This window comes from Chitinophaga sp. CC14 (assembly GCF_048957795.1).
GTDB lineage: Bacteria > Bacteroidota > Bacteroidia > Chitinophagales > Chitinophagaceae > Chitinophaga > Chitinophaga ginsengisegetis.
Genome location: NZ_JARBFY010000003.1, coordinates 1,384,113 through 1,441,783, shown reverse-complemented (window position 1 = coordinate 1,441,783; position 57,671 = coordinate 1,384,113). Strand labels below are relative to the sequence as shown.

Sequence of the window (57,671 nt, the reverse complement as noted above, 5' to 3'; positions counted from 1 at the left end):
GCGATGCGGGCCTGCAATCCGGCACACAGGCGCCTCCCGGCTTTGCGCTGGTAGTACCTGTATATTTTTATTCCGCCTCTAAATTAAAGAACAGCAAGGGCGATGTGATTACAGACAACCTGGGTCTTAATATGTTTGTTACCGGTGTTGGCGGCAGCTGGGTTACCAATTTAAAGATATTGGGCGCTCACTACGGCGGATCAGTATTGTTCCCCTTTGCCAGCAACCGGCTGGAATCTACGGTGACTACTACCAAATCGCCATTTGCTTTCAGCGACATTTATTTTCAGCCTATTCAGCTTGGGTGGCATACAAAGCATGCCGATTTCCTTTTCGGTTACGCCCTGTACTTCCCCAGCGGAAAGTATGAAATGGGCGGCGATGACAACAGTGGACTCGGACAGCTGGCAAATGAACTCTCTGCCGGCAGTACCGTTTTCTTTGATAAAGCAAAGCTCATTCACTTCTCCGCATTACTATCATATGCATTTAACTCCGAAAAGAAAGATGCCGATATTAAAACCGGCGATAACCTCAGCATTGAAGGCGGATTGGGGAAAACATGGTATAAAAAAGCAGCGGCGGGTCCGGTTCCCCGTATCATCAATGCAGGCGTAGTGTACTATATGCAGTTTAAAACCACCACGGATAAAATTCCGCTGGCGGGTGGCTATGCATTGGATCCGGCCAAGGACCAGATCTTTGGCGCCGGCCTGGAAGGCAGTTACTATGCGCCTCATATCAGAACGTTATTCAACTTCCGCTGGATAGCTGAAATGGGCGCACAGAACAGGATACAGGGCAACACTTTTATGCTCACGCTTGCGTATAATCTGAAGTCGTTTGAAAAAAAATAACCAGTACGCCATCCACTTTTTTCACATAAATCTAATATCATGAAAGCACTTCACTTATCATTTATTCTGCTGTTCTTATTTTGCATGACGGGCACCCTCCGCGCACAGGACGAGGAGGTTATTATTGATGCCAAAAAAATCAACAACAATGCTGTTCCCAGATCAGTACAGGACTCCTTGAAAAAGAACTTCCCCAACATGACCCTGAAACAGGTATTGAAAATGCCGCTGAAAACATATAAGTCGAACTGGGAAGTAACAGAAAACAACATCAGCGAAGTAAGCAGCGGCGATTTCAATGTGTATGTCCTCAATATTACCGGTAAAAGGGGCGGCAACCTGGAGGCCTCTTATGATGAAAGCGGACATCTGATAGAAGCCAAAGAGCTGATCATCAATTCCCGGCTACCGCAAAATGTATCTGCTTACATTGTGAAGAACTACAAAGGATACCTGATAGACTCCGACAAAATTAAAAGAACCATCCGGCCTGATAAAACAGAGCAACAGATAGAAGTGGGCGTTCACAAGGGCAGTGATAAAAAGAGATTATTTTTTGATAACGCCGGTAATTTTGTCAAAGAGAAGCAATAACACCTGCAACCAAAAGAAAAGCCCTGGTACGCATCAGCGTACCGGGGCTTTTCTTTACCATGTAACTACTCTGATACGTTATCCGTGTCTTTTGTATGCTTTTCTTCTTCCTTTGACTTTTCTTCCTTTTTTTTGTCTTTACCGGGTATTACATTTTTCAGTGTGTCGTCCGATGTTACTTCGCGGGTAATATCGCGGCTGTAGTCATTTCCCAGATCCGGACCGGTTTCTCCATGTCCGCCGATGGTTTTATCTTTTAGTGGCATAACATTCCGTTTTAAAGGTTTAGAAAATTAATTACTTAGCGGCTATATTTTGATCATGCTGTTCCACAACACATCTTTTTAAAACAATAAAAAAGAAATGCTTCCCCTGAAAATTTCGGCAAAATCATGCCAGTATGAACAGCAACATGAACCGTAAACAAGCCGTCTTCTCTTCCGTGGCATAGTATTTACATGTGTATGCAATATTAAACCAATAGCTATGATAGCACGAGATACTTATTCCATCAGCCTCTGGCAGGACCACATAACGCCCTTTGCAGGAACTAACACCGCTGAACCCGGAACCTTATATGATGTAATCATTATCGGCGGAGGCATTACCGGCGTCAGCACGGCCTTTCTCTTACAGGATGAAGGAAAAAACTGCCTGTTGCTGGAGGCAGAGAATATCGGCTATGGCACCTCCGGCGGTACTACCGCTCATCTGAACACGTTACTGGATGTGCCCTATTATGTGATCCGGAAAAACTTTGGCAGGGAAGCCGCCCAACAGGTGTATGCCAGCGTTACAGAAGCCATTGCGCTGATAAAACATAATATCAGCAGATGGGAAATTGAGTGTGGATTCAATGACGCAAATGCTATCCTGTTTGCACAAAATGAGGAACAGGAAAAAGAACTGCAGCAGATTGCAGACGCCTCTGCCGAAGCCGGGCTGGAAATGACGCCCATTGATACCATCCCGGTATCCATTCCTTTTACTAAAGCCATGAAAGCCGGCGAACAGGCAAAGTTCAATCCCCTGCAATATATACAGGGCCTGGCCCGTGCCTTTGAAACAGCAGGCGGTACCATCCGGCAGCAATGCCGCGTAACGGGTGTGGATAATAACGATATCGTTACGGTTACCACGAATGCCGGCACCTTTAAGGCCAGGTCGGTGATCTATGCCACGCATATTCCGCCCGGCATCAACCTGTTGCACCTGCGATGCACTCCTTACCGCAGCTATGCAATCGCCGTTGTCCTGGAAGATGATAAGTATCCCGAAGAACTGATCTATGATATGTATGATCCCTATCACTATTACCGGACACAGGAAGTAGACGGACAAAAATACCTGATTGCAGGCGGGGAAGATCATAAAACCGGGCAGGAAGAAAATACCGCACAATGTTTTCTCCGGCTGGAAAGCTATATCAGACAGCACTTTAAAGTGAAAGCAATAAAATACCAGTGGTCGTCGCAGTATTATGAACCGGTAGACGGACTGCCATATATCGGGCATCTTCCCGGTGTGGAAGAAAATATTTTTGTGGCAGCAGGTTATGGTGGAAACGGCATGGTATACAGCAGTGTGGCGGCTTTATTACTAAAACGGATCCTGTTGGGTCAGAAGCCCAGAAACGAAGCGCTGTTTGATCCCAACCGGATTAAACCTGTGGCAGGATTCAGCCAGTTTGTTTCCCATAATGCGGATGTAGTGAAACAATTTATGGGGAAGTTCTTTTCCGGCGAACAGCTGGAAGTGCTGGCAGGTATAGCTCCCGGCGAAGGTAAAGTAGTGGAATATGAAGATCAGAAAATAGCTTTGTATAAAGATGAAGCGGGTAAGTTATATGCGTTGAAACCCACCTGCACCCATCTGAAGTGTGATGTGAGCTGGAATAATGCGGAGCGGTCGTGGGACTGCCCCTGTCACGGCGCCCGTTATGATATCGAAGGCCGGGTGCTGAATACCCCGGCAGATCAGGGACTGGAACAACTGGATATCTCCTGAAAGCGTATATACAGTATCTAAAATATGCTGGCTATGAGCCTGGAAAAATACCGGCAGAAAAGAACCTTTAGTAAAACACCCGAACCCACCGGCGGGAAAGGTGAGGATCAGCTGCTACACTTTGTTGTACAAAAGCACGATGCTTCCCACCTGCACTACGATTTCCGCCTGGAAATGCGGGGCGTACTGAAAAGCTGGGCAGTGCCCAAAGGGCCTTCTATGGACCCCGAAGTAAAACGGCTGGCCATGATGGTAGAAGATCATCCGTATAACTACAAGGATTTTGAAGGAATTATTCCGGAAGGCAACTATGGCGCCGGCACTGTAATCGTATGGGATGAAGGCGCCTATGAAATGGCAGATGCCGATGGCGCCGATAAAAAACAGCAAACAAAAAACCTGCTGCACCAGCTGCACAGCGGCAAGTTGAAACTGATACTCAAAGGAAAAAAACTCAGGGGCGCTTTTGCATTGGTAAAGGCTGCCGGCAGAGGCGACAATGCCTGGCTGCTGATAAAAGTAAAAGACCGTTACGCATTGAAAACAGATATCACCACTAAAAACAAATCGGTCATTTCAGGAAAAACAATTGAACAGATAGCAAAAAATCCGGAGAAGGTTTGGAAAAGCAACCGGAAACAAACCGTTACTAAAAAAGCAGCTGCACCAGCAGATAATTATACCGCGCTGTTGAAAAAGGGCAAAACCGCTTCGATGCCTAAAGGCATAAAACCTATGCTGGCAACGGTTACTTCCAGGCCATTTGATAAAGAAGACTGGCTCTATGAAATAAAGTGGGATGGTTACCGCGCCATCGGGTATCTTAACAATGGCAAGGCAGACCTGCTTTCCCGCAACCAGCTTTCCTTCAATGAAAAATTCAGTGTGATCACAGCAGCGTTGCAGCAATGGAAAGTAAAGGCCGTAACAGACGGTGAAATTGTGGCAGTAGATGAAAAAGGCAACCCCGACTTCCAGGCTTTGCAAAACTATTTCAAACACGGCAAAAGTGCGCATCTTGTTTACTACCTTTTTGATTTGCCCTGGTACAATGGTAAAGACCTTACGCATTTGCCACTGGAAGAACGAAAGGCTATCCTGGCGGAGATCATACCGGCGGATCATGATATCATCCGGTACAGCAACCATATCAGCGGACAAGGCACCGCGTTTTATAACGCCGCCATTAATAAAGGACTGGAAGGTATAATGGCCAAAGCAGCCGGCAGCCACTATATTATGGGCCGCAGAACAGAGAGCTGGCTGAAAATAAAAAACAGCCACCGGATGGAAGCCATCATCTGCGGATATACCGCCGGCAGGAACAGCCGCAAGCATTTCGGGGCAATTATACTGGGAAAATATGAAGGGAAAGAACTGAAATATATTGGTCATACCGGTGGCGGGTTTAATGATAAACTGCTAAAAGAACTTTTTGCAAAGTTCCAGTCGCTCCTCGCGCCAGAGCATCCGTTTAAAACAAAGCCGCAGACAAACATGCCGGCTACCTGGCTAAAGCCGGTGCTGGTGTGCGAAGTGAAGTTTGCGGAGGTAACGCGGGAAGGAATTCTTCGTCAGCCGGTATTTATGGGATTACGGGAAGATAAAAAAGCAGCAGATGAAAAGGGTGTAAAAGTTGTTCCCCCTCCCGCCGGTAAAAAAGCGTCTTCCCGGAAAAAAGAGCCGGGCATATTTTTACCGGAAGAAGAGAAACAGGTAGAAATAAAGGTAGACGGGAAGCTGCTGAAATTTACCAATCTTGATAAATTATACTGGCCGGATGAAGGCATCACCAAGCGGGATATGATCAACTACTATGCGGCCATTGCCGATTATATACTGCCTTATCTGAAAGACCGGCCACAGTCGCTCAACAGGTTCCCGGAAGGCATCAGGGGTTTTAATTTTTATCAGAAGAATGTGGAAGACAAGGTGGCTCCGTGGATCCCGACCTTTCCTTATACCAGCGAATCGGATGGGGAAACAAAATCATTTCTTGTTTGTAAAGACAGGGCTACCCTGTTGTACATGGCCAACCTGGGATGTATTGAATTAAATCCCTGGCACAGCAGGATACAGCATCCTGATGAACCGGATTATTGCCTGATAGACCTTGATCCTGACACCAACTCTTTTAACGAAGTGATTGAAACAGCATTGGTGATCAAAGATATTTTAGATGAGATTGGCGCGTCCTCTTTTGTAAAAACCTCCGGGGCTACGGGCATGCATATACTAATTCCGCTGGGAGCCAAATACAGCTTTGCGCAATCGAGAATGCTGGCAGAGCTGATTGTAAACATTGCCAATAAACAATTACCGGACAGCACCAGCGTGCTGAGAACACCGGCCAAAAGGAAAGGCCGGATCTATCTCGATTTTATGCAGAACCGGCAAATACAAACGATGGCGGTGGCTTACTCCCTGCGGCCAAAGCCGGGAGCAACCGTGTCCGCGCCCTTGCGATGGGAAGAAGTGAAGAAGGGATTAAAGGTAACCGACTTCAATATTTACAACATGCCGCAGCGGATCGCTGAAGAAGGCGACCTGCTGAAAGGTTTGCTGGGGAAAGGTATTAACATGAAAACGGTGCTGAACAAACTGCAGCATTTGTTATAAGATAAGGTGGCCTTGCACAGGCGCATCTATACAGGCTGCATCAGTTTGTCCACGGCTTTCAGTACGTTTTCCACGGTGGCTTTCTTCAGTTGATTTTTAGGGATCTGGTGATAGGAATATTGCAACAATACATTTTTGCTCTGGAGTGCAGGGGGAATATCGAAATATAATACTTCGCTCCTTACCCGCCATGGGGTGTGCTGCATATTTGTTAGCGCGTATAACACCACTACCGGTGTAGCTGTAGCGGCGGCAATATGAATGGTGCCGGTATTCACTGAAATCACCAGCGGGCTTTTGCGGATCAGCAGGGCGAACTCCGCAACAGATAAAGCTCCCGCAAGATTGATAGCGCCGGGGCCGATCGCTTCTTTCAGGGTATCCGCAGCGGCTTCTTCGCCGGTGTTGCCGGTAATCAGCAACTGGCAGCGGTGATGTGCAATCACCTGCTGACCGATTTCCACCCATTTATGAAAGTTGTACTGCCGTTTAACGTCCTGCACCATCGGATGCATAACGATCCAGGGACGCTGGTGATCGGCGCCGTATAGTCTCATTTTTTTAATGATACCCGGCCAGTGCGTTTCATGCGTTTGCAGCGAAAGCTTTGTACTCCCTGCTTTGGCGCCGGTGTACGCCACCAGGTTGATATCCCTTTCCACCTGGTGATGCGTGGCATGCAGCGGCTCTTCATCCGGAATCCAGTGGGTAAGCAGCTGGTAAGGATTTTCCCGGCAATAAGCAAGCCGCAGGGGAATGCCCGCCTCGAAAGCCAGCATGGCGGTGGGCAAAGGGTTCTGGCTGTATACGGTGAATATAATAGCCGCATCGAAGTGTTCCTTACGCAGGGTTTCCACCAGTTGCTGGTAGGTTTCCGGCATCACTACGTGATCATGCTTTACCCAGGGCGCATTAAATATAATCACCTCATCTATTTCCGGAATATCCGCTGCTACCGGTGCGGCAGCGGCAGAGGTCAGGAGGGTAAGGTGACATTGAAAGGATTCTTTCAATGCCCGGAAAGCCGGTGTACTCATCAGCAGATCGCCCATATTATCCAGGCGGACACAAAGTATTTTCCTGCAATCGTTCCAAAGTATATTCATAGAATAAAATTCACACAACAAGTATTAATCTCTACAATACTTTACACTCATAAAAAATGGATACATGTTGATGCATCCATTTTCTTTACCGTTGAACTACGGTTTCTTACTGTGTTGAATGGCCTCCCAGATCTGTTGCACAATGTAGCCGCCTTCCATTTCCGTAAGCCGCGGGGAGCAGGTAAATCCATCACCGTTCTCCATCAGCATAAGGTTATCAGGTACTGCATGATGGAACAGTTCTCCTATGTTATTGTTCAGTAAGTAATACACAGAACGGCCGTTATAGGTATCCGGCTGGATATCCAGGGAGTACGACTGACCATTCACATTGGCATTCAGGTGCTGTATCATAACAGAAGGTTTTTAGGAAAGGCATCAAGAATAACACCAAAACAGCGGTTATTTCCGCTGGCCTTTCTCTTTTGGCGTTTTACGGGTCAGCAAGTCTTCCTCATGCTTGCTCATCGCATCTCCTATCGCTTCTTCCACGGAGTGGGATTCTGTCATGCTCATTCTTTTCTTTGTTTCTTCCACCATCACCGCATAGTATTTATGCAGCACATCCAGTTCTTCTTCCGATAAATTTTCCACGTCTATCAGCCGGTTGCTGGCCGCTTTGTTGGCGGCAATGAGTTCATTGAGTTTCAGTTGAACTGATTTGGCGTCCTTGTTCTGCGACTTCTGGATAATGAACACCATGAGGAAAGTGATGATAGTGGTGCCGGTATTGATAACGAGCTGCCAGGTATCGGAGTAGCCGAAAACCGGGCCGGTGACAGCCCATATAATGATCACCGCCAGGGCTACGAAAAAAGCCCAGGGACTGCCGGTGGCGGTGATGACTTTTGTGGCCATTAATTCAAAGAAGTTGCTTTTGGGTTTACTGTCGGTTAGCGCTTTCATAACATCGGGCTGTTTGGTTTTTTACTTTCTCTCATACAACTTTTACACCAGCGCTTTCCCGGGGGATAAAACGGTGTTTCCTCCCCAATCTGACCCGGGTGCGCCACAGGATATACCCCGCTTTCCCGTATGTTATCAGGAATTCGTATATTGGTTTTAATTTATCAAGAAAGACACACCAGAATGTATACGTTTTCTACGCCTACAGCCCTCAAAAATGACGCATGCATATTTTGAATATTATTAAAAACGCTGGCACCCAATATTCCACGGAGTCAGAGAAACGTACCATCATTATTATCAATTCCCTGGCATTTCTGACCAGTATGCTCGTTTTCATCCTTGGAGGAGTTTTTTACCTGCTGGTACACAGTTTACTGATCCTGTTACCGTTATTACTGGAGGGTATCGGAATGCTTGGCGTGATTGTTTTAAATGGTTTGGGTAAGAAGGACAGCGCCAATTTCAGCATGTTTGCCATACACTATGTAGCCGCGGGTTACTGGACAATTTTATTGGGCAATGCCATCCCTATTGAAGTGGTTATTGTTTTTTTACTGATCTTCCTCATTTGCGGCTCTTTCCTGGTATATAAACGGCACAAGGCAAGAATAGGATTATTGCTGGCCATTGCCGTACTGCTGGTGGCAACACAGCTGAACACCTTTTTTGGTTTTATCAAACCGATAGACATCCACCCTACTTCTGCTTATATTATGCGGCTTTGCACCACCGGAGGTATGCTTACTTTTATATTGTTTGTTGTCTTCGAGTTTATAAAGGAGATCACCCGGCTGATGGATGATCTTAGCAAATCGAACAAGGTATTATCTACCAATGCTGCTTTCCTGCGGGAAACATTTCACGAGTTGAAAACGCCTTTGAACAGTATTTATGGCATCGCACAGCTGCTGGATATGGTGCGAAAGGAAAATAAGCAGGCGCCCCTCATGCAGGAAATAAGCGCAGACCTGAAGAACTTATCGGGCGCCACCCAGCTATCGCGGGAAATTGTAAACAACGTACTGGATCTGAAACGGATTGAGGCCGGCAAGTTCTTCGAAATCAGGATGGGTACTGTTCACCTGCGGAACTGTATTGAGCAGTGTATGGCGATGAACCAGTATACCGGCGCTTTGCAGAACGTCAGCATCGTATTGAACTACCAGTTGCCCCAGCAATTTATAGAAAGTGATGAAATCGTTCTCATTAAAATCATCAGTAACCTCACATCCAATGCCGTTAAGTTTTCCCCTCCGGGCGGCCAGGTGGCGATCAGTGTTTACCGGGAGGGCAGCTACATTTATTTCCGTGTTAAAAATGAAGGTGAAATAGCGCCCGAGCGGCAGGAGAAACTATTTCTTCCCTATGAATCGGAACGGAACCATATTACATCCGGCACGGGCATCGGCCTGCATCTGACGCAGCAGCTGGTTACATTGCTGGAAGGCAGGATCCGGGTAATCAATGAAGATCATCATACCATTTTTGAGTTTTTTATTCCCTACCGTTCCGCGCATCCGGAAACCGCTGCCGAAAAGAAATTTGAGATACGGAAAGATGAGTTTGGGGGGATGAAGGTATTGATTGTGGATGATAACCAGATGAACCGGTATGTGATCGAAAAATTTGTGACCAAAGGCGGCGCAACGGCCCTGTTGTGCAGTAACGGTCAGGAGGCGATGGAAGCCGTGCTGGCGGAGAAGCCGGATATCATTATTACTGATTCGCAGATGCCGGTGATGAATGGCCGGGAATTTCTGCTGCAGTTGCGGGCTATTCCTGCGTTTTCCGATACCCCGTTTATCGTTATATCGGGAGATGCTTTCAACAAATACAGTAATGAATCCGAGGAGCTTTTAAAGGCAGGTGCGAACGCTTTCTTTAATAAGCCTTTTTCTTTTGAGGATTTGTATACTGAAATGATAAAGCATCTCCCGTCTAAATCTATAAAAGCCTAAACTTTACTTTTGTATCGCTCGGTATCGATGAGCGCCCAGTCGAAATAAGCCTTGATAGCGATGTACAGTCCGTCGATATACACATCCAGCTGTGCATTGATGTCCGGGCTCCAGAAGGGAAGGCTGGCGCGGTGTTCTTCCAGCGTGAGCAAATTGCGGTGGTATTCGTCTGAGATCTGCTGGATGGCTTCTTCCAGGGAAATGCTCAGTTCCTGTTCATAGATCAGTACCAGGTTCAGTCCTTTCGTTTTCAGTTCCCTTTCCCGCTCCAGGGAATGGAGGTCGTTGGCCAGGTTCGCCGTCAGGTTCAGCAACAGTTCTATTTTCTTCACCAGGTAGTGTTCGTATACTTCTTCCGGCAGGTCAATTTTCCCGAAGATGCTTACCAGCGGGAACATAATATAGAAGCCGGTTTTGGGCCTCCATTGGAGATATTCCCGGATGCTGGGACTATACTCTCCTTCCTGCATTTCTGTTTCCCATAGGCATTCTTCAAAATAGGACACCATTTCTTTACAGAACAGGGAATACAGGAACGGGGGGCTGAGGCGTTGAAAGCGGGAGCGGATGTTGATCAGCGCATCATTCAGGGGTGTTTCCACGGCGCTTTCCCGGTGTTCCATGATAGCGATAAAGCCGTTCAGCATGTTGCGCAGCCAGGCGCCTTCCAGGGTGCCGGAGGAAAAGCGGTCGCATTTGTCGTCGATGGTAAACAGCCAGGTGATCAGGTCGCCCACCAGGCATAGTTCTTCATAGTTTGCGGCGGGATATTCCCGGGCGGCGTACCAGCCAAATTTGCCTTTGTTAAACCGTTTGAGTTTTTCGGGCGACTCCAGACGGAACTCGTGGGCCCATTTAAAAGTGTGTACCTGTACCTCTTCCGCAAGCGGGCTTATGGCAGAAGGGGTCGGAAATTCCAGGGCTGGAATGTGAAGGGTTTGTGTTTCCATGTTTTTTAGTGTTTATTAAATGAAAAGAATCTGCATAAGGGATCAGCCGGGTTTTACCGGGATAAAGGGCATCAAAATGGATAAATGGTTGACATTCAGACATTGAGCATAATACGCGGGTCAGCCGGCAAGGATGAGCGAAATACACTTCAACAAAAGTCTATAAAAATGTTTTAGCCGGGAAGAGTTTATGGGACTTTACATTTTATATACCTTCATACCGGGTATTCAAATAAGGCTATGAAAGTGCAGGCAATAAAAACGACGTTAAGGAAGATCCGGGCTTTCCGTTCCCTGTTTCTCCAGGAAAGCAACTTTCAGTTTGTTTACAACAAGTGTCATGCCTATGGCTGGGCAGATACCTACCTCTTCACGCTGGATGGGACAGCTGTGGGCTATGGGGCAATATGGGGGCAAAATAACCGCAGCGACCGGGATGCTATTTTTGAGTTTTATGTAGTGAAGCCTTACCGGAAATTTGCCGGTGAATGTTTTTTAAAACTATGGGAGGCGTCGGGGGCTGTTTGCGTGGAGTGCCAGAGCAACGATGTGTTATTGACCGCCATGCTGTACCAGTATTCCAAAAACATTAATGCGGAGAACCTGCTTTTCGACGATCACTTTCAAACCCAAATCATTTTACCGGGTATCTCTTTCCATCAACAGGAAGCAAAAGAAAATGACCGCCGCGATGAGTTTAAATATTACCTGAAACAGGAGGATGAAGATGAGGAGGTAGTGGTAGCAACTGGCGGGTTAATGCTAAACTACAATGAGCCCTTTGCTGATTTGTATATGGAAGTAAAAGATGGTTTCCGGAAACAGGGGTTGGGAAGTTTTATGATCCAGGAATTAAAAAAAGCATGTTACCTGATGGGGCGGGTGCCGGGTGCGAGGTGTAATATCGACAATGCCGCATCGAAGGCAACATTGCTAAAAGCGGGGATGAAGGTGTGCGGGTATATCTTAATTGGGAAGCTGTAAAAGTTAGGGTGCATGCCTAACATATTTTCATTTTAAATCATGTAATATTCTTTTTTTGAAAAAAAAATATGCTTATATTAACATTCAATTAACTCATGCCGATGCATATCTGGTTAGATTTACCCGAGCCCAAAGAAAATCTACATGCCTGATATGATTCGAAGAACCTGCAGACCATGCCCGAATACGTATCCGGATTCCATAACGGTATTTCTGCGGGTGGCGGATCGGATGACGGTGAAGCAAATTAACTATGATCTTTTTACAGCCCGAACTTGCCTAACCCTCTAAATAATTATTACATGAGAACTGGTAACTATCCTACAACTGCGGCCATTACAACCACACTCATCAAACCTATTTTTGCCGGAACCCAGCACTTTGAAAAAGCGGAAGAAAAACGTCCTGTTATTATTATCAATGCGATGGCCATTGTATTAAGCGCCCTGGTGATTGGGGTTGGCAGCTATTTTTATTTTCTTAAGAATTCGGTATTTTTTTTAATCGGTATTCCACTGGAAACGCTTAGTTTTTTTGCTGTTATCCGGCTAAACCAGGTGAGGCAATATTTTAATGCAAACTTACTTATGCTGAGTACGAATGCTATTTTTATTGCTTACTGGTCCACCGTATTGGGATCAAGTATTTCCCTGGAGTTACTGCTGGCATTCAATACCATCATCATATTCCATTTAAGTTCTGCTTTTTTCCTGTACAAAAGAAGCGGGGCCCTGCTGGCCTGTATAGGGGCAACGGTGGTATTTGCCGCGTGGATGGTAGCCAACGCCCATTATAATTTTATCCAGCCGATAGAGCTTTCGCCTGATATATCGTTAACCATGAAGTGGTCTACCACTATTGCGCTGCTGGTATTTATATTATGTGTGATGATGTCCTATGTGGCGCAGATCAGAAGTTTGCTTGCCTCCGCCCAGAAACTCCGGGAGGCATCTGAAAAGAAAAGTATTTTTTTGCGGGAGGTATTTCACGAGATCCGGACGCCGATGAATGCTATTTTTTCTATTGGCCAGTTGTTTGAATTACGGAAGTCCAAATACTCGGTTGCAGAAAGAAAGGAAATTAACCAGTTGTTTGCCTCCTGTTACCTGGCCCGCAACATCATTAATCATGTGCTGGAAATGTCGAGGATTGAGTCGGGGAATTTTTATCCTGTGATGAAGGAGTCCATCAGTTTAAAGGATTGCGTATCCCATTGCATAGCGGTTAACAGTTACCTGGCGGCATCCAGGGGTATAAAAATTGACCTGCAGTTTGACAGGCAGCTGGGTGAACCCATCAATAGTGACAGTTTACTGTTAACCAAAATCCTGAATAATATCCTGTCCAATGCGGTGAAGTTTGCCAGTGGTAATTCCATGATCTCTCTCAGCTGCATAAAAGAAGCGGACCAGATCATTTTTAAGGTAAAGAACCAGGGAGTGGTAGATCCGGATATTGCTGCCAAGATGTTCGACCGGTTTGTATCAAAGCGTGAGCAGTTTGAAGGAACGGGGTTGGGATTATCTATTACCAAACACCTGATCGGCCTTTTCGGCGGGCAAATTGCACTGGACCCGGTGGATCCCTCCTCTCCTTTTACCACTACCATTACCTTTAATATTCCTTATGAAGCGGGCGTAGGAAAAACCAGGCAGCAGTTGCCGCCTAAATTTATGAAGGGTTGCTTTATGGGAGGAAAAGTAGTAATCATAGAAGATGACCTGCTGAGTGCTGAGTTACTGATAAAGTTCCTGAAAGAAATGGGGATAGACCCGGTATTATGTAAGGACCATGCATCGATAATTGATGTGATCCATACAGAAAAACCCAACCTGATCATTTCAGATCTGAATATGCCCGGCTTTAACGGCAGGGATTTATTGCGGCACGTAAAAAATGATCCTGAATTAAAAGGCACCCCCGTACTGATCATTTCAGGAGATGCCTTTCTGAAGGATGAGCTATTGGCGACAGGCGCCTGCGGTTTCATAACGAAACCGGTTTTCATCAGCGACTTACACCTTGAATTAGCAAAGTATTTACCTCATCATATATTTTCGTAACGACCGGTATCAATTACCGCCCAGTCATCATACCCTCTCACGATGGTATATAAGCCCTGTATGTAGCGGTCTACCTGCATATTAACAGCCTTGCCCCAATAAGGAAGTTCCTTACGGAGTTGTTTAAACCGGCGCAGGTGTGTCCTGTGTTCATTGATCACATATTGCACCGCCTCATCCCTGGCCAGATCCAGTTCTTTTTGCGCAATAAAGATCAGGTTAAAACCTGGCTTCTCCAGTTTTGCTTCGCGGACAATCGAATGCAAATCATTGGAAAGGCAGCCGAGCAGGTTTAAGATAAGCTCTATTTCCTGGGTGCTGCTATGGTCATACACTTCATCCGGCAGGTTCAGTTTTTCAAAAATGGCCACCAGCGGGAACATGATATAAAACCCGGTGTAGGGCCTTTCCTTGTAATACCGGTCGATAGAGGGCATGAGGCCATCGATCTGCATGTCGATCTCAAAGAAACACTCATTGAGATAGTCGGTCATATGCATGCAGTATTTGCGGTATAAAAAGGGACTGCTGATGGCGCTGAAACGACGCAGGATATCTTTCAGGGCGATACTGAGGCTATGATCGTCCTCGATATATTTATCATCGAGAATGGAAATAAATATTTCCAGCTGACGTCTCATTTCCAATGCGGTTACTGCGTCGGAGGAACCGCGGTCGCAGCTGTCATCTACTGTGAATAGCCAGGATAGCAAATCTCCGGCGAGGCTTACCTGTGCATAGGTGGCATCAGGGTATTCCCTGGCTGCCTGGAACCCGAAACGGGCTTTGGAGTACCAACTGAGGGGTTTGAATTTTGGGGCAATATCAAATTTTTGTACCCACTTCAAGGTATCATTCTGAGTATCCTGATAACAGGAATTAATCTTAGACTTTCCCGGGATAGTGACGCAGGAAGTTAAAGCATTTGACATAAATGTTAATTTTTAAAGTGAATAAAAGATTGATAACTAATGTATAGATGTAGTAATGGTTATTCAGTGCGGATGCAACGATCTATTTGCTGATATTCCTGTGCACCTGATCCTACAGACAAAGCTCAGAACTGTATTATATAGAATAATAATGTTATCTGATATTGAAGATTATCCAAAAAAGCTAAATTGGACAAACTAATATTACGAAAAAAGCACCCATTTGGCAGATTGGATTTTGGGACGGGAGGAATAGCACAAATGGGGGTAGTCCGGCGCAGCGGGACATGTGCCGGGAAGAAGTGGAAAAACGGGCGGGGTGCTATGTGAAGTTTACATTAATTTCCTGCCGTTCCTTCGTAATTCAAAAGGAGCTTCTCTAGTTTTGCGGCTTTATATGGAACCGGTATCTGTAATAAATGGCGCGGCATGGGATCAGCAAACCTTTAAGGTGCTGTATGATGAGTATTTTGTATTGGTGAGCCGCTATTGCTATTCATTTACTGGAGATTATGAAGCGGCGCGTGATATCGCAGCTGAACTGTTTGCCAACCTGTGGCGGCAGCGTGCAGGCATCCGGGTTAATACCAGTATGAAGAACTACCTGTTGGTTGCCGCCCGGCGGAGCTGTAAAAAACACGCCGATAAATTACAACGTACCTTCACTATCAGCGACGACCACCTGGACCAGGCGCTCTCCACCCATACACCCGATGCCGCCCTGGCAGGAAAGGAATCCAGGGAAAAGCTGCATCAGCTGTTATCCCTGCTGGACCCGGTAAAGAAGGAAATTATAGACCTGAAACTGCTGGGTCTTACCAATAAAGAGATAGCGCATATCTTACACATCACACCCAAAAAAGTGGAATACCAGCTGAACACCGCGATCCGCTTATTACAGGAAGAAATTAAAACCCGGCGGCTAACGGTACACGACTGCGAAGCGGGTTTGATAATAGGTACCCTGGTACTGATGCTGCCTGCATAATCACGTCTCCCCTAAAAAAACATACCCAGCCTGCATTTCCCCTTGTTAATAATTCCTTAACACACATTCACAGGAATTTCCCCGGGCGGCCGCCTCCTCTGTAATAAACGGCCCACATTGAACGAAAAAATATTATTCCGCTACATCTATGAGTTATCAAACGCCGCAGAGCGGGAGATGGTAACTGCCTGGCTGCAGCAATCGGAAAGGAACCGGGAGATCCTGGTGGCTTTGGTAAAAAGAAAGCAACAACTGGAAGGCGCTGCTGATCAGCAGGCCGCAGATACCCATTGGGAACGGGTACAGGCAGCGATGAATGAAGAAGTGCCTGCTGTAAAAAATATCCGCCCGTGGTGGCTGTACAGTGCTGCCGCAGCATTGGTAACAGTGTCCATGGGTATAGGCTGGCTGTGGCAACACCAACATACGCCTGCCGCGCAACCGGTAAAATTATCTACCACCGGCAAAAACAAACAGGTAATCACGCTGCCCGACGGCACCCGGGTGTGGCTGCAATACAACTCTTCCCTGGAGTATGATGCGCACACATTTAATAATTCCAACAGGCAGGTGATCCTGAACGGGGCGGCCTTCTTTAATGTAAACGGCAGTCCGGATAAGCCTTTCCGGGTCAGCACCCATCAAACTACTGTAACCGTACTTGGCACCTCTTTCAGTATCCATGCACGCGAACATGAAATGCAGGAAATAGCCGTGGCCTCCGGGAAAATCAATGTGCAGGCAGCGCAACTCAACATCAACCTGCTGCCGATGCAGCGGATTAAATATGACCCGGTAACGCATGCGTTGCTAAGCGACAGCACCTCACTGGATCGTATAACTGCGGTGAGAGATAACCTGCTGGTATTTGAAAACGATGACCTGCCCAGCATCGCCCGCAAACTATCACAATGGTACAACCGCGACGTGATTATCCACGGAACACCGCATCGTGTATCCTTTACCGGTAGTGTACAGGATAACGGCATCCAGCCTGTACTGGAAGGTTTAAGTTTCCTGGCTGGCGTGGAATATAAAATTACGGCAGATACTATCATTCTCTCTTTAAAACGCAATCACAAAAAATAAACAACCAATATGAAAAAAATTATTGGCGGACTTTGCTGCCTGTTACTAACCGGTTCCCTCTGGGCACAAACGGCCAACCGCATGATCCGGTTAAACAGGAAAAACATTTCCCTGAAGGAACTGATCACCACACTACAGCAAAAAGAGAAGATCGCTGTGATGTACGACGACAATATCCTCGGGGAACCACACCCGTTACAGTTGCCGGAAGAAAATGTACCGCTGGAAAAGCTGCTGTCGCTCATCGCAGCGCAAACCGGCCTGGAAGTAAAGTGGCAGAATAATAACATCTACATAAGAAATAAAAATACCACCGCAGCAGAAACAGTCACTGTAAAAGGCGTGGTAATGGGCGCCGGTAACGACGGCGCCTTACCCGGTGTGAGCATCAGCGTAAATGGCAGGATGGTAGCAGTGACGGCGGAAGATGGTCTTTTTGACCTGAAAGTACCCGCCGGCAGTAAAGTGGTTTTCCGCGCCATCGGTCTTGATCCTTATACACTCCCGGTAGCCGGCAACGCCACTAACCTGAAAGTTAATATGCAGCAGAATGTTACCCAGCTGGAAGGCGTAGTGGTAACGGCACTGGGCATTAAACGCGATGAAAAAGCACTGGGTTATGCTGTGAGCAAAGTGAGCAATGAACAGCTCACAGATGCTATGAGTAATAACTGGACCAATGCCCTCACCGGTAAAGTAGCCGGTTTGAATATGCTGAAATCCAATGGCGGACCGGCAGGTTCTACCAAAATTATCCTGCGTGGTGAAAACACAATCACCGGTAGCAGCGAAGCGCTGATTGTAGTGGATGGCGTGATCATCAACGGCAGCAGCGGTAAGCAAACGGGCAACGGCAGCGGTTCGTACCTGGACAGCGACTCCCCCACCGACTTCGGTACCAGCCTCAATGATATTAACCCCGATGATATTGAAAGCGTGTCGGTGCTGAAAGGCCCGGGGGCAGCAGCATTGTACGGTGCACGCGGCGCTAACGGCGCTATCATTATTACCACCAAAACCGGTAAAATTAAAAAGGGTTTAGGCGTTACCGTTAACTCCAATGCTACCTTTGAAACCATTAACCGCTGGCCCGATTACCAGTATGAATACGGCCAGGGCGCTTCCGGTCAGGATACCTGGTATTCCTATGGCGCCACCGCCGACGGCAGCAGCACCCGGAGCACCAGCTCCGCCTGGGGACCAAAGTTCAACGGGCAAATGTACTATCAATACGACCCGGTTACACATACCGGCGGCACGGAAAGAACACCATGGGTACCTTATAAAAACAATCGTAAAGATTTCTTTGAAACCGCCAAAACATTTACCAACAGCGTAACGCTGGAAGGCGGCAATGATAAAACCAATATCCGTTTATCTTATACCAATCTTAATAACAACTGGATTGTACCCAATACCGGTTACAACAGGAATACCGTAGCGCTATCCGTAAATCATAAAGTATCTGATAAGCTGCAGATTTCCACAAAGGTGAACTACACCAACAAAAAAAGCGATAACCTGCCTTCTTCCGGTTATAATAACCAAACCATCATGTATTTTATCCGGGGAATGGTGCCTAACGCCAACCTCGACTGGTTCAAGGAATACTGGCTGCCCGGACAGGAGCAGCTGGCGCAGAACCGGCCCTTCAGCAGCTTGCTCGACAACCCTTACCTGCAGGCGTATGAGATGCTGAATAAAGTAAACCGCAATGGTGTGATAGGCAACGTTTCCGCTACTTATAATTTCACAAAAGACCTCAGCCTGATGGTGCGTACCTCCCTGGATTACAGCACTGAAAGCCGTTCGCAGCAACGTCCGAAAAATACACAGAAATTTATAGACGGGATGTACAGAACCCAGAACATTTATTCCCGTGAACTGAACAGTGATTTCCTGTTACGCTACAACCGTACACTGGGTAGTAAATTTAATGCTACCGTATCCGTAGGTGGCAGCCAGATGCGTAACTTTTACAACCGTGATGAAGTGCGGGCGGATAAGCTGAGATACCCCGGCGTATATAATTTTGCCAACAGTAAGAACACGCTGATCACACTTCCCTACAGTTCTCAATATGCCGTGAACAGCTTCTATGGCCTGGCACAGTTCAGTTACAATAACTACCTGTTCCTGGATATCACGGCGCGTAACGACTGGAGCAGTACATTGGCCTCAGAAACATCTACCGATAATACCTCTTTCTTCTATCCTTCTGTGAATGCTTCCGCCATCCTGTCGGATATGTTGAAGCTGCCTGCAGAAGTTTCCCTGCTGAAACTCCGTACATCCGTTTCCGGTGTAGGCAGTGGCGGTACCACGCCATATTTTACCCGCTTTGGTTACCTGAAAGAATTGTTCCTGAGTGGACTTTCCAACCCTGACTATATTGCCAACCCGGATCTGAAGCCAATGAAAACCGTCAGCGTAGAAGCCGGTGTGGATGCGAGCTTCTTCAGAAACCGTATAGGCTTTGGCGTTACCCTGTATCAGAACAATACCAATAACCAGATCATCCAGGCGCCACTGGATAAAGCTACCGGCTTTAAGGGCACTATCGTGAACGCGGGTACGGTTATTAACAAGGGTATTGAAATTGAAGCTAATGGTACCCCGGTGAAAAAGGCCAACGGGCTTACCTGGATTGCCACCGGTACGTTTGCAGCTAACCGCAGCCGGATCAGTTCTCTCCCGGATGGTATTGAAACGTTTGTGATGTCTACCGGTCCTGCGGGCCGTGGCTCTATTGAAGCACGTCCCGGCGGCCGCATGGGCGATATCTACGGACTGGGTTACCAACGCTCCCCGGATGGTCAGATCATCTACAATTCGCAGGGATACCCATTGCTGACAGAAACAGCCCAATACCTGGGAAATACCAACCCCGACTGGAAGGCCAGCATCAACAATGCTTTCCAGTACAAGCAATTCCGCTTCAGCTTTTTGTTTGACGGTCAAACAGGTGGTAAAGCCTATTCCCTCACGCACTCCGTGCTGGCAGAAGAAGGCAAGCTGAAAAAGACCATCCCCGGCCGTTACAACGGTATTATCGGTGATGGCGTACAGGTGAACAAAGATGGCACCTATCGCCCAAACGATGTGGTAGCAGCCAATATTCAAACCTATTATTCAGAGCATTTCAAGCGTGATAATATTGAGTCCAATCTTTTCAGCACCGACTTTATCAAATTGCGGGAAGCGCGGTTCGACTACTCGCTGACGCCTGCCTTCCTGCGGAAGATAGGATTCACCAAAGGCACCATCGGTATTTATGGACGCGACCTGCTGGTAATTACCAACTGGCCATCGTTTGATCCGGAATTTGGTACCCTGGGAGATGGAGATATCAGCGCCGGTTTTGAAATCGGTCAGTTTCCCTCCACCCGGAGCTTTGGGATTAACCTCACTGCTTCGTTCTAATATTTCACCGCAAAAAGATGTATCATGAAAAATATCCGGATCAATACTTTTTCTCTTCTTGCAGCCATCAGTATGAGCACTGTTGCCTGTAAAAAAGATTTCATAAAAATCAACGACAATCCCAATACGGCGCCGGTGGCAACGCCTGAAACCTTGCTGGCGCCTGCCTTGTATAATGTAGTGAACAATAACCAGACACGCGCCCTGCGCCTCACCAATGAGCTGATGCAGGATCATGTTACCACTACCAACTCGGATGAAATTCACCGCTACGTGATCCGTCCGGGTGAATCCGATAACATGTGGAACAACTGGTACCAGGAGCGCACCAACTTCCTGGATATGTATAAAGGCGGACAGGTGATAAAGTCATCTACGTATATGGGTATTGGTGAGATACTGGATGTATGGACCATCTCGCTGCTCACCGATATGTTTGGTGATGTGCCTTACTCGGAAGCCAACCGTGGACGCGATACTATCTATCAGCCTAAATTTGATCCGCAGAAAGATATCTATACAGACCTGTTCCGTAAACTGGAAGATGCCAATACACTGCTGGCTGCCGGCCAGGCAGTGAATGCCGACGACAAGCCGATGGATCCGCTGTATAATGGCGATCCGGCTAAATGGAGAAAATTTGGCAACTCGCTCTACCTGCGTTTGTTAATGCGCGTATCAGGTAAAACGGAAATGAATGCAGCCGCCAAAATCAAAGAGATCGTAGAAACCAACGCCGCCAACTATCCCATCTTCAGCAACAATGAGGAGTCGGCGATACTGCGGTTTACAACGGTGCCGCCGTATACTTCGGCTTTCAATTCTTACCGCGACTTTGACTTTAACGGCGACAATGGCCTGTCTACTTTTTTCATCAACAACCTGAAAGAATGGGGTGATCCACGTATTGCCAAATGGGCCTCCACCGTTAACGGTACCTATGAAGGCATCCCCAGCGGCTATGCGCCCGGCGATATCCCGGTACGCCAGTCCTTTTACCTGGCCGCTTTGAAAAATGAACCGTTGCTGGGCAACATCATCAACTACGCAGAAGTACAGTTTATACTGGCAGAAGCAGCGATGAAGGGTTATATCTCCACAGATCCTAAAACCTATTACGATAAAGGTGTGGAAGCAGGTATTACACTATGGGGCGTGGCTATGCCGGCAGGCTATCTTGATAAAGACGGTATCAAATGGAATAATGCGCTCACAGCAGACAATAAGATGGAGATGATTATGCTGCAGAAATATTATGCCCTCTTCTTTACCGATTTCCAGCAGTGGCATGAATACCGCCGTACCGGCCATCCTGTGCTGCCCAAAGGCCCGGGCCTGCAGAATAACGGGGAGATGCCTTCCCGCTTCAAATACCCGGTATACGTGCAGTCGCTGAACCGCACCAACTACCAGAAAGCGGTAGAAGCGATGGGGGGTGATGATCTGAATATAAAAGTGTGGTGGAACAAGAACTGATTTTTTAAGCAGATAAATATAACAACGAATGAAACATATACATTTTCCGGTGGTGGCATTGTTAGCATGCCTGGCCCTGGGTGGTTGTTTAAAAAAAGATATTGACTATGCGCATGGCACTCCTAGTCCGGTAGCTTCCGTGGAAGTATTGCGCAGCACCTACCGCGGAGCAGCTTTACAGCTTACCACCAGTGAGCTGATGGGGGCAGAACGGATCACCGGTGTGGTGATTTCTGATACCAGCTCCCATAACCTGCCGGCGGGCAATTTTGTGATACAGGATATTGGCAGGGGAAATATGCGGGGCATTACCATTGCGCTGAGCGGGAATGCGGCGGTACCGGTGAGTGCAGGCGATTCTGTGGCGGTTAACGTTATCGGTAGTACGCTGTTGAGCAATAAAGGCTCGCTTCAGCTTACAGGCATTGGAACTGATAAAATTACGCTGTTAAAGAAAGGCGTTAAGATAGTAGTAAAATCTACTTCCCTCTCCGATCTCTCGGCTAACTTTGCCAGCTATGAAGGCACGCTGGTAAAGGTAAACGCCGACTTTAAACAATTGCCGTCTCCTACCGATGTGTATGCCGGCGATAAGTTGTTGTACGACGGGCTGGATTCTTCCATTGTATTGCATACCGAAAACAGCGCCACCTTTGCGAACGATAAAATGCCCGCCAGCGCTACCTTTACCGGCATACCGTTATACAACAGCGGCAACGGTGCGGCCGTTGTTAAACAGTTATACCTGCGCAACAGCAGTGATGTAAGCAATGCCAGCGGTCCGTTATACAATGGTTACCCGGAAGATTTTGAATCACCGGATGCAGCAGCGAAGGGCAGTTATGCCGCCGCCACCGTGAACCTGAAAACAGGTTTATGGCTGCTGGACCAGGCCATACTGGCCACTACCAAAGATCGTGACCGTTTTAATCCCACCGGCAAACAATGTATCCGTATGCAGCAAAACCTGGCTAAGCCCGCGTATGTGCAGATGAATTATGATTTGCCCAATGGTGCTTCCAAAGTAACGTTGTCGTATGGCTCGTATTATACAAATGCCAGCAGCACCTGGAATTTGCAGTATTCCACCAACCAGGGAGCAAGCTGGACTGTGATTGGGAATAACATCAAAGATGCGGGACCATCGGCAAAAACCGCTACTTTTTTAATGGATATCAAAGGGCCGGTACGCTTCCGTGTTTGCAAGCTCGGCTTAGGTACTACCAATGGCGTGGATATTCTGAATGGCCGCCTGAGCATTGAAGATATTGCCGTATTCCAGCAATTGAATTATTAACAGGTACAAGTTACAGATCATGAGAGAAGAGGCCCCTGGTGGCCTCTTTTTTTGTATATTTATCATTCATTTGGTTCACTCAAAAACTGTATTTTATGGCACCATTACAAACAACTGCAACGATACAGATCTCCAAACCCATCTCTGAAGTTTTTAATGCTGTTATAGATCCTAAAAAGATGTCCAACTATTTTATTGCCAACGGATCGGGACCAATGGAAGAAGGAAAGCAGGTGATCTGGAAATTTCCCGAATTTGATGTGATTGTTCCGGTGCAGGTATTGCAGGTGAAGAAGGATGCACTCATCTCCTTTCAGTGGGAAGGGGCTAAAGATCATCAGCTGCAGGTAGACATCCTGTTTTCCGAAAGATTTGGAAACGCCACCCTGGTAAAGGTTACCGAAGGCAGTATGGAAAATAATGAAGAAGGAATTAAGTGGCTGAAGGGAAATACCGAAGGCTGGGCTAATTTTCTTGCCTGTTTGAAGGCTTACCTCGAGTATAATATTAACCTGAGAAAGGGAGCGTTTGATTATATGAAAGCGGAATAATAATCAGGTTGGTCTAGCAATGTGATAACCGCCCGGCACACCATTTTTAGACAACACTACCTGCCACAACTGGCTTTGTCTTGCACGGAAAGACCCTGCGCAGGACAACAGATAATATTTCCACATGCGGAAAAAGGTGTTGTCATATTTTGCTTTCAGCTGATCATAATTTTTGGAGATATTACTGTACCAGGCCATTAGCGTTTTGTCGTAATCAACGCTGAAATTCTGCCAGTGTTCCATCACAAACAATCCTTCTATATACTTCCCTATCAACTGTATGGTTGGGATCATGGCGCCGGGGAAGATATATTTATTCAGCCACCGGTCGGTAAAGGCGTGAGCGCTGTTGCCACCAATAGTATGCAGGAGAAACAGCCCTTTTTCTTTCAGGCAGCGATGCACCACCTGCATATAGCACCGGTAGTTTTTATACCCAACGTGTTCAAACATACCCAGTGAAACGATGGCATCATACTGTTCATTCAGTGTGCGGTAATCTGCCAGCCTGATTTCTATTGGCCACCCCTTACAGCGTTCCCGCGCCAGCTCTGCTTGTTCGATGGAAATAGTAATACCGGTTACCTGCACCCCGTATTTTTCTGCGGCAAATTTTGCAAAGCTTCCCCAGCCACAGCCAATGTCGAGCACCTGCATGCCTGGTTGCAGGTTTAATTTGCGGCAGGTAAGGTCCAGTTTATCTTCCTGCGCCTGATCAAGTGTAGTGGCATTTTCCCAGAAGGCGCAGGTGTATGTCATTCTTTTGTCGAGCATCGCCTCAAACAGGTCGTTGCCGGTATCATAATGACTATGGCTGTTGTGATACGCTTTTTTCCGCGACTGGAAATTGAGCAGGCGTGCCAGCAGGACATCTGTTTTAAAACCAATGCTTTCAGGGAGCTGGTGGTCGGTGCCCGCGCGCAATACGCGGTAGAAAAACTCATCCAGCTGCGGGCTGTCCCAGCAGCCCTGCATGTATGATTCTCCCAATCCTAATGAGCCGCGGCCCAATACATCTGCGTAAAAGGAAGGATCATAAACCGTTATATCCCACGAATGAGGGCCGTTTACTGCAACACCTGCGGCTGCCAGCAAACGGGTGACCATATATTCAGGTTTACGGAACATCGCAACCGGTTTTGGTCCAGAGATTTAACACCCAATGGCATGCCATTGTTTAGCAGATTCCGGGTCCGGTAATAATATAAAAAAGGTGGCTCTTATATGGAGCCACCCGCGTTTATCAGTATACTTTAAACTCCCATAGTCCAGGAGTACCACTTAGTATTGTTACCCGCAGGTATCTTATTTTTCCGGAGAGATGATCTGTATGTGGTGATTGCATGATGCTGTTTTCGTGCCCTCCGCATGGCGTCCACTGCCTGCCATCTGCAGAAGACTCCAGGCGGTAAGCATGACCGGCTGTAGGCTTTCCGAAATAGGCTGCTGTGCGCTTTACCGCTGTTGGCTTTCCGAGATCAATGGTAAATACAGGCGACGTGTCGGCACTATCTGCCATCCAACGGATACCGTTGGATTCGTCGACTGCCAGTTGCGGAGCATAGCTTTCCGTGCGTTGCAGGGTTGGTTCTGTTACGGGGATCACTTTGTAATCCGGCATGGTGCTGGAAGCTGTAGCAGTACATAAATTTTTGCCTCCTTATCGGTGGTGAGGATAATATCCTGCTCCGGCCAGGTGTACGGCCCCAGCGGCGATTGACGGCTGTAGCCATAGGCGTATTCATAATGTTCATGACCGGATAAGGTATAGAGATAATAATACACGCCTTTACGTTTAAACGCTACCGGTCCTTCGGAATAACCTTTGCGTTTGGTAGGTATAACGGTAACGGATACCCATTATCTGAGTTTATATAATTTATAACCAAACAGGAAAATAACGATGTAGCATACAATGGGCAGATAATAGGCAGTAGCGATATTGGTATCTGCAATACGTCCCATGATAAAAGGGAAAATGGCGCCGCCAAACATTCCCATTACGATGAAAGAGGAAGCCTGTTGTGTTTGCGGCCCCAGGTCTTTTAAACCAAGACTGAAAATTGTGGGATACATAATGCTGAAGAAGAAGTTGATCATCAGCAAAGCGATGAAGGAGGTCCAGCCCCAGCCCTGCGCCACGAGGATGCACATGAGAATGTTGCCGAGTGCAAAAGCGGCGAGCAGTTTATTAGGTGCGATGTACCGCATCAGTGCAGTGCCTACAAATCTTCCGGCCAGCATCATGCCCATAAATACCGTCATAAAGTAACCGGCTTTCTGATCAGAGAACCGCATCACTTCATGTCCGTAGTTGATGAAGAAGGCCCAGGTGCCTGCCTGTGCAGCCACATTAAAGAACTGTGCGATGACTGCAAATACAAAATGTTTCTGCTGGAATAATTTTTTGCGCACGCCTGTTACGCCGCCTGCATCTGAAGGACCGTCGTGCGGATCTGTAAGTGCCGGTACTTTCACCATTGCAAACGCAATGGCAATAACAGCAATAACTGCCCCGATATAGATGTATAATTGTTTTACAGACAGCAATTCCTCACCGGCATTATGTCCTGCGCTGAGGAGAAAATAGGAACCAAGCGTTGGTCCTACTATAGCGCCTACTGCGTTAAACGACTGTGCAAAGTTGATACGCTGATCGCTGGTGCGCTGATCGCCCAAAGCAGCCATAAAGGGATGAGCCACGGTTTCCAGTGTGGCCATTCCACAGGCCAGCACAAAGAGGGCTACGCGGAAAATACCAAACGAGGCTGCATTGGCTGCGGGTACAAACAGGAAGGCGCCCAGGGCATAAAGTGTGAGCCCGAGTAGCACGCCGTTTTTATATCCCATCTTTTTAATAAACAATCCTGCCGGGATGCCCATCAGTGCGTAGGCGCCGAAGATAGAAAACTGCACGAGGCCGGACTGGGATTTGGATAATCCGAGTACATTCTGGAAATGTTTATTCAGTACATCTCCCATTGTTAATGCGATTCCCCAGCACATAAACAGGGAGGTAACGAATATGAGGGTGATGACATATTTATTCTCCGTGAATTTTGCGGGTAAGGACGCGGCAGATGATTTGGAATTTTTAGCGGTTTCTAAGGCTTCCTGTTCCAGGGAGTCGGGTGATATCATGATCAGAGTTTTTAAATTTTTTTTATAACGTGGAATGATGGTTTGAGCATGCATCCGAAGCTCTAATATACATTTCCATTTTTATAAACTCCAATCATCTGCCGGTAAAATCAAACCGGCAATATCAGTTCCATCTGGATATTGCAACGCTCATATGGCGTAGCTCTGCCGGCTATCTTTTTAAAGCCCAGCTTATTATACAGGCTGATGGCCGGTTTCAGGATGGTATTACTTTCGAGGTAAATATTCCTGGCCCCGAGTGCTGTTGCTTTTGCGATGATAGCCTGTCCCAGTAAGAATCCAATGCTTTTTCCCTGGGCTTTGGGAGATACCGCCATTTTAGCCAGTTCGTAATCGTAGTCCGGGTCGTCCATTTTTACTAATGCACAAACCCCTACCGGTTCATCGTTATAAAGCGCCACAAAAATATGTCCACCTTTCTTAAGGATATTTTCTTCGGGGTGATCGAGTGATTTATGGTCTGCCGCTTCCAGCTTAAACCACCTCGCAATCCATTCTTCATTCAGTGCTTTGAAGGCTGCTTTGTATTTGGGTTGATAGTCCACTATCGTTACTTTACCCGCTTCTCTTTTCTTGTGTGCTTCCACTACGCGGCTGAGTAACGATTGCTGTTCCAGCAGGTATTCCCATTCCTCCATTGCCTTCCAGAGGTCGTGTGTGGTTTGGGCGGAAATGGCTTCTATCGCGGTGTTTACATCTGTGAGCTGGTCCTGTATTTTGATGGTGATTTCCAGTCCTTTTTTGGTAAGACTTACCATATTACGCCGGCCATCTGTTTTATCTTTCTTTTCCACTACCAGTCCCTTCTTCCCCATTTCGCCGATAATTTTGCTTACAGACGGGTGGGAATGACCAATTTCCTTTGCGATGGCGGTGATTGTTTTTTCCTCTCCTACCGATAGTACATAAAATACCGGGAACCATTTCGGCTGCATTTCGATGTTATACAACTGGTAGATCTGTGCGGCGTCTTCTGTGATCTTTTCTGTGAGCATGCGCAGCCGGCTTCCGAGCGCTACCTTGCCTGTTTTGTTGAAGAATTCCATATTGTAATAAATTACGTAATCAGTTACGCAAATATAGGAAGTAGTTTAAAAGCAGCAAATTTTTTATTTGGGAAGGGCTAGAGGGAGGTTGTGACGATGGATTAGGCCACAGCCCACAGTTATTCAGCCGGACGGTTACGGAAAGAAGTAGGACTTACCTGGTGACGTTTCCTGAAAAAGTGCGACAGATGGCTTTCGTCGGTGAAGCCAAACTCCGCGGAGATCTGTTTGAGGGTCAGCTGCCCGGTGGTGATCCTTTTTTCGATGAGCTTGGTGCGATAACTGTTTACATACTCGCGGTAGCTGATGTTGAAATTCCTTTTAAAATAGGCGCTGAAATAATTGGCGGCGATATTGAAATGTTCGGCAATCTGTTTTACCTGGATCTTTTCAGGTTCGTATATATGCTGATGAATAAAGGAGATCAGCGCTTCCTTATCGGGCGCGCCATTGTCGATCCGGATATCCAGTTTGGCTACGGCTTCTTTGACCAGTCCGAATACAGACAACACCTGGTAATACACCAGCGGGGAAGTAGCGGCATCCTTGCGGCAATTGTAGGCAACAATGTTTTCCATCGTATTGCGCAGGATTGTTTTGCAGGGTTCATCCAGCACCAGCTTTACTTCTTTCAGTAGTTTATGGCGCATCATGGTTTCCGGTTTGCTCATCAGGAAAGCATCGGGCGCCAGGTGGCTTTTGTTGGTGAAATAGCTGTCGGTGAACTTGATGAAGACAAAGCGGGTGGTCTTCTTAATTTCAAAATAGTGCTCATCTTCCGGGCAAATCAGAAACAGGTCGCCCGCCTTATAAGACAGCTGATTATTATTCAGGTGATGAATACCGGCACCTTTAAAGATGTAGATGATCTCGTAATAAGTGTGACTATGCACCGGCAGGTGAAACACCTTTTCTTCAAATTCATGAATAACCAGTGTGTCAAACTGTTTCAACTTCCTCATCTCACAAAAATACAATTTTATACTCTGAATATACAAATCAGTCCTGCTGCTTTTCCCCGATATTTACACTTTCATAACACCTATAATAAAACGTATCTGATGGAATACAGACAATTAGGCGCATCCGGTTTACAGGTACCGGTGCTGAGTTTCGGCACTGCCACCTTTGGCGGCGGTAATGATTTCTTCAAAGCCTGGGGCAGCACGCTGGCGGATGAAGCGACCCGCATGGTGAATCTTTGTCTTGATGCAGGCGTAAACCTCTTCGACACCGCCGACATCTACTCCGATGGGCTTTCGGAAGAGATCCTGGGCAAAGCCATTGCCGGCAAAAGGGATCAGCTGCTGATCTCCACCAAGGCCACCTTCACTTTCGGAAAAGGGCCCAATAACCAGGGTTCATCGCGGTTTCATTTGCTGCGGCAGATTGAAGGAAGTTTGAAGCGGCTGCAAACAGATTATATCGATATTTACCACATGCATGGTTTTGACGGCAACACGCCTGTGGAGGAAACCATGCGCACATTGGACGACCTCGTGCAAAGTGGCAAGGTACGTTACATTGCTGCTTCCAACTTCTCCGGGTGGCACCTGATGAAATCACAGGCCATCGCAGAAAAGTATGGGTGGAACCGTTATGTGGCACACCAGGTGTATTACTCACTTGCCAACCGCGAATACGAATGGGAGCTGATGCCGCTGGGCCTCGACCAGCAGGTGGGCGCCATTGTATGGTCGCCGCTGGCTGCAGGCAGACTGGGAGGTAAATACCGCCGTAACAGTCCGCCGCCACAGAACGGCCGCATAGCACAGGGAGGCAGTCCTGTACCGGAGGCCGTGGTAAATGAAGAAGTCTTTTACAACATCATTGATGCACTCGATGAAATAGCTGCTGAAACAGGCAAAACGGTAGCACAGATCTCGCTGAACTGGTTGCTGCAGCGTCCTACTGTATCCAGCATTATTATTGGCGCGCGTAATGAAGAGCAACTGATCCAAAACCTCGGCGCCACCGGCTGGAACCTGACTACTGACCAGCTTAAAAAACTGGATGCGGCCAGTGAAGTACCTACCATTTATCCTTACTGGCATCAGCGGCAAAATCTTACGCTGAATCCGCCGCCGGTTTTCTACTAATATTTTTCAGCGGAGGGAGTGTTTCCCTCCGCATTTGGTGCGCAGAGAGAATCCTTTACATAAAAAGGGGAAATATCAGCGGGTGCAGATCAGCTGATAGGTGCCGGGCGTAATGCCTTCCGCGCTTCTGAAGAGGCGGATGAAGTAGTTGGTATCATTAAAACCGCACAGCATACTTACCTGGCCCACGCTGTTGTTGCGGTCGGCCAGCAGTTGTTTTGCCAGCTTTAGTCTTTCCCTGTTGATGTACTGAAGGGGAGTAATTCCGAACTGGTCTTTAAACCATTTGAAAAAGACATTGCGGCTCAGGTAAGCCTTCCGGCAAAGCGTATCTACAGAGATGTTTTCTGTGAGATGTTCATTGATATAATGCAGCACAAAATGGAGCCTGCTGTTGTTGCTGTTGGTATCCCTTTCATCTGAAATCAGCTGCAGGTGTTGGCTCTGCAGGATACGGATCAGCAGTTCCTTCATATTGAGATCGGCGTAAATATCCCTGGACAGGTCAGAGCTGCTGCAGATACGGATTAGTTTATTGATCAGGTCTGTAAGGTCCGCATCATTATTAAAGTGGTACTGGTTGAATTGCAGGCGCCAGTCGTTTTTGTCGGTATACTCGCCGTTATAATATTCGTTGAGATATTGCAGGGTACTGCGGATATAGGCTTCATCCACCGAAAGGGCAATACACTGCGTAGGATTTTCTGCAGAGGCTTCCGGGAAATCAATCACCATTGTTTCGTTGGCCGGTACAATCACGGTTTCTCCCGGCTGATATTCAAAGGAAGGCTGATCGAAAAGATGCATGATCTTTTTGCCCTGCACCATGCTTGTAATGACGAAATCTCCAAAAGTAAGCGGCACCCGGTAATCCTGCTGATAACTTTCAAATATATTCAGTTCACAATTATTCAGATTATAGACCCGCCTGTTCTCCACCAGGCGTTGCAGTTGCTTGGGATGTGTCAGGTCTATCGGCTGCACAAAATGTTTTACCGGCATGGCTAATGTTTTTAGCTACAACAAGTTAGTTTAATTTAACCGAACTCAGAAAAAGGTACGAATGTGCTAAAGATAAGTACGAAATTTTGCAATTGAATGTCAAATCTTCCTCATATTGAGCGTACATGGACGGAAACCATCTTTTTTTCCTCAAATAACATCCACCGGGGTAATATTGGTTTGCACCAAAAAGTCGTCCTGCCGGATGACTTTTTGGTGCAAACGCCGCCGGTTAACAACTGTACACCAACTTATCCTGTCAAATTAATTGGCTTCCCTCCCGGTTTTCTTCCTGAACTACGTTAAATTAGTGGCCTACAAATCAAAACCAACAAACAGCATTATGAAAAAACTACTCCTCCTCGCCTTCCTGTTGCCATTACTGGCAGCAGCGCAGGACAAAGGCATCCATTTCGAGCATGGCAGCAGCTGGGCCGATGTGCAGGCCAAAGCCAAAGCTGAAAACAAATACATTTTCATGGACTGTTTCACTACCTGGTGTGGTCCCTGCAAGTTTATGTCGGCCAATATTTTCCCGCAGGAAAAAGTAGGCAGCTTTATGAATGACAAATACATCAGCGTAAAGGTACAGATGGATCAAACAGACAAAGACAATGAAGAAGTAAAAAGCTGGTACGCTGCCGCCAAACAAATTGAGAAAGACTACGCCATCCGTGCATATCCCACCTTCCTGGTGTTTGCACCCGACGGACGTATTGTTGACCGCCAGGTAGGCGGCGCCGAAGCAGATCAGTTCATTGAAAGATGCGCTGCATCCCTGAATCCGGCCACACAATATTACACACAGCTGGACCTCTATAAAAAAGGAAAGAAAGATACCGCCTTCCTTCGCCAGATGGCACTGCTGGCATTGAATAAATATGACCAGGAAAATGCGTCCATCATTTCCAAAGAATATCTTGCCCAGCAGAAAGATCTTTACACTCCTGTAAACCTCAACTTCATCGCTAAATTTACCAACAGCAGCAAAGATGTAGGATTTGATATGTTCCTGCACCATGCCGATAAAGTAAATAAAGTACTGGGACCCGGTAAGGCAGAAGAAAAAGTAATGGGCATCGTGGCACAGGAAGAAGTGTATCCGCAGCTGATGAAGAAAGACGGCAGCAAACCAGATTGGGCTACCCTTGAAAGCAGCCTGACAAAAAAATATCCTGCCTTCGCGGAAGAACTGCTCCTGAAAACCAAAGTACAATACTTCAGCTATGTAAAAGATGCTGATAATGCGGTGGCTAACATTGTTGCCTATATGAAAAAATATGGCCACAAAGCTGATCCCCAGTCATTAAACGAATATGCATGGACCATCTTCGAAAAATGCAACGACATGCAATGCATTGAACAGGCCCTGGAATGGAGCAAACGCTCATTCAAAGACAACGAAGTGCCTGCATTCATGGACACTTACGCCAACCTGCTGTATAAGGCCGGTAAAAAAGAAGACGCCCTTGCATGGGAAGAAAAAGCCCTGAACAAAGCCAGCGGCGACGAAAAGAAAAACTACGAAACTACCCTGGAGAAAATGAAGAAGGGTGAAAAATACTGGGAATAGTGCGGGTTTTGTCTTTTCCAGGATTAACCATGATCACACTGATTTAGGAATTTGATCACTTTTGATTTAAAAAGATTTGGGGAGATATAAGCGAATTTCCGCTCATATCTCCCCAAATCTTTTATAAAATCCAAAAAGTAAAATCAAAGAAATCAGTGTGATCATGGTTAATCCTGGAAAAGACAACATCCGCGTCAATCACTTCATAACAAGTTTATAAACAAATGCGATACGCGGTTGCTCCAGGTTCCACCCTCCCACTTCTTCCAGCACCAGCTCCCGGTGCTTTTTGCTGATATCCCTTAAAGCATTTCCCACAGATTTACGCAGGTATTCACTTTCCTTTGACTTCAGTTTACTGATCATGCGGATGGCCGTTTCCGGATGTTCCTTAAAATAAGGACGTGCCGTCCAGATACGGAGCCCCTCCACTACGGCCCTGTTCAGGTTGGGATGCGGATCATTCAGCCACAGCCTGATTTCCGGGAGTGCTTTTTCATAGCCAATGCTGCTGCAATAGTGATCAAAGGCTTTGGCCAGCATTTCCTGTACACGCCAGTTATCATCTGCCACTACTTTTGTTTTCAGCCATGTTAATGCCTTATTGTTTGCCGGAGAGAGGAGTCCGAGCAACCAGGTGCCCAACATGCGTTCCTGGTAGCTTTCCCCGGCTATCAGTGTGGCGGCTGTTTTCAGGTGATCCTGGCTGGTGTCTTTTAGTAAGCTATCACCTGCTTCCAGGATATGCTTAAAGCCATGTTCTACTTTTTTTATTTCTGTAATAACAGCAGATAACATGATTGAAATGATTTGGGTTCTGATACCAAATATAAAAAGGACCGGCATAACGCCAGTCCTTTCCATGTAAAAAATTATCCTTTATGGCGTGGTAATCCACCAGGTGTTTCCAAACGGATCTTTTACACCGCCGGATTTGCCGTACGACTGCTTTGTTACCGGCATTACTTCTGTAGCGCCTTCTGCCAGCGCCTTTTTAAAAGTAGCATCTGCATCTTCCACGTAAATGAACAGTCCTGCATTGTCCGTACCCCAATTGGGGTTCGACTGGCCAAACATAATAACACTGCCACCGATACTGATTTCGCCATGCATGAGTTCTTTGGTACCCTCCCTGTAGCTGCGGTGATTCTCCTTTGCGCCAAATACCTTACCGGTAAAATCAAAAAAGCCTTCTGCATCTTGCAGGATCAGATACGGCATTACCTGTTGATGTTTTTCTGGTAATTTCATAACATTTATTTTAAGGTTAAACGTCTCTTGCACAAAATTGCAATAGTATCCCCTGATAAAATTGGAAGAAACCGACATTCTTGTTAGTCGCGCCAGTCGGTGGCTCCGGAGCGGCCGGAGAAATACTGTTTGGGATGCATACCTGAAAACGCGCGGAAGTCGCTGATAAAATGCGACTGATCATAATACCCGCATTCGAGCGCAAGGCGTCCCAGGCTCATCACCTGCCGGTTGTAAAAGGCGGTGGCCGACTGGAAACGGACAATCCTTGAAAACAATTTAGGGGATAGTCCTGCGTACTGTTTGAACTGGCGCTCAAACTGCCGCTCCGACAAATAGTATGCCTGTGAAAGAGATTGTATGTTCATGGAAGGCCGATGATGGATGATATCCCTGATAGCCGCAAAAACCGGCAGGTCCGCCACACGGCTGGCTGCCAGCCGCTGCTCTGTAAACCGGCAAAGGATATCACAACGCTCCCGGTTATTCTTCGCCAGCATGATCTTTTCTTCAAGGATGCTGCCTTCACCTTTCAGCAGGTATTTTAATTCAGCAGTAGTATTCGTGAGATCTGCGGCGGAAATATTAAACAACAGGGGTACAGCCTGCGGGTAAAAGTACACACCAAAAATACTGAATCCTGCATCGATGGTATACTTCCGCAGGATGTGTGTGGCGCCCTGCACACCGGAGGTAAACGATTTACTGATATCACCGTTATCCGCCAGTTCATCGAACAGCCCGCGGTAATGGAACACCAGCTCCACACAGGCATCGGCCATATTGTAATGCGTATAACCCGTGTCCCCCTCCAGCACCCAGAAGAACCGGATGACGTGTGCAAGATGGGGCGGTGGTGGAATGGTTTGATAATGCATCACCCTAAATTTACAAAAAGCATTTCAGCTTTTGGCATCGCGTTGTAAACAGGCCATCACCAGCAATACCAATGCGGCAATCCCTGCCAGCGTGCGTACAAGATGCCAGTTATTCCACGGCCTGGCAAACGCTACGCGCATATCATGCAGTTGCGCCGCCGAAGCCCCTTCAGTATGAAAGGCCGCCAGCTTATCGTTGAGGGGAATATTGGCGAGCACTGTTACCCCGAAAGAGCCAATCACAAATATCAGCGTAGCTGCCAGGAGGTACCCGCTGCGGCGGGTAAACGCGGGCCGGGCATTGAGCCAGGTAGCCAGTGGCAGCAATACCGGTGCGCCTAAAAAACTTACTATAAAGGCAGGGTTCACAATGGCCACATTGATCGCCTGGGTAGCTGTTATATAGGCAGCATCCGGCAATTGCGCAAATGCTATATTCACAGAAACAGCAAACGCATAAAATAAACCCGCTACCAGGGCGGTGGTGATAGTGGCAAGCGCCAGTATAAAAGTCTTCATTACGTTAACCGGGTATTTTTAATCCCATTGCAATATTACTTCCCTCCCATTTCCGGAAATAGAACAAAACCGACACATCAATCTATATAGCCGGCAGCCGCTTTGCCCGACTCCTGGTGTTTGGCCGGCTGGAAAATATCGAAGTAATAGAGATGCTCCTTTGCATATAGGGGCAGCTGCGCTTTTAAACGGGTTTTAAAGCCGTTAAAGTCCTTTGCCGGGGATTGGGTCCAGGCGGTTTCCGCCAGCGCAGCTATGCGGGGGAAAAGCAGGAAATCCAGCCGGTTGTTGCTATGAATGGTTTCTGACCACAGGCATGCCTGTACGCCTAATATCAGGGATTCATGCCCCCGTGTGGCAGGAACAGCGGCAGCGGAGAAATCGTATACAGATTGTAAAGGATTGAATTCACCATCTTTCCACCTGCGCCCGATTTTGTGGCTGCTGTCCTGGACAAAATCAAAATAAAACGGTAACCGCGGGCATAGCACTACGGAATATCCTTTCTGAAATGCCATCGCCAGGTTCTCCGGTTTTTCGTGACGCCACCAGCATACAATGGTGCTGTCGGCAGGCAGGGAGGCGGTGGCAATTTCATCCCAGGCCATTACTTTATTATGCAGCTTCAAAACGGTGTCGGCCATCCGTTGAATAAAATAGTCCTCTACCTGTTTGCGGTCTTTCAGGCTGTGGGCTTCTTTTAACCGGATGATGCCGGTATCCTGGTCCCAGCCGGCGTTGCCAAAGGTTACTTCGTCGCCGCCGAGGTGAATGAGCTGCGCGGGAAACAGTTGAGCCGTCTCCGTTAGTATATCCGCCAGGTAAGAGTAAGTTCCTTCCCTGCCGGGGTTAAAGGTGAACTGCGGATACTTTGCGGTACCGCCACCGTCGAATGCAGGGTAGGCCCTGTTGGCGGCCCCGGCATGACCCGGCATATCTATTTCAGGAATAATGTCGATGCACCGTGCTTTTGCATAGGCAACTATTTCGCGGATATCGTTCTGGGTGTAATAGGCCGCAGGTGCACTTGGATCACTGATATTGCCGATGCCGCCAACGGTAGTGAGCAAAGGATATTTCTTGATCTCCAGCCGCCATCCGGGCATGTCTGTTAAATGCCAGTGAAAACGGTTCAGTTTATAAAAAGCCATCCAGTCGAGGATAGACTTCACTTTCTCTTTACCAAAAAAATACCGCGATTCATCCAGCATTACGCCGCGCCACGAATATAGCGGGGCATCGGTGATATTCCAGCAGGGTACCTGCAAAGCTTTTCCGGATACCGGCGCCACTGCAGCGAGCTGCAACAGGCTGATGATACCGTTAAACACGCCTTCCCGTGCGCCCCCTGAAATGGTGGCGGTTTGCTTATTCATAATAAGCGTATAGGCATCTATGTTAGTAGCGGATTTCTTTTCCAGTAAGATAACGGTGCTGCCGGATTTCCGTTGCAGCGGAACATGGATATGATAACGGCGAAGCAGTTCCTGCTGCAGCCAGGTAGCCAGCGGAACCATGGACGTGTCTTCCCAGCTGATAGTGGATTGTGCGCTGATGTCAAAAGTGCCGTGCGTCTTCCCTGCTTTTACGGGCAGCGGGATCACCGGGCATATTTGCTGTGCGGCAACGGGAATAGCAGTAAATACAATGGCGATGGCCAGCAGGTATTTTTTCATGTTCAAAGCTGATTTTCAGGAGCAACTGGTGCGCCGGCGGACAAAATAATAAAATATCGCCAGTACTTCTCCATAAAATAATATATAAATATTTCTCCATTATTATATCCCCGGTTTAGTTACAGGTCAACGGCTTAATCCTACAGTTCAACACTTAATCAATGGCCGACCGGTATACCAGTGGCATATTTGCAATAAATGATGATGTATGCAACACCTCTCCGTTTTAGTGATCAGCAGTATGATGTTCGTCCGGTCATTATTCGTTGATACCAGCGAATTCAAACTGGTGAAACAGGATAACGCCATCGCGTTGTATGAAAGATGGATTCCCGGCGCCGGTGGTGAAAATGTAAGGGAGATCAAAGCCATCTTCCAGGTGAAATGCGCCATACCGGCGGTGATCGGGCTTTTCAAAGACCAGGCACGCGGCCGCGAGTGGAATACCAATGCCAGCGATTACCGGATAGCCACGGCTCCCGATCCTCATCACTGGATCACCTATATTAAGTATGATATCCCCTGGCCGGTAGACGACCAGGACTGCTGCCTGCTATACCGCTACCAGGAAATGACCGGCGATGCGGCGGAAGTGGCGTTTGAAAGCATCACCGATCACCGCTTCCCTTTATACAATAAAACAACACGGATCACCGGCACGCGGGGAAAATGGATCATGGCGCCCTTGGAGAACGGGCAGCTGCAGATCACTTATATGGTCACCACCGACCGTAGTAAGAAAATTCCCCGCTGGGTATCCGATCCTATTATTCATGATAACCTGTTCAGGACCATGACAAAATTCAAAAGCCTGCTTGAAAATAAAACGTATGCCAGACAATAAATATACGCTCATCACCGGCGCCAGTTCCGGTCTGGGCAAGGAATTCGCTATTCAATGCGCCAGGAAAGGCATGAATATTATCCTCATTGCCCTGCCGGGAAGCCGCCTCCAATCTGTAGCGGAGAGCCTGGAACTGGAATACCACATCCACGTAAAAGTGTTTGAATTTGATTTGTCCGACAGCGACGTACTGAAGCAGCAACTGCAGATCATTACCCGCAACCATGATATCAACTTCCTGATCAACAATGCCGGCATCGGCGGCACGTCTTCCATTACCCACACCTCACTGGAACGGATAGACGATATTATTATGCTCAATGTAAGAGGCACCGTACTACTTACCCATCTGCTGATCCCGCACCTGCTGAAACACCCGCAGAGTTATATCATGAATATAGCCAGTATGGCTGCTTTCACGCCTATTGCCTATAAAACGGTGTACCCTGCATCCAAAGCATTTATCTCGTCTTTTTTCCTGGGATTAAAAGAAGAACTGGCCGGTACCGGTTTATCCGTAAGCGTTATATACCCAGGTCCTATTATGACCAACTCCCATACCTCCCGGCGTATTATCAGCCAGGGACTGAAAGGAAAAATGGGGCTGCTGTCTACCCCCGATATTGCGCACATTGCACTGAAAGGCACGCTGGCCGGCCACCCGGTGATCATACCCGGCCTGATGAATAAGATCAATCATGTGCTGATGCAGTTGCTGCCACTATCATTCCGGATGAGGATCGTATCCAGGGAAGTAAAAAAAGAAATCCCATATAGCTTATCTGTCTAAAAAAAATTTATGAAAAAAGTACTGATCACCGGCGCCAATGGATTCCTCGGTTCTAATTTAACACGGGAGTTATACCGCATGGGGTTTGATATAAAAATTATAATCCGGCCTTCGGCCGATGTGAAAGGCATTGAGGACATCCCCTGTGAAATCTTTTACGGGAGCATCAATAACAACGATGATGTACATGAAGCCGTGAAGGGCTGCGACATCGTGATCCATGCAGCCTGTATTACCGCACAGTGGGGTATTTCATTTGCCGAATATGAACATACCAACTTCACCGCCACTAAGTATATTACCGCGGCCTGCCTCGAACACAAGGTGCAGAAATTTATTTACGTAAGCACTGCCAATACCATCGGGCCGGGCGATAAAAACAGTCCGGGTAACGAACTAAACGGTTTTACCCTGTTCAATGCCAACTCCGGTTACATCAATACTAAATACCTTGCGCAACAATATGTGCTGGAACAGGTTGCCAGCAGGCAACTGCCGGGCATCGTGGTAAACCCCACCTTTATGATAGGCCCGCATGACGTGAAACCCAGCTCCGGTAAACTGATCCTGTACGGACTGAAACACCGGTTACTTTTTTATCCGCCCGGCGGTAAAAACTTTGTGCATATCAAAGACGTATGCCGGGGTATCATCAATGCCATTGAAAAAGGTAAAACAGGCGACTGCTACCTGCTGGCCGGTCAGAATCTCAGCTATGCAGAATTCTTCCGGTTGCTGAAAAAGATCTCCGGCAAACGGCAGCTGCTCATCCCTATCCCAAGCTTTATCCTGAAAGCCGCCGGTATCATAGGTTCCCTGCCGGGCATCTCCGGAAAATTAAATTATACCACTGCTTACATGCTATGCCTCGATAACTATTATTCCGGCAAAAAATCGGAACGGGAACTGCAGCTCAGCTATACCCCCGTAGAAGCCGCTGTTACAGGCGCATTTACGTGGTTTAAGGAAAATAACTACATTTAGTAATACACAAGCCATCAGATGAACTTCCAGGAAAATGAAAAATTATTCTCCAGCAAACTGTTCCTGTACCTTTCCAGGATACTGATACTGTATACCTTCAGTATCATCTTCAAATCCTTTGACCATACTTTTGTAACAGGTTTGCAGATGATGGATTTCAGGGGACAGATGTTCAGCCTGTTCTATGTGGTGTTTGGTCTTATTGCCTGGGAAGGCGCCGCCTGGCTGGCCCGCACGGTAGAAAGGAAAACAATGAACAAACACACATCCGGTAAACTGGTGTTCCTTTGCGCCGTTCTGCTGATATATGGTGTGCTGGTAGCGTACCTGTTTGGCCTCTTCTATTCGTTGAGCGACATCCTGTTGTTTAACCGCTACGAAGCATGGGAAAGCTTCATCCGCTTCAGCTACGACCTGAACTTCGGCACGTTTATGTTTTACCTGCTGATCTTAACATTTAACGGGATCATCTTTTACTATTCCGGCTGGAAAGAATACCAGCTACAAACAGAAAGACTGATGCGGGAAAATATCCAGGCAAGATATGATGCGTTACGCAACCAGATAGATCCGCACTTCTTTTTTAATTCGCTCAGTGTGCTGACCAACCTGGTATATAAAAGCCCGGACCTTTCCGCCGATTATATTACGCAGCTGGCCAAAACATACCGGTACATCCTCGATAAAAAGTTTGAGAACCTGGTACCCGTACAAACGGAACTGGATTTCCTCGATGCTTATCTTTTCCTGATCCATATCCGCCACCAGCAAAGCATACAGTTCAGCGCCGATATTCCGGAGAAGGTAAAAACCAAAGGGATGATTCCACCGGTAACCCTGCAGATGCTCATTGAAAACGCCATCAAACATAACCGGTTTTCCGCACAGGACCCGCTGCTGATCACTATTAAAAGCGATGGCAATTTCCTGGTAGTATCCAATCACAAAAGACCCAAAGTTCACCCGGAAATTTCTTCCGGTATAGGACTTGAAAATATCCAGAAAAGATATGCGCTGATCAGCAACAGCAATATTGAAATCAGCGAAACAGCAGAAATGTTTATTGTAAAATTACCCATCATCAGTGGATCATGAGAATAGTTATTTTTGAAGATGAGATGCATAATGCCGAGCGGCTCATTCAGTTACTGCACAAGTGTAATGCAGCGATACAGGTAGTTGCGGTTATTACTTCCGTGGAAGAAGGAATCCGGTGGCTGGAACAGCAGCAGCCGGTGGATCTGATGCTGATGGATATCCAGTTATCTGACGGCAACTGCTTTGAAATATTCAGCAAAACAAAAGTACGTACGCCCATCATTTTTACCACGGCGTATGATGGCTTTGCACTACAGGCGTTTAAGGTAAACAGTATTGATTATTTGCTAAAACCCATCGACGCCGACGATTTAAAGAATGCCTTAAACAAATACGAACAGTTCAGACCGGCCAATAATTACACCGTAGATATCAGCAGGATCGCGGAAGAGTTTCTGCGCCGCGACAGTGCCCGCTTTATCGGCAGGATCAACAACCAGCTGATCTATGTAAAAGCGAAAGACATTGCCTGGCTGCAATTTGCGAGGGGTACCACCTGGGCCACCACCATTACCAATCAGCGGGTACCACTGGATTATTCTCTCGATCAGATTGAACAACTGCTGGACAAGCACCAGTTTTTCCGCATCAACCGGCAGTTCATTATCCAGATAGATGCCATTAAAAAAATCACCACTTATTACAATAGCAGATTAATTCTTCAATTAGCACCCGATGTTGATACTGATGTTATTATTAGCCGTGAAAGGGTTTCTGAATTCAAAAACTGGCTCGAAGGAAAAAGCGAAAGCACCGCAGGGTGAAGAGGAATTACCGAAGGCGGTCCCTTGCTGAACAGGAAAATAAAAACAGGCTATCAGCCCTGCGTTTGTTTGGGATTAAAGAAGATTTTAAAGGTGCTTCCTTCGTGTAAGATACTGTTCACTTCCGTCATGCCACCGGAAGCATCTACAATTTTCCTGACAAGGAACAAACCGATGCCTAACCCTTCCATTTCCGGATGCAGGCGCTTATACATATTGAATACGGTCCCGAGTTTATCCTGTTCTATTCCGATCCCGTTGTCTTTTACTTCCAGTAACAGGAATCCGTTTTCTTTGCGGGTATTGATATGAATTTTCAGCTGCCGGTCCGGCGACCGGAATTTGATGGCATTGGTGAGAAGATTATAGATAATGCTGCGAAAGTTCTTCTTCGAAAATACCAGATGGCTTTCTTCAAGATTTCTTATAACAACTGCCTTAGCAGCCTGTACTTTATCCTGGATACTAAAAAAAACTTCATCCAGTATGGTACTGACATCAACTTCCTATGCTTCCTTCAGCGACTCGCTTTCAATTTTCCCTACTTCCGCCAGCTCCCGCAGGTTTTCTTTAAACCTGACAATAGAAGATTGAATCATATCTGTATACCTGACAACCTCATTGTCTTCCATATCCAGTTTCTCATCCAGCAATCTCATCAAACCTTCTATATTCGTAAGTGGTCCTAACAAATCATGAGAGGCAGAGTATACAAAATTATCCAGGTCTTCATTAATGCGCTGCAGGCTCAGGTTGGAGCGGTGTAACTCCAGCTGGGCTTTATTCAAAAGAGTGATATCATTAAAAGAAATAATTGCGCCATCCTGTTCATGATCCAGTTGCCGGATATAGGGCATTATCATCATCTGGTACCAGTTTCCATTCAGCGATTCCACTACTCTCAGCACCACCGCGCCATTTTTGATTACCGAAAGGAGGTCCTGTTCGAGGGAATTGTATTTAAAATTGACGGTAATATGCTGAATGGGTCTGCCGATATCGCTTTCCTGCAGATTGATATGCTTTACGGCGGCAGGAGAAAACTTTTTCAGCATCAGGTTATTGTCTACAAACAATTGCCCGTTGAGGTTACTCCTGAAATAATTATCCATGTCATCGTTCAGCACATTGAGTTCCTTTATTTTCAGCTGGTAGTCGGTGTTAATAGTTTGCAGCTCTTCATTTACCGATTGCATTTCTTCATTGGCGCTTTGCATTTCTTCGTTGGCAGAAACCAGCTCTTCGTTGAACGACTGCATATTTTCACTGGATGCTTCCAGCTTTTCCGTGGCTTCCTGTAACCGTTCGCGGGTATCTTTCAGTTCTTCTTCCAGGCTTTGCAGGCCTGCATTGAGATAAGTTTGTACATCAAAAGGCAGTACTTCCTGTTTTTGTGCTTCCTTATTTTCGCTGAAAAGTACCAGTAGCAGGGAGCGGTCCCCTTCCCTTGCACGAAGCGGACGGATAGTAAGATCAATTACTTTCGCGGGATCATAATCTGCCACCGGAATACCGGTTACGGTTATACGCTCATTATCCTTCCTGGCCTGCCTGGCGGCTGTTACATACACTACCCCAAGTGATTTTGGCAGCAGCTCCATCAGGTCAAAACTGAAGACCTGCTGCAACAGGAAATGTTCTACCTTGCCGAAATATTTAACAACCTGGTTATCCTGGTCCACACACATACCGGCAACATTTACTTCTTCCAGCAACATTTCATTTACTTCTTCCAGCATAATACTTCGCTTTCCGGTATTACCGGTTTTTTTTGATGGAATTAAAGGCGCCAAACTATTATCTGCTATCATCACCGGCGTAAATATATCGAACCTTACAGACCGGGCCGATTCCTGGTTACGGTATATTTTCCATTTCTTATTAATTTCTGTGAGATAGGGTAATAACATCCCGGGATTTTCGCTGGAGCCGAGGAACAGGTATCCTTTCTGGCTAAGTCCGAAATGCAGCATCGAAAGCGCCTTTTTCTGCAGAGATATGTTCATGTAGATGAGCAGATTGCGGCAACTGATCAGGTCCATGTTACAGTATGGCGGATTCTTTACTACGTTATGTTGTGCGAAGATCAGCATTTTGCGGATATGCTGTTTGATGCGGTACCCACTGCCTTCCCGGTTAAAATATTTCTCCAGTCGCTCTGCCGACAGCTCACTCCGGATGGCATCTCCATATAAACCTTTACCGGCAAACTCCAATGCTGGCTTATCTATGTCGGTGGCAAATACTTTTACCTGGATATCCTTACCGGCTTTTTCTAACTGTTCGTGTAACAGGATCGCCATCGTATAGGCTTCTTCTCCGGTGGCACAGCCTGCTATCCAGATCTTTATTTCTTCTTCTTCCTTTTTTCGCTGCACAATTTCCGGCAATACCGTTTCCGCAATCACCTGGAAAGCCTCCGGGTTCCTGAAGAAGGCAGATACACTGATCATAAAGCTTTGGGCCAGCGTTTCCACTTCGCCGGGGTGTGCCAGGAGGTATTGATAATAAGCTTCCACAGCATCTAAAGCGAGATATACCATGCGTCGCCTGATACGCCGCAGGATGGTGGTGGGCTTATATTCTGAAAAATCAAATGGTAAACGCTCCCTGATCAGGTCAATAATAGCGATCACACTTTTATCTTCCATTGCCTGCGCGGCGGGAGGCAAAATACTTCTCTTCGCCTTACTTACATACTGTGTGATCACCATGGGCATATCTGCCGGCGCCAGTATATGATCTGCCACGCCGGTAGCAATAGCCTCCAGGGGCATACTGTTATATTGGGCGGTATCCGGGTCCTGTACAATAATTAATCCTCCTGCCCTGCTGATATTCACGATTCCTTCACTGCCATCATTGCCGGAGCCTGAAAGTATGACGGCTATGATATGATATTCACTATCTGCTGCCAGTGAGTTGAAAAAGGTGTTGATAGTTTTATGGGGAGCGGAACTGCTGTCCTTGTCTTTCAGCAACAGGCGGCCGTCCTGTATGGTCATGCACTGCTGGCTGGGGATCAGATATACCTGGTTAGGCTCTACGAGCATATTATTGGCTGCTTCCGTTACCTTTAACTGACTGTGCCTGGAAAGTATTTCCGCCATCCGGCTTTTATAATCGGCAGGGAGGTGTTGTATAATCACGTAAGAGGCCTGCGCCAGCGGGGTGTGATCAAAAAAAGACTGTAGTTCTTCCAGACCACCGGCAGAAGCGCCTATAGCAATAATAAAATGTGGTTCCTGATTATAATGAGTACTCATGCAAAATATTTAAGCTACTTTCCTTCTTATTCTGATGAGACCACCGGGAAGTGTCCGGTTATATTTCATCTAATGTAGGAAATAATAACCGGCCACCATTTTTTTATTACCTGCCCTTAAATATTAATTATTCTGCATTTTTAGATATCTATTGATCAACGCGCCTAATTTCTCATACCCTGTTTCATTGGGATGCAGCCCATCCGTAAACAATTGTTCTTCAATTTTCCCGCCCGGTTTCAGGAACAGTTTTCCCGCATCCACGTACTGGATATTTTTACCGGCAGCGCGTTTTGCGATCAGCTGGTTGATGCGTACTACCCTGCTTTCCATATTGCGGCGGGGCAGGATACCCATCAGTATAATTTTAGCAGCACCCTGCCTGGCCTGTATTTGCTGCAACAGGTACTTTATGCCATCCGCAATTTCCTCATCGGTATTTGCCTGCAGGTTGTTGGTACCAATCATTAATACAATATAGCCCGGCGTAATACCATCCAGTTCGCCGTGTTGTACACGCCATAACACGTTCTCAACCCGGTCCCAGCCGAAGCCCATATTCACGGCCTGTTTGGGCTCAAAGTATTTGTCCCATGAACTGGTGCCCCTGCGCACTTTTGCCACGGGGTTGCCTCCCCAGAAATGCGTAATGGAGTTGCCCATGAACACTACTTTGGGTTGATGCGCTTTGTTCCAGGCCAATACTTCCTCATGCCGGGTTTCCCAGTCGTAGGTAGCGGCATCGCGGCGTTGTGTAATGGGCGTAGTGGTGACAGTATTACCACTTTCCTGATGAAAAATTTCACGGATCTTTTTCGCATAGGCGTTAGCGTAGTGCATCATGCCAATGTCGTTGGGATGAGTGCCATCTACCATGCTTTCAATGTCCTGGCCTATTTCGTCCTTTGTGAGCAGGCTGATATTTTTCACGCCGGCTTTCAGCAGGGAGTCCCTTACTTCGCGCAGGGTAATGTTCACCTGCGTATACAGGGCTTTGCGGGTGGAATCCATTTCACCATCGGTGTACCCGTCGTGTTCCGTGAGCAGGATAGGCGTGCCGGGGCGTTGCTGCTGCAAAAAAGTAACCGCGTTGGTGATACGTTTTTTCAGTTCAGCGCCGGCGTATTGGGCGCCGGTGAGATTAGGCAGGCAATCCAGCACAAAGAGACGGGCATCCAGTTCGGCCACCCGGTCCAGTACTTCCTTCTCGAGGCGGCCGTTGCCGGAGAACGCGAGATTGATCACGGGCGTTTCCAGCTGCCGGGAAAGGAGATTAGTCCAGGCCATACCCGGCCGCGATGCACAGGCGCCCTGGGCAATAGAGGTGCCGTATACCACAATGGGCGCAGATTTACGCACCGGCAGCGGTTTCAACATGCTTTCTGCCGGCACATCAACAGACAACCACTTTACGGAATTATACAACGGCAGATAAAGCGTATAATCGATATTCTTTACATGCTGATCGTATTTTTTCAGGCGTGTAAACCGGTATACGATGGTATCACGGAAGTCATATTTCCCTGCGCACCACATCCATTGTCCATCGATGCTTTTGGCGTAGAGGTCTACCCCGCTTACACCCGTGGCAGCCATGTGCGGCATAGCAGCAGGGCCGGAAACGGTATATTTAATCACTATTTCATCGGCGTCTGTTCTGAAGCGGAGACTGAGCCCTGCGCTGTTGTTAGACAAGTTCCATACCGGCGGCCGTACTTCTTTTTCTGATATAGCGGGCAGGCGGTCGTAATAGTTTTTTAATCCTGTTTTCCATCCCTGCCCTTCCAGCGCATACACGCTGTCGGTAGTGGCTGGTGTCCATGTTTTAAAAGCGCGGGGTGTTTGCGCAAAGCACATACCTGCGGATAACAGCAGCGCCGCAATAGCGGGCATCATTTTCATCTTCATAACACAATCGTTGTTTCTATAAATTAATAGCCCCATTTTTTCATTACTGCCAGGTCATCGCGCACGGCATCCAACGGCGCCTGTCCCTGGTAGGACTCCTGCTCAATAATAAAGTGCCTGGTACCACCGGATTTTTTACCGAGATCAATTACTTCTTTCACCGGTATAATACCTTTGCCCAATACAGTGCTTTCGTATTTACCGCCCATTTCACCTTTGTCTGTTTTAATTTCATCCTTTACATGCATCAGCTCAAAACGGCCAGGGTACTGCTTTATAATATCCAGTGCAATACCGCCGGCATGATACATATTGCCAATATCCAGCTGCTGCGCTACCAGGGAAGGATCCGTGTTCTGCAGGATGAGGTCAAAGATCTTTTGTCCGTTCAGTTGCTGGCTGAATTCAAAATCATGGTTATGATAGCCGAACTTCATCCCTGATTTTTTACATAAGGCGCCGCTTTTATTGAATACATCCATGTAAGCTTTGAAGTCGTCGTAGTTTTTACGCAGGCTTTCATCCAGCCACGGGCTGATCACATAGTGCTGTCCTACGATGGCAGCATCTTCCACCGTATATTTCCATTCGTCGGTGAAATCATTCTTTGCGGCGTCCCAATGTTGTTTACCCATTACGGTATGTCCGCTTGGCATCAGCAACCCGAGATCGTCGAGGAGTTTTTTAAACTCTTTGGCGGAGTAACCATAAAATTTCCGCTTGCTGTATCCGGCATGTTCTACATTTTTGTAGCCCATGGCGGCGAGCTGTTTGAGCGTACCCGACGGATCTTTTTTCATATCATCGCGGATAGAATACAGCTGTATGCCCAGCACCGGCTTGCGTACAGTGGCAGCCAGCAGGTCCTTTGACAACAGTGCGGTGCCGGCGATAGCCAGGCTCCCTTTCAACAGGAAATTTCTTCTTGAAATGCTCATAATAAAAGATATTTTGGTTGTTGAATGATTACTATTAAAGGGCAAATGCCAGGTATGTATCTCCCGGTTTCTTTCCCAGTTTACCACCACCGCAGGCGATCACCACAAATTGTTTTCCTTCCACTTCATATACTGCCGGTGTGGCAAAGCCACAGGCGGGCAAATCAACTTCCCACAGCAGCTGTCCTGTTCTTTTATTAAACGCCCGGAACTTACTATCGGCAGTAGCTGCAATAAACAGCAAGCCGCCGGCGGTTACCACGGGTCCTCCGTAGTTTTCCGTACCACTGTGAATACCTTTCGCTTTCAGTTCGGGGTAATCGCCCAGGGTATCTTTCCACAGCACTTTTCCCGTGTTAAGGTCAATGGCGCTCAGCGTGCCCCAGGGCGGCATTACGGCCGGGTATCCTTCTTTCGTTAAAAATTTATTATAGCCGGTAGTGCGGTAAGGTAAATTCGTATATGCATCCACGTTCTTCCGCGGCGCGGTAAACGGTTGCTGTTGTTTCGACTTTACATCCAGTAAAAAAACGGCCAGCGCCTGCTGTTCGGTACTGTCCAGTTGTTTGAAGGCCGGCATCATTCTCCTGCCGGTATTTACCAGTTGTGTTAACGTTGTTTCCGTATATTTTGTATGGATATTTAAGAGAGATGGGAAATTACCGCCCCCCTTTCGCTCCGGTCCGTGGCACGACATACAATTGGCGGTATACAACCGCTTCCCTGCCTGGAGTTGTGTTTCCGTGACCGGGGCATGCTGGTTTTTTGTTTCCACCATCGTGAGCACCCAGGGCATTTCGCTGGCGTTTACATACATCACACCCGTTTCCGGATCTGCTGCGGGTCCGCCCCATTCAGCGCCTCCGTCGAAGCCGGGAAAGATCACCGTGCCCTGTTTGGATGCCTGCATGAAAAGCCGGCCGGTTTTATAGGACGCCAACCGCGCCCTGATATCTGCGTAGGACGAATCCGGTATCAATGTGTTCAGGTCTTTTTCCAACAACGACTGCCGCACAAATGGTTTAAAAAAAGTGGGCACCGGCTGTGTGGGCGACACCCATTCCCCGGGCAATGCCGTGTCTGCCGGCACAGGGGTTTCTGTTACCGGGTATAAAGGCTGGCCCGTACGGCGGTCCAGCAGGAAAATGAATCCTGTTTTGGTGACCTGTACCACTGCTTCCACCTGTTTGCCGTCCTTTTTCACCGTTACCAGCATTGGTGCGGTTGGCAGGTCCCTGTCCCACAGGTCGTGATGCACGGTCTGGAAATGCCAGATCCTTTTACCCGTGGCCGCATCCAGTGCCAGTACGCAATTGGCGAACAGGTTATTGCCGGGTCTTTTGCCGCCGTAGAAGTCATCAGTGGCGGATCCTACCGGCGCATACACGATGCCTTTTTCTTCATCAAGACTGAAGCCCGCCCAGGAGTTAGCTCCCCCGGTATGTTGCCAGGCATCTTTGTCGTTCCAGGAATCGTAGCCTTCTTCCCCCGGCTGCGGGATGGTATGAAAAATCCATTTCAGCCGGCCGTTACGCACGTCGTAAGCGCGGATATAGCCAGGAGCCGCTCCGGCGGCTTCTCCTACGCGGGTGCCTACAATCAGCAGGTCTTTATAAATAACGCCCGGTGTGGTGGAAGTGATATCCAGTTGATCCATATTGCGGCCCATATCGCGGTGAAGGTCCACATACCCGCTATCGCCGAAAGTATTTACAGGCGTACCGTTCAGGGCATCTATACAATACAGCCGGCCACCGGCGGTATAAAAAATGCGTTGTTCTTTGCCGTTGTTTTCATAATAGGTAATGCCCCTGCAGGGGTTAAACTGGAAAGCGTTCTTTTCTCCGGGCTTTACGGGATCAAATGTCCAGTAAGGCTTACCGGTAGCCGCATGCACGGCAAACAATTTCAGCTGTGGCGAAACGCCATACAGTCTTTCGCCCACCACTATTGGATTTACCTGGATCTGCGTCCGTTCTGCGGTGTCGCCAGTGCGATACTCCCAGGCTACTTTCAATTGTGAAACATTACCGGTATCCAGTTCCGTTAAGGCGCTGTAGTGAATGTTTTCCCTGCTGCCGCCATACACCTGCCAGGTGCGGTGAACAGTATTCTTTGAGGTGCAGGATAGTAATAACGTGGAAACTATCAACCCATAGGTGAAATTCAAGCGCATCGGAAAGAAAATGATTTCTGTTCCTTTAAAAATATACTTTTTAAAATTCTTTTTTAAGAAAACTACGGCAACGGTAAAAATAACAAAGAGAAGGCAGGTTGCCTTCTCTTTGCATTGGGTATGTAATAGATATTATCCTTTCATTTTCACTACCAGCAAGCCTTCCGGCACATCCCCGGGGTGCAGGGATGAGAGATCTACCAGGCAATCCTTCCCCTTCTGTTGCCATCTGATGGCTTTATTGCTGCCCAGTACGCTGGCTACAACGCCCTTGGCCGGCGTATAGTTACGGATCCATACCTGCTGACGGTAGGAAGGCACAAAGCAATACACTGCGCCCGGCTTTTGGGTGAAGAATAGTTCCACGTTGGCATGCTGATCAGATTTTTTCACCAGCTGGGAAATGTTGTAACCCGACATAAAGCTGGCTTCCTTTGTTTCCGGGCGTTTGCCGGCGCTCCACTGCTGGCTTACCGTCCAGGGTTTGGAGTCGTAGATCGCTTCGCCGTTTACCTCCAGCCATTTGCCGATGTCCAGCAGTTTCTGCTGCATGATCACAGGAATACGGCCGTCTGCTGTGGGGCCTATGTCCAGGAGGAGGTTACCGCCCCTGGATACAATGTCTACCAGCATCAGCACCAGGTCAGCGCTTTTCTTGTAGTCGTCGGCGGTTTCCATACGGTTATAGCCGTACGATTGCCCGATGCCCTGGCTTTCCTCCCAGATAACACCGGGTTGCATCCCGCTGCCATATTCAGAGGTAAGATAGGTGGCGCCGTTATTTTTACCACGGGTATTACTGCCCCAGCGGTCATCTACCACTACTTCATTTTTTACCGGCGACTCATTAAACAGCCAGGCCAGTAACGAAGGGCTTTGCCAGGCGGTATCTGTCAGCTCCCATTCCCCATCTGAAAATATAATGGAAGGCTTGTAACGGGTCACCAGGTCTTTGAACTGCGGCGTCATCACTTCCTTTACATACCGTTGCTTATCTTTTAACCAAAGCGGGTTAAACCATTCGTACAGGGAATAGTAGTAGCCCATCTTCAGGCCTTCCTTACGCACGGCATCTGTAAGATCTCCCAGCAGATCGCGTTTAGGCGTTCCCGTAACAGCGTTCCAGGAATGGCCCCAGGATTCATTAGCCTGCTTATTATCCCACAGGCAGTAGCCTTCATGGTGCTTGGAAGTAAGCACTACATACTTAGCGCCGGAGCGGCGAAACACTTCTGCCCACTGCTGCGGGTTATACAATGAGGCGGTAAACTGGCTTTCAAAATTTTCATACGGCGTATCTTTCCCGTAATTCTTATCATGAAAAGCCTGTACCTGCTGATGGGAGCCTTCTTTGGTGCCTCTCAGGTTGTGCCAGTACCATTCGGAATAACCACCGGGGCCAACTACTGCATAAGAGGGCACTGCATATACACCCCAGTGAATAAAGATGCCGAACTTGGCATTACTGAACCAGGCGGGAATACCGCGTTTGTTGAGGGAATTCCAGTTGGCTTCATATTGCTGGGCAAAAACCAGGGAGGCGCTCATCAGCAAAATGAGCATCCCGATACTGCGTTTTATCATAACAGAAATTTAAATCTTAATCGTCCTCAAAATTAATCATTGCGTTCACCCATAATAATGATATTTTCTCTGAATATAATAAATACTTCCCTGTCGCGCTGTTTACGGATGTTGCCGGCACATTTACCGGGGATGTCTATTCTATCTTTATGAGGGCCGTTAATGCGGGTAGCTTTATAAAAATCAGTAGCTTTATCCGGACAGCAGATGAAAAAAAATATCTCCCTGAAAAAAATTACTATCACACTGCATATTGTTATATGGAGCGTGATATTGTTGCTGCCCTATATCGTTTCCAGCGCAGCCAACGGCTACCGGATAGGCAGTTTACCGGGTTTGTTCTTTACTATTTCCGGCGTTATCCATATGGCCATCTTTTATATTCATGCCCTGGTGCTATATCCCAGGCTGTGGAACAGGCGATATTGGTGGCTTTATTTCCCGGCGGTATTCCTCCTGGTATTTTTATCTTTCCCATTAAAATATGCCATCATGCTACACTGGTTCCCGGATGTGATCCGGGATCTGGCGGCTTATAAATTTGTGTTTGGCCCGTCGGTGGGTATCTATATTATCAGCCTGGTATACTGCCGTGTAACAGATATGCTGCGCGCGGAAAGGCGGCAGAAAGAACAACAGGCGGAGCAGCTCAGCTCAGAGCTGAAGTTCCTGCGTTCGCAGGTAAGTCCGCATTTCCTGTTTAATGTACTTACCAACCTGGTATCGCTGGCCCGGAAAAAATCCGATCAGCTGGAACCGGCGCTCCTCATGCTATCCGACCTGATGCGTTACATGCTGTACGATACCGGGAAAAAGGTGCTGCTTTCCCAGGAGATACTGTATCTCAACAGTTATATTGCCCTGCAAAAGCTGCGCTTCGGCAACGAAGTGGCCATTAACGTGAAGATGCCTACCAGTGAGGCTGCCGGCAACTATACTATAGAACCCATGCTGCTGATTCCATTTGTAGAAAACGCTTTCAAACACGGTACCGGCTATACGCCGCATCCTGCTATTGATATACAGCTGGTGATGAAAGGAGATGTACTTATCTTTGAAGTGCTGAATGAGTACGATAATGATCCCAACGCCAGCAAGGACGAGAACTCAGGCATTGGTTTGGCAAATGTAAAAACAAGACTGCAACTGCTTTACCCGGAACGGCATCAGCTGCAGATCAGGGATGAACCGCCGCTGTTTCATATCACCTTAACACTGAAGCTCACATGATACGTTGTATAGCCGTAGATGATGAACAACTGGTAAGGGAGCTGCTGGAAGATAATATCCGGCAGGTGCCTTTCCTGCAACTGGTAAAAACCTGCCGCAACGCCATGGAAGCGCTGGAGGTATTACAGCAGGAACCCATTGATCTTATTTTCCTGGATATACAAATGCCCCGGTTGAATGGCCTGCAGCTGCTGCAATCGCTGCAACAGCCGCCGATGGTGATTCTTGTTACTGCCTATGAAGAATACGCACTGGAAGGATTTAACCTGCAGGTAGTGGATTACCTGCTTAAACCTTTTTCCTTTGAACGTTTCCTGAAAGCGTGTAACCGTGCCAGTGAGCTGTTCCGCCTGAAAAAACCGGCGCCGGCAGAAGAACATTCTTTCTTTGTAAACGTGGAATACACACAGGTAAAGATCCTCACGGCAGACATTACCTATATAGAAGCCCTGAAAGATTATATCAAGATACACCTGTCCGGTACCGCTAAACCCATACTCACCCGCATGACCATGAAAGCCATGGAAGAGAAACTTCCTGCCGGCGCGTTTATCCGCACACATAAATCCTACCTCGTGGCGGTGAAGAAAATTACGGCCGTTAAACGCGACCTGGTATGCATCGGCAACATCGAAATACCCGTGAGTGAATTCTATAAAGAGAATGTAAACAGGATGCTGCAATCCTGAACCGTTCCCGTTTTGTCGCAACACTTCCCCCTCCCGTCTACTCTTCAAAATACCAGTAATACTTCCCGGTAGCTTTGCGGTTATAATACTAACCGTCATGAAAACAGGGTTATTTTTTATCGCACTGCTTCCTTTTGCCGCCATTGCGCAAAGCAAACAGGACACCACTATAAAAAGCAAACGCCCCCTGCAGGAAGTAGTGGTAAGCGCCGGCAGCTTTGAAGCCAGCGACCGCGCCAAAGGCGCCTCGCTTACACCTATTGATGCCGTAACAGTAGCAGGCAGTAATGCCGATATCTCACAGGCGCTGCGCTCCCTGCCGGGCGCGCAACAGATCGGGGAACAATCCGGGCTTTTTGTACGCGGCGGTACCGGCGATGAAACCCGGCAGTTCATCGACGGCACCCTGCTGAAAACACCCAACTACCCCGCTGTTCCCGGCGTGCCGCAATATGCGCGGATCAACCCCTTCCTGTTCAAAGGCATCCTGTTCAGCTCAGGCGGGTACTCCGCTTTATATGGTTCCGCCATGAGCAGCGCCCTTATCATGGAAAGCACCGACCTGCCGGAAAAAACCTCCGCCAGCTTCAGCGTGTTCCCCGCCAACCTGGGCGCAGGTTTCCAGCACCTGGCGCAGAATAATAAAAGCAGTTATGGCGTGAACCTGAACTACAGCAATCAATCGTTGTATAACAACGTAGTGCCGCAGGTACCTGACTACTTCGCCGGCCCCGCTTATGCAGACGGCAACTTCAACTTCAGGATACGTACCGGCAAAACAGGTATGCTCAAACTATACAGCAACTGGAGCTACAGCGATGTAGGCATGCGCAAACCAGACATCGACAGCGCCGCTCTTAACGCCGGCTACCAGGTGCGCGGCTGGAACAGTTATAATAACCTCAGCTTCCGCAGCTACCTGAACAACAACTGGAAAATGGACCTCGGCGCGGTGTACAGCTATAACCGCGAAGCAACGGCCAACAGTCTCACGGATGCGAAAGGCAATACCGCCGTTTCATCTCTCCCTTATAAAACAGGCAACAGAACCATCCGCACCGATTTCGCACAGGCCAGGATTGTATTCACCCGCTTCTTCTCCAAAGGACAGGCACTGCGTTTTGGCGGTGAACATTTCTATACCCGTGATAAAGGCATGTCTAACGACAGCGCCCTTGCATTAACGGATCACCTGTCGGCCGCTTTTGCCGAAGGCGATATTTACCTCGCCCCCAACCTTGCTGCCAAAGCCGGTGTGCGCATGGAATACGCTTCTGTATTGCGTAAGCTGGTGGTGGCGCCCAGGCTGAGCATTGCCTACCGCCTGCCCGATGCCAGCCAGTTTAACCTGGCCTATGGTATCTTTTACCAGGAACCGGCCAACGATTTCCTGTACCGGTACCGTGATCTCAACTTTTCCAGCGCTACCCATTATGTACTGAACTATACTAAAAAAGCGAACAACCGCTTCTTCCGGGCAGAGCTGTATTATAAAAAGTACCACCACCTGGTAAAAACAACGCCTATGCTGAGTAATAACGGGAACGGCTATGCGCAGGGACTGGAACTTTTCTGGCGGGATAAAAAAAGTGTCAAGGACCTGGACTATTGGATAACGTATACCTACCTGGATACCAAACGCAATTATCTTGATTATCCTTACGCCCTCCGGCCGTCCTTTACAGCGCCGCATACTACTACCGTGGCTGTTAAAAAGTTTTTCCGGGAGATCAGCACCAATGTGAATGTTTCCTGGGCGCTGGCTGCAGGACGCCCCTACTACAATATCAATACACACGGTATTACCGATCAGGGTACTACTAAGGCGTATAACATCGCTAACCTGCATATAGCTTACCTCTGCTCCTTCTTTAAAAACCGGAAGTGGAAAGACTTCTCCGGCTTTGCGATGGGGGTTAACAACCTCTTTGGCACCAAACAGGTGTTCGGGTATCAATACAGCGCAAACGGACAATTGAGGGAACCTATAACGCTGCCGGCTACACGCGGTTATTTCATCGGCGTATTTATGAGTTTCGGTATAGACCGTACCGACGACTTTCTTAATAATAATTTATAAAACACTAAACACACATCAACATGAAAAAGCTATTTATCTGCGCACTTCTCCTGGTAGTAGGCTATTACAGCGGCATGGCACAATCCGGCGCATTACAACAGGCCGTGAACAAACTGGATCAGGCACAAACCGTAAAAGACTACCAGGTGCTGGAGAAAACATTTTCCGGTATCAACGAACAACCTGCATGGCTGCCTCCTTACTATGCAGCATTGTGTAATGCTAAGATCGGATTCCTCCTGCAGGACGACGGCGAAAAGATAGAGCCTTTTGCCGACCGTGGGGAAGCGCTGGCAAAGCAGGCGCTCTCGCTGCTCGACAGTACTACCCAAAAGAAGGAGCTGGCAGAAGTATACACCGTGCTGAGCATGGTATACCGCACCAAAGTATTCATCAATCCAATGACGTATGGCCGCAAATACGGCGTACTGTCCGGGCAGATGCTGCAAAAAGCGCTGGCGCTCGAACCCGGTAATCCGCGGGCATTGTATGTATCAGCATGGGTAAAATACTACACTCCCAGAATGTGGGGTGGCGATAAGGAACAGGCAAAGAAACTGGCTACAGAAAGCCTGCAAAAGCTGGGAACTCCCGGAACAGATGTGTACCCGCACTGGGGCCGGGCTGACGACCAGCAGTTACTGGCGAAAATTAAATAACCTTTAAAAAGAATGATTATGGGACTTGGGATTATTATCCTGCTGCGTGTGCTGTTTGCTGCCAGCATGGTATTTATTATCGGTTATGTTTTTGGCGGCTTTTCGAAAAAACCGGCCCTTCGCACTATCACTAAAGTAGCTTCTATACTGGTGATTGTATTATTCATCGCGGCCAATGTGCTACTTACCCGCATGGCTATACGCCAGTGGAATAATGGGAATAATGATCCGTGGTGCAAGCATGGACGTGAGGTAAAAACAGAAATACCCCGTCCTTAAAAAAAGCAGGACCGGCTGTGATGGCCGGTCCTGTTAGTTTTTATAATTTATATTCCTGGTTTACCAAAGCGAGCCAGGTCTTGACGGTGGTAGCCTTCCCAGACATAGTTTTTTGTATCCAGGGCAGATGGTAATACGGCCAGGTTGTCTTTGCTGTTCGTCCGCCCTATAAACCGCATCCCACAGTGCCTGTAAATCAATTGCCGGCATAGTTCCTTATTAGACGAAAAACATTCCCGTCAAAATAGCTCAATAATTATAATTTTCAAGTGCTCAAAAAGTAAAGATGGCATAAAGCCGGCCCATCAGATGCCAAAACGGCACCTGTAATAAACTGGAAATAAATTTGAGCCGCTGGGTTATTATGGATAACTCAATTTCATTTCTTACGCATCAGGCGTCGAACGATAGGAGTTTATTAGATGCCTATTCTCAAACCGTTACCGGCGTAGTGGGTACTGTAGCCGAATCGGTGGTACATATAGAAGTACAGAAGAAGGTAAGCGACCAGCGAACGCGGGAAAGGCGTGCGCAGGGAGGCACCGGTTCCGGCTTCATTATTTCTTCTGATGGTTTTATCATTACCAATAACCACGTAGTGGAAAACGCCGACAGTATTAAAGTGTCGTTTGTAGACGGCAGGCGGGTAAACGCAGAGATCAAGGGGGCCGACCCCTCCACGGATATTGCCGTATTGAAGATCGACGAAACGGGGTTAAAAGCGATGCCGCTGGCAGACTCCTCCATGCTGCAGGTAGGACAAATTGCGATTGCCATTGGTAACCCGATGGGATTGCAGTATACCGTTACCGCAGGAGTGGTGAGCGCATTAGGACGTACGCTCCGGGCCAGCAATGGCCGGCTGATCGACAATGTGATCCAGACCGATGCTGCGCTTAATCCCGGCAATAGCGGCGGCCCGCTGGTCAACTCTATGGGACAGGTAATTGGCGTGAATACCGCCGTTATTGCATCCGCACAGGGACTTTGCTTTGCCATTTCCTCCAACCTGGCCGCACAGATTGCCGGTCAGCTGATCCTGCACGGAAAGATCCGGCGGGCGCAGCTGGGTATCGCTGCACAGCCGGTAAACCTCAGCAGCAGGATGATTGGCGCCAATAAACTCAATACTCACACGGGTGTATACGTGTTTGAAACCGTTCCGGATGGCAACTTCTATAACAGCGAACTGCATATCGGCGATATCATTATTGCCTTTGATGGCAAACCGGTTACTTCCGTAGATGACCTGCATCTTTTATTATCCGATAAACAAATCGGCAGAAAGATCCCGGTAGACATACTCCGGGGCGGCAGGAAACAGACAGTGGAAGTAATTCCCGGCGAAATAAAAAATTAATAGTGGCACCTGA

Annotated in this window: 50 protein-coding genes (1 of these 50 only partly in view); 26 read left to right on the top strand and 24 right to left on the bottom strand. The window is 47.6% G+C overall.

All coding sequences use genetic code 11. The features are described 5' to 3' along the window. Together PV783_RS15870 and PV783_RS15865 are read left to right on the top strand one after the other, a co-directional pair. Window positions 1–857 carry the 3' portion of a SphA family protein gene (locus PV783_RS15870; protein ID WP_420988689.1) on the top strand. 112 nt of this gene lie to the left of the window's left edge, so the window shows 857 of its 969 coding nt (coding positions 113–969); the start codon falls outside the window, past its left edge; its stop codon occupies window positions 855–857. A 39-nt stretch (window positions 858–896) separates the two neighbouring features. Next, a complete protein-coding gene (locus tag PV783_RS15865) occupies window positions 897–1,451 on the top strand; it encodes a hypothetical protein (protein ID WP_420988688.1) in 555 nt (184 codons plus the stop codon). 65 nt (window positions 1,452–1,516) lie between these two features. Here PV783_RS15865 and PV783_RS15860 read toward each other — a convergent pair whose 3' ends face one another. After that, on the bottom strand, window positions 1,517–1,717 hold the full coding sequence (locus tag PV783_RS15860) for a hypothetical protein (RefSeq protein WP_420988687.1): 201 nt from the start codon (window positions 1,715–1,717) through the stop codon (window positions 1,517–1,519). A 220-nt stretch (window positions 1,718–1,937) separates the two neighbouring features. Between PV783_RS15860 and PV783_RS15855 the strand changes: the two genes are divergently transcribed. After that, window positions 1,938–3,458, top strand: coding sequence for an FAD-dependent oxidoreductase (locus PV783_RS15855; protein ID WP_420988686.1), 1,521 nt, complete (start codon window positions 1,938–1,940; stop codon window positions 3,456–3,458). A 33-nt stretch (window positions 3,459–3,491) separates the two neighbouring features. After that, window positions 3,492–6,077, top strand: coding sequence for a DNA ligase D (gene ligD, locus PV783_RS15850; protein ID WP_420988685.1), 2,586 nt, complete (start codon window positions 3,492–3,494; stop codon window positions 6,075–6,077). A 26-nt stretch (window positions 6,078–6,103) separates the two neighbouring features. Here ligD and PV783_RS15845 read toward each other — a convergent pair whose 3' ends face one another. The 3 genes from PV783_RS15845 to PV783_RS15835 form a co-directional block, all read right to left on the bottom strand. Next, entirely contained in the window at window positions 6,104–7,183 is a 1,080-nt protein-coding gene (locus PV783_RS15845) for a glycosyltransferase family 9 protein (protein WP_420988684.1), read from the bottom strand. Window positions 7,184–7,279: 96 nt separating this feature from the next. Further along, window positions 7,280–7,537 (bottom strand): hypothetical protein, encoded by a 258-nt coding sequence (locus PV783_RS15840; RefSeq protein WP_079467939.1) that lies wholly within the window; start codon window positions 7,535–7,537, stop codon window positions 7,280–7,282. 48 nt (window positions 7,538–7,585) lie between these two features. Further along, a complete protein-coding gene (locus PV783_RS15835) occupies window positions 7,586–8,089 on the bottom strand; it encodes a low affinity iron permease family protein (RefSeq protein WP_420988683.1) in 504 nt (167 codons plus the stop codon). Between the two features lie 224 nt (window positions 8,090–8,313). On the opposite strand from PV783_RS15835, the gene PV783_RS15830 reads away from it, so the two are divergent. After that, the gene (locus PV783_RS15830) at window positions 8,314–10,050 is read left to right on the top strand and encodes a hybrid sensor histidine kinase/response regulator (RefSeq protein WP_420988682.1); all 1,737 of its coding nucleotides are present in this window, start codon (window positions 8,314–8,316) and stop codon (window positions 10,048–10,050) included. Here PV783_RS15830 and PV783_RS15825 read toward each other — a convergent pair. Next, window positions 10,047–11,000, bottom strand: a complete 954-nt coding sequence (locus PV783_RS15825) for a terpene synthase family protein (protein ID WP_420988681.1) — start codon at window positions 10,998–11,000, stop codon at window positions 10,047–10,049. The genes PV783_RS15830 and PV783_RS15825 overlap by 4 nt on opposite strands. A 240-nt stretch (window positions 11,001–11,240) precedes the next feature. Here PV783_RS15825 and PV783_RS15820 point away from each other — a divergent pair, with 240 nt between their 5' ends. Together PV783_RS15820 and PV783_RS15815 are read left to right on the top strand one after the other, a co-directional pair. Continuing rightward, entirely contained in the window at window positions 11,241–11,984 is a 744-nt protein-coding gene (locus tag PV783_RS15820; protein ID WP_420988680.1) for a GNAT family N-acetyltransferase, read from the top strand. Between the two features lie 302 nt (window positions 11,985–12,286). Continuing rightward, window positions 12,287–14,047 carry a hybrid sensor histidine kinase/response regulator gene (locus tag PV783_RS15815; protein ID WP_420988679.1) on the top strand — a complete coding sequence of 587 codons (1,761 nt, stop codon included), beginning with the start codon at window positions 12,287–12,289 and terminating at the stop codon, window positions 14,045–14,047. On the opposite strand, the gene PV783_RS15810 is transcribed toward PV783_RS15815, so the two are convergent. Beyond that, window positions 14,032–14,979, bottom strand: a complete 948-nt coding sequence (locus tag PV783_RS15810) for a terpene synthase family protein (protein WP_420988678.1) — start codon at window positions 14,977–14,979, stop codon at window positions 14,032–14,034. The genes PV783_RS15815 and PV783_RS15810 overlap by 16 nt on opposite strands. 397 nt (window positions 14,980–15,376) lie before the next feature. On the opposite strand from PV783_RS15810, the gene PV783_RS15805 reads away from it, so the two are divergent. From PV783_RS15805 to PV783_RS15780, 6 genes are all read left to right on the top strand, one after another. Further along, entirely contained in the window at window positions 15,377–15,967 is a 591-nt protein-coding gene (locus PV783_RS15805; protein WP_336386029.1) for a sigma-70 family RNA polymerase sigma factor, read from the top strand. Window positions 15,968–16,084: 117 nt separating this feature from the next. Then, on the top strand, window positions 16,085–17,056 hold the full coding sequence (locus PV783_RS15800) for a FecR family protein (protein ID WP_420988677.1): 972 nt from the start codon (window positions 16,085–16,087) through the stop codon (window positions 17,054–17,056). Window positions 17,057–17,065: 9 nt separating this feature from the next. Continuing rightward, on the top strand, window positions 17,066–20,479 hold the full coding sequence (locus PV783_RS15795; RefSeq protein ID WP_420988676.1) for a SusC/RagA family TonB-linked outer membrane protein: 3,414 nt from the start codon (window positions 17,066–17,068) through the stop codon (window positions 20,477–20,479). A 24-nt stretch (window positions 20,480–20,503) separates the two neighbouring features. Continuing rightward, window positions 20,504–21,955 carry a SusD/RagB family nutrient-binding outer membrane lipoprotein gene (locus PV783_RS15790; protein ID WP_363435407.1) on the top strand — a complete coding sequence of 484 codons (1,452 nt, stop codon included), beginning with the start codon at window positions 20,504–20,506 and terminating at the stop codon, window positions 21,953–21,955. Window positions 21,956–21,983: 28 nt separating this feature from the next. After that, window positions 21,984–23,252: a DUF5689 domain-containing protein gene (locus PV783_RS15785; protein WP_420988675.1), complete on the top strand. Its 1,269-nt coding sequence runs from the start codon at window positions 21,984–21,986 to the stop codon at window positions 23,250–23,252. A gap of 95 nt (window positions 23,253–23,347) precedes the next feature. Next, entirely contained in the window at window positions 23,348–23,803 is a 456-nt protein-coding gene (locus PV783_RS15780) for an SRPBCC domain-containing protein (RefSeq protein WP_420988674.1), read from the top strand. 3 nt (window positions 23,804–23,806) lie between these two features. On the opposite strand, the gene cfa is transcribed toward PV783_RS15780, so the two are convergent. The 6 genes from cfa to PV783_RS15750 all read right to left on the bottom strand — a co-directional run bounded on the left by cfa (window position 23,807) and on the right by PV783_RS15750 (window position 28,973). After that, window positions 23,807–24,931 carry a cyclopropane fatty acyl phospholipid synthase gene (gene cfa / locus PV783_RS15775; protein WP_420988673.1) on the bottom strand — a complete coding sequence of 375 codons (1,125 nt, stop codon included), beginning with the start codon at window positions 24,929–24,931 and terminating at the stop codon, window positions 23,807–23,809. Window positions 24,932–25,046: 115 nt separating this feature from the next. Then, complete coding sequence (locus tag PV783_RS15770) at window positions 25,047–25,424, bottom strand: discoidin domain-containing protein (RefSeq protein WP_420988672.1); 378 nt, start codon at window positions 25,422–25,424, stop codon at window positions 25,047–25,049. Further along, window positions 25,406–25,588, bottom strand: coding sequence for a hypothetical protein (locus PV783_RS15765; RefSeq protein WP_420988671.1), 183 nt, complete (start codon window positions 25,586–25,588; stop codon window positions 25,406–25,408). Before PV783_RS15765 ends, PV783_RS15770 begins: the two co-directional genes overlap by 19 nt. A 75-nt stretch (window positions 25,589–25,663) precedes the next feature. Next, on the bottom strand, window positions 25,664–26,944 hold the full coding sequence (gene fucP, locus PV783_RS15760; protein ID WP_420988670.1) for an L-fucose:H+ symporter permease: 1,281 nt from the start codon (window positions 26,942–26,944) through the stop codon (window positions 25,664–25,666). A gap of 110 nt (window positions 26,945–27,054) precedes the next feature. Next, window positions 27,055–28,011, bottom strand: coding sequence for a bifunctional helix-turn-helix transcriptional regulator/GNAT family N-acetyltransferase (locus PV783_RS15755; RefSeq protein ID WP_336386037.1), 957 nt, complete (start codon window positions 28,009–28,011; stop codon window positions 27,055–27,057). Window positions 28,012–28,130: 119 nt separating this feature from the next. Then, window positions 28,131–28,973: an AraC family transcriptional regulator gene (locus tag PV783_RS15750; protein WP_420988669.1), complete on the bottom strand. Its 843-nt coding sequence runs from the start codon at window positions 28,971–28,973 to the stop codon at window positions 28,131–28,133. Window positions 28,974–29,072: 99 nt separating this feature from the next. Here PV783_RS15750 and PV783_RS15745 point away from each other — a divergent pair, with 99 nt between their 5' ends. Further along, complete coding sequence (locus PV783_RS15745; RefSeq protein WP_079467956.1) at window positions 29,073–30,110, top strand: aldo/keto reductase; 1,038 nt, start codon at window positions 29,073–29,075, stop codon at window positions 30,108–30,110. A gap of 75 nt (window positions 30,111–30,185) precedes the next feature. Here PV783_RS15745 and PV783_RS15740 read toward each other — a convergent pair whose 3' ends face one another. Beyond that, entirely contained in the window at window positions 30,186–31,112 is a 927-nt protein-coding gene (locus PV783_RS15740) for an AraC family transcriptional regulator (protein ID WP_420988668.1), read from the bottom strand. Window positions 31,113–31,455: 343 nt separating this feature from the next. On the opposite strand from PV783_RS15740, the gene PV783_RS15735 reads away from it, so the two are divergent. Further along, the gene (locus tag PV783_RS15735) at window positions 31,456–32,685 is read left to right on the top strand and encodes a thioredoxin family protein (RefSeq protein ID WP_336386040.1); all 1,230 of its coding nucleotides are present in this window, start codon (window positions 31,456–31,458) and stop codon (window positions 32,683–32,685) included. 198 nt (window positions 32,686–32,883) lie between these two features. On the opposite strand, the gene PV783_RS15730 is transcribed toward PV783_RS15735, so the two are convergent. The 5 genes from PV783_RS15730 to PV783_RS15710 form a co-directional block, all read right to left on the bottom strand. Further along, entirely contained in the window at window positions 32,884–33,483 is a 600-nt protein-coding gene (locus tag PV783_RS15730) for a DNA alkylation repair protein (protein WP_336386041.1), read from the bottom strand. Window positions 33,484–33,564: 81 nt separating this feature from the next. Next, a complete protein-coding gene (locus PV783_RS15725; protein ID WP_111578673.1) occupies window positions 33,565–33,936 on the bottom strand; it encodes a VOC family protein in 372 nt (123 codons plus the stop codon). A gap of 83 nt (window positions 33,937–34,019) precedes the next feature. Then, window positions 34,020–34,814: a DUF6597 domain-containing transcriptional factor gene (locus PV783_RS15720; protein WP_420988667.1), complete on the bottom strand. Its 795-nt coding sequence runs from the start codon at window positions 34,812–34,814 to the stop codon at window positions 34,020–34,022. Between the two features lie 24 nt (window positions 34,815–34,838). Further along, window positions 34,839–35,333 (bottom strand): DUF1772 domain-containing protein, encoded by a 495-nt coding sequence (locus tag PV783_RS15715; protein ID WP_420988666.1) that lies wholly within the window; start codon window positions 35,331–35,333, stop codon window positions 34,839–34,841. Between the two features lie 77 nt (window positions 35,334–35,410). Beyond that, window positions 35,411–37,009, bottom strand: a complete 1,599-nt coding sequence (locus PV783_RS15710) for a beta-N-acetylhexosaminidase (RefSeq protein WP_420988665.1) — start codon at window positions 37,007–37,009, stop codon at window positions 35,411–35,413. A gap of 208 nt (window positions 37,010–37,217) precedes the next feature. On the opposite strand from PV783_RS15710, the gene PV783_RS15705 reads away from it, so the two are divergent. Genes PV783_RS15705 through PV783_RS15685 form a run of 5 tightly spaced genes read left to right on the top strand, consistent with a single transcriptional unit; the run spans window position 37,218 to window position 41,489 of the window. Then, complete coding sequence (locus tag PV783_RS15705) at window positions 37,218–37,853, top strand: START domain-containing protein (RefSeq protein ID WP_420988664.1); 636 nt, start codon at window positions 37,218–37,220, stop codon at window positions 37,851–37,853. Beyond that, window positions 37,840–38,643 carry an SDR family NAD(P)-dependent oxidoreductase gene (locus tag PV783_RS15700; protein WP_420988663.1) on the top strand — a complete coding sequence of 268 codons (804 nt, stop codon included), beginning with the start codon at window positions 37,840–37,842 and terminating at the stop codon, window positions 38,641–38,643. Before PV783_RS15705 ends, PV783_RS15700 begins: the two co-directional genes overlap by 14 nt. 9 nt (window positions 38,644–38,652) lie before the next feature. Continuing rightward, entirely contained in the window at window positions 38,653–39,627 is a 975-nt protein-coding gene (locus PV783_RS15695) for an NAD-dependent epimerase/dehydratase family protein (protein WP_420988662.1), read from the top strand. A gap of 18 nt (window positions 39,628–39,645) precedes the next feature. Continuing rightward, a complete protein-coding gene (locus PV783_RS15690; protein WP_420988661.1) occupies window positions 39,646–40,722 on the top strand; it encodes a sensor histidine kinase in 1,077 nt (358 codons plus the stop codon). Next, complete coding sequence (locus PV783_RS15685; RefSeq protein ID WP_420988660.1) at window positions 40,719–41,489, top strand: LytR/AlgR family response regulator transcription factor; 771 nt, start codon at window positions 40,719–40,721, stop codon at window positions 41,487–41,489. Before PV783_RS15690 ends, PV783_RS15685 begins: the two co-directional genes overlap by 4 nt. A gap of 53 nt (window positions 41,490–41,542) precedes the next feature. On the opposite strand, the gene PV783_RS15680 is transcribed toward PV783_RS15685, so the two are convergent. The 6 genes from PV783_RS15680 to PV783_RS15655 form a co-directional block, all read right to left on the bottom strand. After that, entirely contained in the window at window positions 41,543–41,863 is a 321-nt protein-coding gene (locus PV783_RS15680; protein WP_420989232.1) for a sensor histidine kinase, read from the bottom strand. A gap of 132 nt (window positions 41,864–41,995) precedes the next feature. Beyond that, window positions 41,996–44,755: a chemotaxis protein CheB gene (locus tag PV783_RS15675; RefSeq protein WP_420988659.1), complete on the bottom strand. Its 2,760-nt coding sequence runs from the start codon at window positions 44,753–44,755 to the stop codon at window positions 41,996–41,998. 123 nt (window positions 44,756–44,878) lie between these two features. Next, the gene (locus tag PV783_RS15670; RefSeq protein WP_079467969.1) at window positions 44,879–46,663 is read right to left on the bottom strand and encodes an SGNH/GDSL hydrolase family protein; all 1,785 of its coding nucleotides are present in this window, start codon (window positions 46,661–46,663) and stop codon (window positions 44,879–44,881) included. 23 nt (window positions 46,664–46,686) lie between these two features. Continuing rightward, window positions 46,687–47,601, bottom strand: coding sequence for a sugar phosphate isomerase/epimerase family protein (locus PV783_RS15665; protein WP_079467971.1), 915 nt, complete (start codon window positions 47,599–47,601; stop codon window positions 46,687–46,689). Between the two features lie 34 nt (window positions 47,602–47,635). Next, a complete protein-coding gene (locus PV783_RS15660; protein ID WP_420988658.1) occupies window positions 47,636–49,777 on the bottom strand; it encodes a PQQ-binding-like beta-propeller repeat protein in 2,142 nt (713 codons plus the stop codon). A 132-nt stretch (window positions 49,778–49,909) separates the two neighbouring features. Continuing rightward, the gene (locus PV783_RS15655) at window positions 49,910–51,361 is read right to left on the bottom strand and encodes an alpha-L-fucosidase (RefSeq protein WP_420988657.1); all 1,452 of its coding nucleotides are present in this window, start codon (window positions 51,359–51,361) and stop codon (window positions 49,910–49,912) included. Between the two features lie 207 nt (window positions 51,362–51,568). On the opposite strand from PV783_RS15655, the gene PV783_RS15650 reads away from it, so the two are divergent. The 6 genes from PV783_RS15650 (at window position 51,569) to PV783_RS15625 (ending at window position 57,658) form a co-directional block, all read left to right on the top strand. Next, window positions 51,569–52,591 carry a sensor histidine kinase gene (locus PV783_RS15650; RefSeq protein WP_420988656.1) on the top strand — a complete coding sequence of 341 codons (1,023 nt, stop codon included), beginning with the start codon at window positions 51,569–51,571 and terminating at the stop codon, window positions 52,589–52,591. Further along, window positions 52,588–53,280: a LytR/AlgR family response regulator transcription factor gene (locus tag PV783_RS15645; RefSeq protein WP_420988655.1), complete on the top strand. Its 693-nt coding sequence runs from the start codon at window positions 52,588–52,590 to the stop codon at window positions 53,278–53,280. Before PV783_RS15650 ends, PV783_RS15645 begins: the two co-directional genes overlap by 4 nt. Window positions 53,281–53,377: 97 nt before the next feature. Next, a complete protein-coding gene (locus PV783_RS15640) occupies window positions 53,378–55,360 on the top strand; it encodes a TonB-dependent receptor plug domain-containing protein (RefSeq protein ID WP_420988654.1) in 1,983 nt (660 codons plus the stop codon). A 20-nt stretch (window positions 55,361–55,380) separates the two neighbouring features. Next, complete coding sequence (locus PV783_RS15635) at window positions 55,381–56,019, top strand: hypothetical protein (protein ID WP_420988653.1); 639 nt, start codon at window positions 55,381–55,383, stop codon at window positions 56,017–56,019. 18 nt (window positions 56,020–56,037) lie between these two features. Then, the gene (locus PV783_RS15630) at window positions 56,038–56,298 is read left to right on the top strand and encodes a hypothetical protein (protein ID WP_079467979.1); all 261 of its coding nucleotides are present in this window, start codon (window positions 56,038–56,040) and stop codon (window positions 56,296–56,298) included. 364 nt (window positions 56,299–56,662) lie between these two features. Continuing rightward, complete coding sequence (locus tag PV783_RS15625) at window positions 56,663–57,658, top strand: S1C family serine protease (RefSeq protein ID WP_079467980.1); 996 nt, start codon at window positions 56,663–56,665, stop codon at window positions 57,656–57,658. The last annotated feature ends 13 nt before the right edge of the window (window positions 57,659–57,671 follow it).

Excerpts from the sequence above, each read along its gene's own strand:
- cfa (WP_420988673.1), bottom strand. The coding sequence starts at position 24,931 with ATGTTCCGTAAACCTGAATATATGGTCACCCGTTTGCTGGCAGCCGCA.
- PV783_RS15745 (WP_079467956.1), top strand. The coding sequence starts at position 29,073 with ATGGAATACAGACAATTAGGCGCATCCGGTTTACAGGTACCGGTGCTG.
- PV783_RS15650 (WP_420988656.1), top strand. The coding sequence starts at position 51,569 with ATGAAAAAAAATATCTCCCTGAAAAAAATTACTATCACACTGCATATT.
- PV783_RS15770 (WP_420988672.1), bottom strand. The coding sequence starts at position 25,424 with ATGCCGGATTACAAAGTGATCCCCGTAACAGAACCAACCCTGCAACGC.
- PV783_RS15825 (WP_420988681.1), bottom strand. The coding sequence starts at position 11,000 with ATGGAAACACAAACCCTTCACATTCCAGCCCTGGAATTTCCGACCCCT.
- ligD (WP_420988685.1), top strand. The coding sequence starts at position 3,492 with ATGAGCCTGGAAAAATACCGGCAGAAAAGAACCTTTAGTAAAACACCC.
- fucP (WP_420988670.1), bottom strand. The coding sequence starts at position 26,944 with ATGATATCACCCGACTCCCTGGAACAGGAAGCCTTAGAAACCGCTAAA.
- PV783_RS15725 (WP_111578673.1), bottom strand. The coding sequence starts at position 33,936 with ATGAAATTACCAGAAAAACATCAACAGGTAATGCCGTATCTGATCCTG.
- PV783_RS15855 (WP_420988686.1), top strand. The coding sequence starts at position 1,938 with ATGATAGCACGAGATACTTATTCCATCAGCCTCTGGCAGGACCACATA.
- PV783_RS15735 (WP_336386040.1), top strand. The coding sequence starts at position 31,456 with ATGAAAAAACTACTCCTCCTCGCCTTCCTGTTGCCATTACTGGCAGCA.
- PV783_RS15865 (WP_420988688.1), top strand. The coding sequence starts at position 897 with ATGAAAGCACTTCACTTATCATTTATTCTGCTGTTCTTATTTTGCATG.
- PV783_RS15815 (WP_420988679.1), top strand. The coding sequence starts at position 12,287 with ATGAGAACTGGTAACTATCCTACAACTGCGGCCATTACAACCACACTC.
- PV783_RS15700 (WP_420988663.1), top strand. The coding sequence starts at position 37,840 with ATGCCAGACAATAAATATACGCTCATCACCGGCGCCAGTTCCGGTCTG.
- PV783_RS15795 (WP_420988676.1), top strand. The coding sequence starts at position 17,066 with ATGAAAAAAATTATTGGCGGACTTTGCTGCCTGTTACTAACCGGTTCC.
- PV783_RS15660 (WP_420988658.1), bottom strand. The coding sequence starts at position 49,777 with ATGCGCTTGAATTTCACCTATGGGTTGATAGTTTCCACGTTATTACTA.
- PV783_RS15730 (WP_336386041.1), bottom strand. The coding sequence starts at position 33,483 with ATGTTATCTGCTGTTATTACAGAAATAAAAAAAGTAGAACATGGCTTT.
- PV783_RS15710 (WP_420988665.1), bottom strand. The coding sequence starts at position 37,009 with ATGAAAAAATACCTGCTGGCCATCGCCATTGTATTTACTGCTATTCCC.
- PV783_RS15840 (WP_079467939.1), bottom strand. The coding sequence starts at position 7,537 with ATGATACAGCACCTGAATGCCAATGTGAATGGTCAGTCGTACTCCCTG.
- PV783_RS15645 (WP_420988655.1), top strand. The coding sequence starts at position 52,588 with ATGATACGTTGTATAGCCGTAGATGATGAACAACTGGTAAGGGAGCTG.
- PV783_RS15665 (WP_079467971.1), bottom strand. The coding sequence starts at position 47,601 with ATGAGCATTTCAAGAAGAAATTTCCTGTTGAAAGGGAGCCTGGCTATC.
- PV783_RS15690 (WP_420988661.1), top strand. The coding sequence starts at position 39,646 with ATGAACTTCCAGGAAAATGAAAAATTATTCTCCAGCAAACTGTTCCTG.
- PV783_RS15640 (WP_420988654.1), top strand. The coding sequence starts at position 53,378 with ATGAAAACAGGGTTATTTTTTATCGCACTGCTTCCTTTTGCCGCCATT.
- PV783_RS15715 (WP_420988666.1), bottom strand. The coding sequence starts at position 35,333 with ATGAAGACTTTTATACTGGCGCTTGCCACTATCACCACCGCCCTGGTA.
- PV783_RS15755 (WP_336386037.1), bottom strand. The coding sequence starts at position 28,011 with ATGGAATTCTTCAACAAAACAGGCAAGGTAGCGCTCGGAAGCCGGCTG.
- PV783_RS15720 (WP_420988667.1), bottom strand. The coding sequence starts at position 34,814 with ATGCATTATCAAACCATTCCACCACCGCCCCATCTTGCACACGTCATC.
- PV783_RS15785 (WP_420988675.1), top strand. The coding sequence starts at position 21,984 with ATGAAACATATACATTTTCCGGTGGTGGCATTGTTAGCATGCCTGGCC.
- PV783_RS15790 (WP_363435407.1), top strand. The coding sequence starts at position 20,504 with ATGAAAAATATCCGGATCAATACTTTTTCTCTTCTTGCAGCCATCAGT.
- PV783_RS15830 (WP_420988682.1), top strand. The coding sequence starts at position 8,314 with ATGCATATTTTGAATATTATTAAAAACGCTGGCACCCAATATTCCACG.
- PV783_RS15835 (WP_420988683.1), bottom strand. The coding sequence starts at position 8,089 with ATGAAAGCGCTAACCGACAGTAAACCCAAAAGCAACTTCTTTGAATTA.
- PV783_RS15845 (WP_420988684.1), bottom strand. The coding sequence starts at position 7,183 with ATGAATATACTTTGGAACGATTGCAGGAAAATACTTTGTGTCCGCCTG.
- PV783_RS15655 (WP_420988657.1), bottom strand. The coding sequence starts at position 51,361 with ATGATAAAACGCAGTATCGGGATGCTCATTTTGCTGATGAGCGCCTCC.
- PV783_RS15670 (WP_079467969.1), bottom strand. The coding sequence starts at position 46,663 with ATGAAGATGAAAATGATGCCCGCTATTGCGGCGCTGCTGTTATCCGCA.
- PV783_RS15820 (WP_420988680.1), top strand. The coding sequence starts at position 11,241 with ATGAAAGTGCAGGCAATAAAAACGACGTTAAGGAAGATCCGGGCTTTC.
- PV783_RS15860 (WP_420988687.1), bottom strand. The coding sequence starts at position 1,717 with ATGCCACTAAAAGATAAAACCATCGGCGGACATGGAGAAACCGGTCCG.
- PV783_RS15685 (WP_420988660.1), top strand. The coding sequence starts at position 40,719 with ATGAGAATAGTTATTTTTGAAGATGAGATGCATAATGCCGAGCGGCTC.
- PV783_RS15695 (WP_420988662.1), top strand. The coding sequence starts at position 38,653 with ATGAAAAAAGTACTGATCACCGGCGCCAATGGATTCCTCGGTTCTAAT.
- PV783_RS15630 (WP_079467979.1), top strand. The coding sequence starts at position 56,038 with ATGGGACTTGGGATTATTATCCTGCTGCGTGTGCTGTTTGCTGCCAGC.
- PV783_RS15810 (WP_420988678.1), bottom strand. The coding sequence starts at position 14,979 with ATGTCAAATGCTTTAACTTCCTGCGTCACTATCCCGGGAAAGTCTAAG.
- PV783_RS15625 (WP_079467980.1), top strand. The coding sequence starts at position 56,663 with ATGGATAACTCAATTTCATTTCTTACGCATCAGGCGTCGAACGATAGG.
- PV783_RS15805 (WP_336386029.1), top strand. The coding sequence starts at position 15,377 with ATGGAACCGGTATCTGTAATAAATGGCGCGGCATGGGATCAGCAAACC.
- PV783_RS15780 (WP_420988674.1), top strand. The coding sequence starts at position 23,348 with ATGGCACCATTACAAACAACTGCAACGATACAGATCTCCAAACCCATC.
- PV783_RS15635 (WP_420988653.1), top strand. The coding sequence starts at position 55,381 with ATGAAAAAGCTATTTATCTGCGCACTTCTCCTGGTAGTAGGCTATTAC.
- PV783_RS15750 (WP_420988669.1), bottom strand. The coding sequence starts at position 28,973 with ATGAGGAAGTTGAAACAGTTTGACACACTGGTTATTCATGAATTTGAA.
- PV783_RS15740 (WP_420988668.1), bottom strand. The coding sequence starts at position 31,112 with ATGCCGGTAAAACATTTTGTGCAGCCGATAGACCTGACACATCCCAAG.
- PV783_RS15675 (WP_420988659.1), bottom strand. The coding sequence starts at position 44,755 with ATGAGTACTCATTATAATCAGGAACCACATTTTATTATTGCTATAGGC.
- PV783_RS15705 (WP_420988664.1), top strand. The coding sequence starts at position 37,218 with ATGCAACACCTCTCCGTTTTAGTGATCAGCAGTATGATGTTCGTCCGG.